General features: G+C 73.8%; 40 protein-coding genes. 15 read left to right on the plus strand and 25 right to left on the minus strand.

Annotation, left to right across the window (positions count from 1 at the left end; translation table 11 throughout):
• Positions 1-389 precede the first annotated feature (389 nt).
• The 5 genes from BMW99_RS33350 to BMW99_RS33370 form a co-directional block, all read right to left on the minus strand.
• Complete coding sequence (locus BMW99_RS33350) at positions 390-1,190, minus strand: polysaccharide deacetylase family protein (RefSeq protein ID WP_069465213.1); 801 nt, start codon at positions 1,188-1,190, stop codon at positions 390-392.
• Positions 1,191-1,281: 91 nt separating this feature from the next.
• Entirely contained in the window at positions 1,282-2,160 is an 879-nt protein-coding gene (locus tag BMW99_RS33355; protein WP_069465214.1) for a metal ABC transporter permease, read from the minus strand.
• Positions 2,157-3,074, minus strand: coding sequence for a metal ABC transporter permease (locus tag BMW99_RS33360; RefSeq protein ID WP_069465215.1), 918 nt, complete (start codon positions 3,072-3,074; stop codon positions 2,157-2,159). The genes BMW99_RS33355 and BMW99_RS33360 overlap by 4 nt, the downstream gene beginning before the upstream one ends.
• On the minus strand, positions 3,071-3,964 hold the full coding sequence (locus BMW99_RS33365; protein WP_079176268.1) for a metal ABC transporter ATP-binding protein: 894 nt from the start codon (positions 3,962-3,964) through the stop codon (positions 3,071-3,073). Before BMW99_RS33365 ends, BMW99_RS33360 begins: the two co-directional genes overlap by 4 nt.
• A 2-nt stretch (positions 3,965-3,966) precedes the next feature.
• On the minus strand, positions 3,967-5,016 hold the full coding sequence (locus BMW99_RS33370; protein WP_075018105.1) for a metal ABC transporter solute-binding protein, Zn/Mn family: 1,050 nt from the start codon (positions 5,014-5,016) through the stop codon (positions 3,967-3,969).
• A gap of 300 nt (positions 5,017-5,316) precedes the next feature.
• Here BMW99_RS33370 and BMW99_RS33375 point away from each other — a divergent pair, with 300 nt between their 5' ends.
• Positions 5,317-6,840 (plus strand): flavin monoamine oxidase family protein, encoded by a 1,524-nt coding sequence (locus tag BMW99_RS33375; RefSeq protein ID WP_177226129.1) that lies wholly within the window; start codon positions 5,317-5,319, stop codon positions 6,838-6,840.
• Between the two features lie 57 nt (positions 6,841-6,897).
• On the opposite strand, the gene BMW99_RS33380 is transcribed toward BMW99_RS33375, so the two are convergent.
• Positions 6,898-7,527: an HAD domain-containing protein gene (locus BMW99_RS33380; RefSeq protein ID WP_075018107.1), complete on the minus strand. Its 630-nt coding sequence runs from the start codon at positions 7,525-7,527 to the stop codon at positions 6,898-6,900.
• Between the two features lie 766 nt (positions 7,528-8,293).
• Positions 8,294-9,826 (minus strand): sulfatase family protein, encoded by a 1,533-nt coding sequence (locus BMW99_RS33385; RefSeq protein ID WP_075018108.1) that lies wholly within the window; start codon positions 9,824-9,826, stop codon positions 8,294-8,296.
• Between the two features lie 246 nt (positions 9,827-10,072).
• Here BMW99_RS33385 and BMW99_RS42975 point away from each other — a divergent pair, with 246 nt between their 5' ends.
• The 4 genes from BMW99_RS42975 (at position 10,073) to BMW99_RS33405 (ending at position 14,132) form a co-directional block, all read left to right on the plus strand.
• Positions 10,073-10,555 (plus strand): SAV_915 family protein, encoded by a 483-nt coding sequence (locus BMW99_RS42975; RefSeq protein WP_075018109.1) that lies wholly within the window; start codon positions 10,073-10,075, stop codon positions 10,553-10,555.
• Between the two features lie 13 nt (positions 10,556-10,568).
• On the plus strand, positions 10,569-11,987 hold the full coding sequence (gene lysA / locus BMW99_RS33395; RefSeq protein ID WP_075018110.1) for a diaminopimelate decarboxylase: 1,419 nt from the start codon (positions 10,569-10,571) through the stop codon (positions 11,985-11,987).
• 208 nt (positions 11,988-12,195) lie between these two features.
• Positions 12,196-13,134: an NAD-dependent epimerase/dehydratase family protein gene (locus tag BMW99_RS33400; protein ID WP_069464506.1), complete on the plus strand. Its 939-nt coding sequence runs from the start codon at positions 12,196-12,198 to the stop codon at positions 13,132-13,134.
• A complete protein-coding gene (locus BMW99_RS33405; protein ID WP_079138570.1) occupies positions 13,131-14,132 on the plus strand; it encodes an RNA polymerase sigma-70 factor in 1,002 nt (333 codons plus the stop codon). Before BMW99_RS33400 ends, BMW99_RS33405 begins: the two co-directional genes overlap by 4 nt.
• A 76-nt stretch (positions 14,133-14,208) precedes the next feature.
• Here the strand turns inward: BMW99_RS33405 and BMW99_RS33410 are convergent, their stop codons facing one another.
• The 3 genes from BMW99_RS33410 to BMW99_RS33420 form a co-directional block, all read right to left on the minus strand.
• Positions 14,209-14,688, minus strand: a complete 480-nt coding sequence (locus BMW99_RS33410) for a carboxymuconolactone decarboxylase family protein (RefSeq protein ID WP_069464505.1) — start codon at positions 14,686-14,688, stop codon at positions 14,209-14,211.
• Positions 14,689-14,903: 215 nt separating this feature from the next.
• Complete coding sequence (locus tag BMW99_RS33415) at positions 14,904-15,482, minus strand: dihydrofolate reductase family protein (RefSeq protein WP_069464504.1); 579 nt, start codon at positions 15,480-15,482, stop codon at positions 14,904-14,906.
• 171 nt (positions 15,483-15,653) lie between these two features.
• Positions 15,654-16,325, minus strand: coding sequence for a winged helix-turn-helix transcriptional regulator (locus BMW99_RS33420; RefSeq protein WP_069464503.1), 672 nt, complete (start codon positions 16,323-16,325; stop codon positions 15,654-15,656).
• A gap of 97 nt (positions 16,326-16,422) precedes the next feature.
• On the opposite strand from BMW99_RS33420, the gene BMW99_RS33425 reads away from it, so the two are divergent.
• Positions 16,423-17,205 (plus strand): SAM-dependent methyltransferase, encoded by a 783-nt coding sequence (locus BMW99_RS33425; protein WP_075018111.1) that lies wholly within the window; start codon positions 16,423-16,425, stop codon positions 17,203-17,205.
• 212 nt (positions 17,206-17,417) lie between these two features.
• Here BMW99_RS33425 and BMW99_RS33430 read toward each other — a convergent pair whose 3' ends face one another.
• The gene (locus BMW99_RS33430; RefSeq protein WP_141726401.1) at positions 17,418-17,840 is read right to left on the minus strand and encodes a hypothetical protein; all 423 of its coding nucleotides are present in this window, start codon (positions 17,838-17,840) and stop codon (positions 17,418-17,420) included.
• Between BMW99_RS33430 and BMW99_RS33435 the strand changes: the two genes are divergently transcribed.
• Together BMW99_RS33435 and BMW99_RS33440 are read left to right on the plus strand one after the other, a co-directional pair.
• On the plus strand, positions 17,803-21,075 hold the full coding sequence (locus tag BMW99_RS33435; protein ID WP_141726402.1) for a hypothetical protein: 3,273 nt from the start codon (positions 17,803-17,805) through the stop codon (positions 21,073-21,075). The genes BMW99_RS33430 and BMW99_RS33435 overlap by 38 nt on opposite strands.
• Before the next feature lie 294 nt (positions 21,076-21,369).
• Positions 21,370-28,251 (plus strand): glycoside hydrolase domain-containing protein, encoded by a 6,882-nt coding sequence (locus tag BMW99_RS33440; RefSeq protein ID WP_079138893.1) that lies wholly within the window; start codon positions 21,370-21,372, stop codon positions 28,249-28,251.
• 85 nt (positions 28,252-28,336) lie between these two features.
• Here the strand turns inward: BMW99_RS33440 and BMW99_RS33445 are convergent, their stop codons facing one another.
• The 5 genes from BMW99_RS33445 to BMW99_RS42390 all read right to left on the minus strand — a co-directional run bounded on the left by BMW99_RS33445 (position 28,337) and on the right by BMW99_RS42390 (position 32,831).
• Positions 28,337-28,816, minus strand: coding sequence for a VOC family protein (locus BMW99_RS33445; RefSeq protein WP_069466404.1), 480 nt, complete (start codon positions 28,814-28,816; stop codon positions 28,337-28,339).
• Positions 28,817-29,060: 244 nt separating this feature from the next.
• Positions 29,061-30,197, minus strand: coding sequence for an RNA polymerase subunit sigma-70 (locus tag BMW99_RS33450; RefSeq protein ID WP_079176269.1), 1,137 nt, complete (start codon positions 30,195-30,197; stop codon positions 29,061-29,063).
• 10 nt (positions 30,198-30,207) lie between these two features.
• Entirely contained in the window at positions 30,208-30,783 is a 576-nt protein-coding gene (locus BMW99_RS33455) for a TIGR03086 family metal-binding protein (RefSeq protein WP_218108500.1), read from the minus strand.
• Positions 30,784-30,908: 125 nt separating this feature from the next.
• On the minus strand, positions 30,909-31,601 hold the full coding sequence (locus BMW99_RS33460) for a response regulator (protein WP_069466544.1): 693 nt from the start codon (positions 31,599-31,601) through the stop codon (positions 30,909-30,911).
• Positions 31,602-32,831, minus strand: coding sequence for a sensor histidine kinase (locus BMW99_RS42390; protein ID WP_079138924.1), 1,230 nt, complete (start codon positions 32,829-32,831; stop codon positions 31,602-31,604). It lies immediately after the preceding gene.
• 207 nt (positions 32,832-33,038) lie between these two features.
• Here BMW99_RS42390 and BMW99_RS33470 point away from each other — a divergent pair, with 207 nt between their 5' ends.
• Both BMW99_RS33470 and BMW99_RS33475 read left to right on the plus strand, forming a co-directional pair.
• Entirely contained in the window at positions 33,039-33,761 is a 723-nt protein-coding gene (locus BMW99_RS33470; protein ID WP_245791730.1) for an ABC transporter ATP-binding protein, read from the plus strand.
• The gene (locus BMW99_RS33475) at positions 33,758-36,097 is read left to right on the plus strand and encodes an ABC transporter permease (RefSeq protein WP_075018112.1); all 2,340 of its coding nucleotides are present in this window, start codon (positions 33,758-33,760) and stop codon (positions 36,095-36,097) included. The genes BMW99_RS33470 and BMW99_RS33475 overlap by 4 nt, the downstream gene beginning before the upstream one ends.
• Before the next feature lie 237 nt (positions 36,098-36,334).
• Here BMW99_RS33475 and BMW99_RS33480 read toward each other — a convergent pair whose 3' ends face one another.
• The 4 genes from BMW99_RS33480 to BMW99_RS33495 all read right to left on the minus strand — a co-directional run bounded on the left by BMW99_RS33480 (position 36,335) and on the right by BMW99_RS33495 (position 41,448).
• Positions 36,335-37,576 (minus strand): hypothetical protein, encoded by a 1,242-nt coding sequence (locus tag BMW99_RS33480; protein ID WP_075018113.1) that lies wholly within the window; start codon positions 37,574-37,576, stop codon positions 36,335-36,337.
• A gap of 116 nt (positions 37,577-37,692) precedes the next feature.
• Positions 37,693-38,775 carry a hypothetical protein gene (locus BMW99_RS33485; RefSeq protein ID WP_075018114.1) on the minus strand — a complete coding sequence of 361 codons (1,083 nt, stop codon included), beginning with the start codon at positions 38,773-38,775 and terminating at the stop codon, positions 37,693-37,695.
• Positions 38,772-39,356, minus strand: a complete 585-nt coding sequence (locus BMW99_RS33490; RefSeq protein WP_075018115.1) for an RNA polymerase sigma factor — start codon at positions 39,354-39,356, stop codon at positions 38,772-38,774. Before BMW99_RS33490 ends, BMW99_RS33485 begins: the two co-directional genes overlap by 4 nt.
• 268 nt (positions 39,357-39,624) lie before the next feature.
• Positions 39,625-41,448: an ABC transporter ATP-binding protein gene (locus tag BMW99_RS33495; protein WP_069466563.1), complete on the minus strand. Its 1,824-nt coding sequence runs from the start codon at positions 41,446-41,448 to the stop codon at positions 39,625-39,627.
• Positions 41,449-41,748: 300 nt separating this feature from the next.
• Between BMW99_RS33495 and BMW99_RS33500 the strand changes: the two genes are divergently transcribed.
• Complete coding sequence (locus BMW99_RS33500) at positions 41,749-42,510, plus strand: maleylpyruvate isomerase family mycothiol-dependent enzyme (protein ID WP_069466562.1); 762 nt, start codon at positions 41,749-41,751, stop codon at positions 42,508-42,510.
• Positions 42,511-42,562: 52 nt separating this feature from the next.
• Here the strand turns inward: BMW99_RS33500 and BMW99_RS33505 are convergent, their stop codons facing one another.
• A complete protein-coding gene (locus tag BMW99_RS33505; RefSeq protein ID WP_069466564.1) occupies positions 42,563-43,288 on the minus strand; it encodes an SDR family oxidoreductase in 726 nt (241 codons plus the stop codon).
• A gap of 134 nt (positions 43,289-43,422) precedes the next feature.
• On the opposite strand from BMW99_RS33505, the gene BMW99_RS33510 reads away from it, so the two are divergent.
• A complete protein-coding gene (locus tag BMW99_RS33510) occupies positions 43,423-44,271 on the plus strand; it encodes a LysR family transcriptional regulator (RefSeq protein ID WP_069466561.1) in 849 nt (282 codons plus the stop codon).
• 73 nt (positions 44,272-44,344) lie between these two features.
• Here BMW99_RS33510 and BMW99_RS33515 read toward each other — a convergent pair whose 3' ends face one another.
• The 3 genes from BMW99_RS33515 to BMW99_RS33525 form a co-directional block, all read right to left on the minus strand.
• A complete protein-coding gene (locus BMW99_RS33515; protein ID WP_069466560.1) occupies positions 44,345-45,079 on the minus strand; it encodes a hypothetical protein in 735 nt (244 codons plus the stop codon).
• Positions 45,080-45,173: 94 nt separating this feature from the next.
• Positions 45,174-45,746, minus strand: a complete 573-nt coding sequence (locus BMW99_RS40940) for a hypothetical protein (RefSeq protein ID WP_141726428.1) — start codon at positions 45,744-45,746, stop codon at positions 45,174-45,176.
• A gap of 323 nt (positions 45,747-46,069) precedes the next feature.
• Complete coding sequence (locus BMW99_RS33525; RefSeq protein WP_075018116.1) at positions 46,070-46,615, minus strand: RNA polymerase sigma factor; 546 nt, start codon at positions 46,613-46,615, stop codon at positions 46,070-46,072.
• Positions 46,616-46,702: 87 nt separating this feature from the next.
• Between BMW99_RS33525 and BMW99_RS33530 the strand changes: the two genes are divergently transcribed.
• The 3 genes from BMW99_RS33530 to BMW99_RS43340 all read left to right on the plus strand — a co-directional run bounded on the left by BMW99_RS33530 (position 46,703) and on the right by BMW99_RS43340 (position 49,396).
• Positions 46,703-47,644, plus strand: a complete 942-nt coding sequence (locus BMW99_RS33530; RefSeq protein WP_075018117.1) for a serine/threonine-protein kinase — start codon at positions 46,703-46,705, stop codon at positions 47,642-47,644.
• Positions 47,645-47,892: 248 nt separating this feature from the next.
• The gene (locus BMW99_RS33535; RefSeq protein ID WP_079176271.1) at positions 47,893-48,972 is read left to right on the plus strand and encodes a L,D-transpeptidase; all 1,080 of its coding nucleotides are present in this window, start codon (positions 47,893-47,895) and stop codon (positions 48,970-48,972) included.
• Positions 48,973-49,165: 193 nt separating this feature from the next.
• On the plus strand, positions 49,166-49,396 hold the full coding sequence (locus BMW99_RS43340; RefSeq protein WP_075018118.1) for a DUF7638 domain-containing protein: 231 nt from the start codon (positions 49,166-49,168) through the stop codon (positions 49,394-49,396).
• A gap of 13 nt (positions 49,397-49,409) precedes the next feature.
• Here the strand turns inward: BMW99_RS43340 and BMW99_RS33545 are convergent, their stop codons facing one another.
• Positions 49,410-50,645: an IS256 family transposase gene (locus BMW99_RS33545; protein WP_069463909.1), complete on the minus strand. Its 1,236-nt coding sequence runs from the start codon at positions 50,643-50,645 to the stop codon at positions 49,410-49,412.
• Positions 50,646-50,781: the final 136 nt, after the last annotated feature.

The following is a 50,781-nucleotide window of genomic DNA, read 5'->3' on the forward strand; positions in this document are numbered from 1 at the left end:
CCTTCCGGCCCGTCCCCGTCTGCGGGAGGACCTTGGCCGTGCCCCATGTCCCCCGCCGCACGGTGGATCAGCGGGAGGGGGTGGGGAGGAAGTGCTCCCCGCAGAGAAATGTGCGCGGCCCCCGGGCAAGCCGATGGACGAACCCGTATGCACATTTCCGAGGAGACGCTTCCGGAGCGCCCCCGACCCCACGGACAAACGGCACGCACACCAGGGGCGCGAGGAACTGCGCGACAAGCCACAACGGCGCGGCACACGGCCGACAAGCCCCGGGGGCACCCCGGAAGCCGAAGGGGCGCGGGGAACGGCGCGACCAGCCACGATGGCGCGGCACACGGCCGAACAAGCCCCAGGGGCACCCCGTTGCCACCGGCCGGTGGCCGGCACGCCTACTTGTAGACCTCGCCAGGAACCGGCACTCCCGGTGCCAAAAGCTGCCGCACCGTCACGAACGTGTACCCCCGCGCCTGGAGTGCGGTGATGATCCCGGGGATCGCCGCCACCGTGCCGTTGTATCCGTGGTTCGTGGGATCCACGAGATCGTGCAGCAGGATGATCCCGTCCGGCTTCGTCTGCTTCAGTATCCGCGACGTGATCAACGCGGAGTCCGTCGTGCGGTAGTCCGCCCCGTTCGCGCTCCATTCGACCTCGGCCATGCCGAGGTCCTTGGCGACCGCGGTGACGGTGCCGCTGGTGCGGCCCTGCGGGGGGCGCAGGAGGGTGGGGCGGGTGCCGGTGACCTTCTCGACGGCGTCGCGGCCCTCGGTGATCTCCTTGCGCACCTCGGCCTTGCTGATCTTGGTGAGTATCTGGTGGGACCAGGTGAGGGTCTCTATCTCGTGGCCGTCCGCGGCCATCTGCCGCACCATCTCGGGGTGGACCATGACGTGGTTCTTGCCGAGGGTGAAGAACGTCGCGTGGACGTGGTGGCTGCGCAGGATCGCCAGGATCTGCGGGGTGCGCACGCTGGGGCCGGCGTCGAAGGTGAGGGCCACGCACTTGGCCTTGCGGCAGTCGACCGTGCCGTTCGGGCCGGAGGCGAAGTCGGCCTGGCCCGCGGTGGTGGCGTGGTCCCGCGCGGCGGCCGGTGCGGTCGCGTCGTAGCCGTTGCACCCGGCCAGGCCGAGGACGAGCGCGCCCGTGGTGAGGAGCGCGGCCAGCCCGCGGGCCGGCAGGGTCGAGCTACGCATGCGGGATCTCCCTGTGTCGCGGCCCGCACGGCGCGGGCCGCCCGCGAACTATACACAGGGCGTATACGACGCCCGGCGACCGGCCTCCGGGTCAGACGGCGGGGCGCCGGCGCAGGGTGGGGAGGTACGTCGCGGCGTACACGGCGGTCGCGGCGGCCAGGATGCTGAAGCTCGGCGGCATCCGCGGCACGGCGTAGCTGACGGCCAGACCCGTCCACATCTCGGCGACGGCGAGCGCGCCGGACAGGGCCAGGGCCGGCAGCGGGCGGCCGGTGAGCCGGTGCGCGGCTCCGGCGGGCGCGGCGAGCAGGCCGAGGATCAGCAGCGAGCCCACCGCCTGGGTGGCCTCCGCCGCACACACCCCGGCGAGCGCGAGGAAGCCGAAGCCGAGCAGCCGGACGGGGACGCCGCGGGCCGCGGCCACCGCCTCGTCGAGGGAGGCGAACAGCAGCGGCCGGGCGACGGCCGCGAGCGTCGCGCAGATGCCGAGGCCCACGAGGGCCGCGGTCAGGGCCTGGGCCGAGGACAGGCCGAAGATCGACCCGAACAGCACGCTCACGCCGGCGCTGCCGTTCCCCGCGCTGCGCGAGGTGGTGTACAGGGTCAGGAAGAAGACGCCCAGTCCGAGGATCCAGGAGAAGACGCTGCCGATGGCGACGTCGTCGGCACGCCCGCGGGTGCCCATGCCGCCGAGCAGCAGCGCCACCGCGACGGCCGCCGCGTAGAGGCCGATCCGCAGGTCGGCGCCGAAGGCCAGCGCGGCCAGCGCGCCGGTGAACGCGACGTGGCTGAGCGCGTCCCCGACGAAGACCTGGGCGCGCAGCACCAGGAAGTACCCGGTCAGCCCGGCCGCGGCGGCGATGGCGGTGCCGGCGAGCAGCGCGTGCTGGAAGAAGGGGTGCCCGAAGGCGCCGCCCCAGGCGGCCCACGGGGGTGCGGCGGCGGTGACGGCCGCGAGGGCGCCGGTCATGCCGCACCCGCCGCGGGCAGGAGGGCCCGGCGGGGCAGGCGGCCGGCCGCGAGCCGGGCGAGGCGGGCCAGCACGTACGCGGCGAAGGCGTACGTCGTGACGAAGAAGCCGAGCGGGTAGTCGGAGTAGTAGGCGGTGGTGAGGCCGAGCCAGGTCACGGCGACGGCGATCGCCACGGACAGGGCCAGGCTGCGCACGGGGCGCGCGGTGAGCGTCTGCGCGGTGGCCGCGGGCATCACCAGCAGCGCGAAGACCAGCAGGGTGCCGGTGATCTGGCTGGCCTCGGCGGCGGCCGCGCCGAGCAGGACCAGGAACCCGGTGGACAGCAGCCGCACGGGTACGCCGCGGGCGGCGGCGACGTCGGGGTCGACGGAGGCGAACAGCAGCGGCCGCCCGAGCGCGGCCAGCGCCACGAGGACCGCGGCGGCGACCGCGAGCAGCACCCGCACCTGGCCGGTGGTGATGCCCAGGAAGCTGCCGAACAGCATCGACGTCACCCCGCCGAGCAGGCCCTTGTAGAGGGCGGTGAACAGGAAGCCGCAGGCCAGCAGGAACGCCTGCACGGTGCCGGTGAGCGCCGCCTCCTGCGCGCCGGCGTCGCGGCCGGTGCGCGGCACGGCCGCGATGACCAGGGCGGCGGCGACGCAGAACACGAAGTAGCCGCAGGCCGCGGACGCGCCGGCGAGGACGGCGCCGGCCGCGCCGGGGAAGCCCACCACGGCCAGGGTGTGCCCGGCGAAGCTCTGCCGCCGCAGCACCATGAACCAGCCCATGACCGCGGACGCGACGGCGGTGATGGTGCCGGCCCGGAAGGCGTTCACCATGAACGGGTACGCCCACATCTGCCGCAGGTCGTCGACCGGGTTCCACGACCAGCCGGCGGAGGCGTCGGCCAGTGCCGTGACCGCCGTCATGGCCGGCCGCCGGCGGTGTGGCGGTCGGTGTGCCGGGCGGGCGCCTCGGGCTGGCCGACGACGACGAGCCGGCCGTCGGACGTGCGCAGCACCTCGATCGGCGTCCCGTACAGGCGTGACAGCGTCTCCGCGGTGATGACCCGCTCGGGCGGCCCGGTGACCGCGCCGCCCTCGGCGAGGTACACCACGCGGTCCAGGCGGGACAGGATCGGGTTGACGTCGTGAGCGACCATCATCACGGTCACGCCCTCCTCGCGGCAGATGCGGCCGACGAGCGCCGCGACGGCGGCCTGGTTGGGCAGGTCGAGGCTGTCCAACGGCTCGTCGAGCAGCAGCAGTTCGGGGCGGCGCACCAGCGCCTGCGCGATCAGCAGCCGCTGCTGCTCGCCGCCGGAGAGCCGGCCGATCGGCCGGTGCGCGTATCCGCTCGCGCCGACCAGCTCGACCACCTCGGCGATCCGGCGCCCGGCGTCCCTGCGTCCTGCCGACCAGGGCAGCGGCAGCCCCCAGCGGTCCCCGTCCCAGCCGAGCCTGACGATGTCCAGGCCGCGCATCCGCAGCGAGGGGTCGAAGCTGCGGCGCTGCGGCAGGTAGCCGACCCGCTGCCCGGCCCTGCCCGGTGCGGTGCCGAGCACGCGCACCTCGCCCGAGGCGGGCGGCAGCACACCGAGGAGGACCTTGAGGAGGGTGGACTTGCCGACGCCGTTGGGGCCGAGGATGGCGACGAACTGGCCGGCGCCGACGTCGAGTCCGACGTCGGACCACAGGGTGCGGCCGCCGATCCGCACGGACGCGCCGCGCAGCGAGACGACGGGCGCGGCGGAGCGGGCGGGGTCCGTTCCGGTGTCCTGGCGGGGGACGGCGCCGGGGGTGCGTGCCGGGGTGGTCACGGTCACTTCCCCAGGGCCGTGGCCAGGGCCTGCCGGATGCCGTCGAGCTGGCGGACCTGCCAGTCCTGGAACGACGCGCCGGCCGGGGTGAGGGTCTCGGTGACGGTGGCCACCGGGATGCCCGCCGCCCTGGCCTCCTTGACCTGCTGCTGCACGTCGGGTGTGGCGTTCTGGCTGTTGTACACGTAGACCTTGATCTGCCGGTCCTTGATCTGCCGGTCGATCAGCGCCTTGTCGTGCGCGGTCGGGTCGGTGCCCTCGCTGATGGCGCCGAGGAAGCTCGCGGGCGTCAGCATCTTCAGGCCCAGCCCCTCGGCGAGCGGGCTGACGATGGACTCGGAGGCGCCGATCGGGGTGCCCGCGTAGGCGGCCCTGATCCCGGCGACGGCCTGGGTGTAGGGCGCCAGGGTGCGGGTCTCGAAGGTGTTCTTCAGCCGGTCGAAGTCGGCGGCGTCGGCCGGGTCGATCGTCTTGTAGTCCGCGGTGATCCGCTCGACGACGGTGTGGACGTCGGCGGGCGAGTACCAGCGGTGCGGGTTGCCGCCGGGCCTGACGCCGACCAGGTCGCCGACGTCCAGGTCGGTGCGGTCCGGGGAGGGCGTGGCGGCCAGCAGCTTTCCGGCCCAGCTGTCGTAGCCGATGCCGTTGACGATCGTGAGCCGCGCGGACGCCACGGTCCTGGCGTCCTTCGCGGTGGGCTCGTAGTCGTGCGGGTCGGCGTCGGGGTTGTCGATGACGCTGGTGACGTGGACGTGGCCGCCGCCGAGCTGGGCGGCCAGGCTCCCCCAGAAGTTCTCCGCGGCCACCACCTGGATCGTCCGCCCGCCGCCCTTTCCGTCGCCCGCGGAACCCGGGGTGCCGCCGCCCGTCGCGGACGAGGAGCCGGTGGATCCAGTGGATCCGGTGGACCCGGTGGACGCCGTGGAGCAGGCCGTGGCGGCGAGCGCGGCCAGCACCGCGACTCCGCCGAGGGCCAGCCGGGTCGGCGTGACCCGCGCGAACGGCGCGCGGCGGGCGGGACGCGGTTGACGTCGGTGTGCTGCTGCCTTCATGACGCGGTGCTCTCCTCGCTGGCGCGGGGCCCGGCTGCGGCCCTCTGCGTCCCACCGTAGATGAAAACGACTTTCACAACCATGGTCGTCGGGGAAGTCATGAAAATCATTGCCATCTTGTGACCCCGGGGTCCCCCTCGGTGATCGCTCGCTTACGTGTACGACACACGTGACCGCACGGCGCGTAACGCGGCGCTGCCACAGTCCCCTGGCCAGCAGCGAAAGGGGACATGACCGATGACCCAGTTCAATCGCCGCGACTTCCTGCGCGCCGTCGGCGCCACGGGCGGAGCCGGCGCGATGCTCGCCACCATGGGGGCGCTCGGCCTCACACCGACGGCGCAGGCGGCCACCCGCGGCGCGCCGTACCGCGCGCCGCGGCCCGGCGACTTCACCCTGACCGGGCGCGCCGCCGCGAAGGTCGTGGTGCTCGGCGGCGGCATCGCCGGACTGACCACGGCCTACGAACTCGGCAAGGCCGGCTACGACTGCACCGTCCTGGAGGCCCGCGACCGGGCCGGCGGCCGCAACTTCACCGTCCGCGGCGGCGACACCACCACCGACCTGTACGGCAACCGGCAGACCGCCCGCTTCTCCGACGGCCAGTACATGAACGCCGGGCCGGCCCGCATCGCCCAGTGGATGGTCACCCTCGACTACTGCCGTGAACTGGGCGTGCCCATCGAGGTGTTCACCAACGTCAACGCCGACGCGTACCTCTACAACGAGTCGGCCGGGATGACCGCGCCGGTGCGCTACCGCGCCGCCAAGGCCGACGTGTTCGGCTACGTCACCGAACTGCTCGCCAAGGCCGGCGACCAGGGCGCACTCGACGCCGCGCTGACCGCGGACGACCGCGAGCGCCTGATGGAGTTCCTCAAGGACTACGGCGACCTCGGCGACAGCTTCGACTACACCGGCAGCACCCGGCGCGGCTACTCGGTCTGGCCGGCCGCGGCCGGCGTCCCCGGAGTGGTGGACACCGCCGTGCCCACCGCCTCGGAGGTCTTCGCGTCCGGCGTCGGCCGCTACTTCGCCTTCGAGTTCGAGTTCGACCAGGCGATGCTGATGTTCCAGCCGGTCGGCGGCATGGACCGGATACCCCACGCCCTGTCCCAGGCGATCGGGTCACGCCGGATCCGCACCGGCTGCGCGGTCACCGAGGTCACCGACCGGGCGGACGGCGTCACCGTCACCTACACCCAGGGCGGCCGCACCCGGACCGTCGACGCCGACTACTGCGTGGCCGCGATGCCGCCGAACATCCTCGCCAAGGTGCCGCACAACCTGGGGTCCGGCGTGCAGTCCGCGCTGGAGGCCATCACCCCGTCCTCGGCCGGCAAGATCGGCCTGGAGTACCGCTCGCGCTGGTGGGAGACGGACCACCGCATCTACGGCGGCATCACCGAGACCGACCTGGACGTCACCCACATCTGGCACCCGTCGTACGGCTTCCACGGCCCGCGCGGCGTGCTCATCGGCTACTACAACACCGGCTCCAAGGCCGACTCCTACGCCGCGCTCAGCCCGCAGGCGCGCGAGGCGCGGGCGGTGGCGGCCGGCGTGAAGATCTACGGCGAGAAGTACCGCAGCGAGCTCGTGTCCTCCTTCTCCCACCACTGGCGGCAGTTCCCCTACCAGGAGGCCTCCTGGCACAGCACGCCCGGCGGCCCCGACGCCCCGCGCTACAAGCCGCTCACCCAGCCCACCGGCCGGGTCTACTTCGCCGGCGACTGGCTCAGCTACATGGACGCCTGGCAGCACGGCGCGTTCACCTCGGCGCGCACCGCGGTGACGGCGCTGCACCAGCGCGTGCTGGCCTGACCGCCACGGCGCGGGCCGGGGGGCGTGCCGTCCGCGGCCCCCGGCCCGCGCCGGCGGTCACGGCACCGCCCCCGGCGTCGAACCCTCGGCGTCGCCCCCGCACCGGCTGCGGTCACCGAACTCCCCGCCACCCGTGCGGCCGCCGGCCGTGCCGTAGCCGGTGCCGCCGCGGCGCAGCCACGCCTCGAGCACCGCGAAGTCCCGGTCGGTGAGGCCGTGGCGCGGATCGACGCGGTGCAGCAGCGCCCGCGCGGGGTGCCGGGCCGCGACCCACGCCCGGTCGGTGGCGGTGATCTCGTCGTCGACCCAGACGAACGGCCGGCCGGCCGACCAGCCGAGCAGCGTACGGGTCTTCCAGTGCAGGCCGAGCGGGATCTGCTCGTCCGACAGGTCGGGCCAGCACACCACCGGCAGCTCGGGCAGCCCCAGCAGCGGCGTGATCAGCAGGTTGGCGTCGTACTCCCAGGTCGTGGCCCACACCAGTTCGCAGGGCAGCGCGAGCAGCCGCGGCCCGAGTGCCGGGTCGATCCTGGCCAGCAGCGGGTGCACGGCCTCCAGCTCCGGCGCGGCGGGGCTCTCGTACGTCGGGTAGCGGCCGCCGGGCAGCTCCCCGGCCGCCGCGCCGAACGGGATGAGCGGACCGTCGACGTCGAGGAACAGCAGCGGCGGACGCGCGGGAACGGTCATCTCTGCACCGTAACTCCCTCGGGTTCGGCATCCGGGGTGCACCGCGCTGCGCGCTGCCGTCCGCGGGTCTCGTCGTGGCTTGTCGCGTGCCCCCGGGCCGGCCGGTGGGTGTTCTCGGCCTACGGGGTGCCCCCGGGGCTTGCTGGGTCGGCATCCGTCCTGCCCCTTGCGGTGCGTCGCCGTCCACCGGCCGGTGGGTGGTTGCTCGCGCAGTTCCTCGCGCCCCTGGTGTGCGTGCCCTTTGTCCGTGGGGTCGGGGGCGCTCCGGAAGCGTCTCCTCGGAAATGTGCATACGGGTTCGTACGCATCCGCACCCGGGGGCCGCGCACATTTCTCTGCGGGGAGCACTTCCTCCCCACCCCCTCCCGCTTACCCACCGTGCGGCGGGGGACATGGGACACAGCCAAAGCCCTCCCGCAGACGGGGACGGGCCGGAAGGGGACGATCCGGGTGTGTCCCCGCAGAACTGTGCATCCGCCCGGGTAGGGCACGGAAGAACGGTGCACGCACAGTTCGAGGAGACACTCCCGGAGTGGCCCCTGACCCACCCCCCGACGTGCACCGCCAGGGGCGCGGGGAACTGCGCGACCAGCCACAACGCACCGTGCGACGGGCGCGGCGGCTCGGGGGCTCCCCGGATGCCGAAAGGGGCGCGGGGAACTGCGCGACCAGCCGAGACGAGACCGGCAGACGGCAGCGCGCGGCACCCCGGAGGCCGAAGGGGCGCGGGGGCACCCCGTTGTGCGGGCAGGGGCGTCGCGTCCGTTCAGGACGCCGCCTTGGTGCAGGCGGCGGCTCCGGCGCAGTGCTGGAGGGCGACCAGCTCGGCGTGCAGCGCCGACTTGCGCGCCGGGGACAACGAAGCGGCGGCGTCGTGCAGTTCGGAGGGATCCGCCGCCACGTCGTAGTACTCGCGCTCGCCGTCCGCGTACTCCACCCACACGGCGTCAGCCGTGCGTATCGCCTCGTAGGTGGGCGGGTTGCCGCTGTTGACCGGCGCCGCGTCCGGATCGTTCGCGGCGGAGCCGGGATGGTGGTGCTCGACGAGGACCGCCCGGCGCCAGTCGGGGGCGGAGGAGCCGTGCAGGAGGGGGGCGAGGCTGCGGCCGTCCGCGGTGGGGGGCGCGCCGGCGCCCGCGAGGTCCTGGAACGTCGGGCTGAGATCGACGTTCTCGGCGAGCGCGCTGGTGCTGCGGCCCGCGGGGACGTGCGGGCCCGCGACCACGAGCGGCACCTTGATGTCGGTGTCGTACGCGGTCTGCTTGCCCGGGCGGAGCCGGTACTCGCCCATGTGGAAGCCGTTGTCGGAGCTGAACACGACGTAGGTGTCGCCGGCCAGGCCCTTCGCGGTGAGTTCCGCGCGGACGCCCGCGATCAGGTCGTCGACGGCCTGCACGGAGCGGACGCGCCTGGCGAACTTCTGGTCGATGGAGCGCTGGTCCTTCGCGGTCAGCGGGGTGAGGCCGCGCTGCCAGGCCGGCACCGGCGTCGGCGGCGTGTCGTAGGCGGGGCCGCGCGGTGCCTGGACGCCGGGGTAGAGGTGGGCGTCGCGCGGCGCGGGCGTGGACGGCGCGTGCGGTGCGAACGTGGCGAGTTCCAGCATGAACGGCTTGTGGTCGGTGGCCGCGCCGTCGATGAACGTACGGGCCTTCCGCCCGACGACGTCGGTGAGGTAGTCCGACGGGTCGTGCCCGTAGTGGACGACCTTGCCGTTCTCGTTGAGGTCGTAGTCGAACTCGGGGTAGCCGTTGCCGGCCGCGTCCCACTCGTTCCAGCCCGGCGGGACGTACGGCGTGCCGGTGCCGTTGGTGTTCCCGGGCTGGTAGCCGTTGAGGTACTTGCCCATGAAGCCGGTGCGGTAGCCGGCCTTCTGCAGGGCGGGCGCGTAGCACTTCTTCTCGTCGCCGTTGCGGTTGAACGCCGCATAGCCGCCGTCGTCGCCGTTGTTGGTGAACACCCCTGTGTTGTGGGGGTAGTCGCCGGTGAAGATCGACGAACGCGACGGGCAGCAGAGGGAGTCGGTGACGAAGTAGTCGTCGAACGTCGTGCCGTCCCGCTGCAGCTCCTTGACGTGCGGCATGTACGGCACGAGGTTCCAGGACAGGTCGTCGGTGAGCACGAAGACGATGTTGGGGCGGGTGGCCGGCCCTCCCGGGGACGCCGCGGACGACGCCGGCGACGACGGGGCGGGGCCCTCCCCGCGGGCCCCGCCGCTCGTGCACGCGCCGAGCAGGAGCACCGCGCCGAGCCCCGCGCAGAGCGCGAGGGCGCGGCGGCGCGGTCGAGGACGATCCGTCATGGCACCAGCTCCCTTTCGTGCGGACCGGAGTGCCGCACGGTAGGGACGGACCTTGTGGGAACTCTGTGATGCGGGCGTCACGGGGGTCCGGACGGGCCGCCGTCAGCGTTGCGCCAATACCGGGTCGTCCGCCGTCAGGGGTGCGTCAGGAGCGGCCGCTGGGCCGCCTGGGGCGGACATACCGTCACTGACGTGCCCCGGGCTTCCTTCCCGGCCCGGGGACCTCGTGCTCGAAGGAGCTTCGCCATGACCGACTCGCTGTACACGGACGACCCCGAGCCCTCCGATCGACTCCCGGCCGGACTGCTCTACGTGCCCGTCCGGCCGGGACCCTACGGATTCGCGGCCCGCATGTTCCGTACTCCGCTCGGCGACCGCACGGCCGTCGGCTTCACCTCGCACCGCCGGATGACCGCGGTCCTCGGCCGCGAGCAGGCGTGCACCAGGCTCTCCGTGCCGGCCCTGCGGGCGCTGGCCGAGCCGCTGGGTGTGACCGCGTTGACGGTCGACCCGCAGCTCGCCGCCCCGCCGGTGCGTCACGAGGCCGGGGCCGCCCCGGCCCCCGTTCCCGGAACGGCCCCGGCCCCCGCCGCCGTGCCCGTGGCCGCGGGCCCCGGCTCCCTTCCCAAGCCGTCGGCGCGGACGGGCTGGGATCCGCAGATGGTCGGCGTCATGCGGGTGACCGCCATGGCCGCCGCCGTCGAAGCGCTCACCCTCTGGATCGGCTGAGGAGGTGCCCAGGATGACCACCGTCATGCCTTCGGCAACACCCGTGACCCCCGCTACCCCCGTCACCCCCGCGACGCCGCCGTCGCCCGGTGCTCCGGGCAGCCCCGCCACCCCCGCGACCCCGGCGCGCGAGGAGCCCCTCACCGCGCCGTGGCCGGAGTCCGCCCGCGTCCTGCCGGGCGAGGGCCTCGCGGTCGGCGGCGTGCCGCTCGGCGAGGTCGCCGAGCGGCACGGCACCCCCGTCTACGTGGTGGACGAGGCCGAGGTGCGCGAACGCTGCCGGACGTACCTGCGGGCGTTCCCCAACGCCGACGTCGTGTACGCGGCGAAGGCGTTCCTGTGCCGGGCCATGGCGCACTGGGTGCAGGAGGAGGGCCTGGGCCTGGACGTGTGCTCGGCCGGCGAGCTGGAGCTGGCGGTCACCACCGGCTTCCCGCCGGACCGCATCGTGCTGCACGGCAACGCCAAGAGCCCGGAGGACCTGGACGCCGCGCTGCGGCTGCGGGTCGGCAGGATCGTCATCGACAGCTCCTCGGAGGTGCCGCGGCTGGCCGCGGCCGTGCCGTCCGGCAGCCGCCAGAAGGTGCTGGTCCGGGTGGTGCCCGGGATCGCGGCCGGCGGGCACGCCCACGTGCGCACCGGGACCGACGACCAGAAGTTCGGCCTGTCCATCGCCGACGGGTCCGCGCAGCACGCCATCGCCCGCGTGCTGGAGCAGCCCCGGCTCGAACTGGTCGGCCTGCACTGCCACTTGGGCTCGCAGATCACCGCGGTCAAGCCGTACCTGGCGGCGGTGCGCCGGATGGTCGGCCTGCTGGCGCGGGTCCGCGACTCGCACGGCGTCACCCTCGAACAGCTCGACCTGGGCGGCGGCCACGGCATCTGCTACCGGCCGGGCGAGCCGGAGATGGACATCGGCGTGCTGGCCCGCAAGGTGTACGCCGAGCTGGCGGAGAGCTGCGCGGCGGCCGGGCTGCCGGTGCCGCGGCTGACCGTCGAGCCGGGCCGGGCCATCGCCGGACCCGCGGGTGTGGCCCTGTACCGGGTGCTGGTCGTCAAGCGCACCGCCGGCACGACGTTCGTGGCCGTCGACGGCGGCATGAGCGACAACCCGCGGCCCGCGCTGTACGGGGTGCGGTACGCGCCGCGGCTGGCCGGGCGCGAGTCCACCGCCCGCCCGGCGCTGGTGACGGTCGTCGGCCGGCACTGCGAGGCCGGGGACGTGCTCGCCGCCGACGTGCCGCTGCCGTCCGACATCCGCCCCGGCGACCTGCTGGCCGTCCCGGCGGCCGGCGCGTACCACGTGTCGATGGCGTCCGGCTACAACATGGTCGGCCGGCCCCCGGTGGTGGCCGTCGACGGCGGCCGGGTGCGGCTGCTGGTGCGCCGCGAGTCGCTGGCCGACATCCGCAACCGCGACGTGGGCCTGTAGGCCCCGGCCACGGCGCTGCGGGCGCCCGCGCGGGCGCCCGCAGCGCGTGTCCCGGACAACCGTTCCTGCTCGCCGGTGAGTTGCCGGCCCCCCGCCCCCGCCGTCCCGGAACGGATCGCACGTCACTCCCGACGCGCGCCGCGGCACCGCTGACCGGACTGCCCCGGATGGTAGAGAGAAATGGAGATATTCCGGATACAGGGGAGTGATGGCTGTGCGCGTGTTCGTTGCTGGTGGAGCCGGGGTGCTCGGACGGCGGCTGGTGCCGCAGCTCGTGGCCCGCGGGCACGAGGTGGTCGCGACGACGACGAGCGCCGACAAACTGGGCGTGCTGGAGCGACTGGGCGCGCAGGGAGTGGTGATGGACGGGCTGGACGCCGGGTCGGTGTCCGACGCGGTCGGCAAGGCACGGCCCGACGCGATCGTGCACCAGATGACCGGCATCTCCCTGAAGCACGCGGGCAAGCCCGACCTGAAGCACTTCGACCGGTGGGCGGAGCCCACCATCCGGCTGCGCACCGAGGGCACCGACCACCTGCTCGCGGCCGCGGAGGCGCACGGCGTCGGCCATGTCGTGGCGCAGGGTTACGCCAACTGGAACGGCCTGCGGGAGGGCGGCTGGGTCAAGACCGAGGAGGACCCGCTGGACATGGAGGAGGGCACCGCCGCGCAGACGTCGATGGAGGCGCTGCGCCATGTCGAGGACGTGGTGGTCAGGGCCGGCGGCGCGGTGCTGCGCTACGGCGGGTTCTACGGCCCCGGCGCCATCGACGACCAGGTGGAGCTGGTGCGGCTGCGGAAGTTCCCGCTGGTCGGCGACGGCGCCGGCTACGCCTCGTGGGTGCACCTGGACGACGCGGCCGCCGCGACCGTCCTGACGCTGGAGCAGAAGGCCCGCGGCGTGTTCAACATCGTGGACGACGAACCGGCCCCGGCGGCGCAGTGGTTGCCGTACCTGGCGGAGTGCGCGGGTGCCAGGAAGCCCATGCGCGTGCCGGTGTGGATGGCCCGGGTGCTGGCCGGCCGGGTCGTGGTGATTATGATGACGGAGGGGCGCGGCTTCTCCAACGCCAAGGCCAAGCGGGAGCTGGGCTGGGAGCTGCGGTATCCCTCGTGGCGCCAGGGCTTCAAGGAGGAGCTGGCTTGACGCGAGCCGAGGAATTCGAAGAGCTCAGGTCCCTGTTGTTCTCGATCGCGTACCGGATCCTGGGCAGTGTCAGTGAGGCCGAGGACGCCGTGCAGGAGACGTGGCTGCGCTATGCGGCCTCCTCCACCCAACCCACCTCCGCCAAGGCGTTCCTGTCGGCGGTGGTGACCCGGCTCTCCATCGACGTGCTGCGCTCCGCGCGGGTGCGGCGCGAGGAGTACGTCGGCCCGTGGTTCCCCGAACCGCTGCTCACCGACCCCTACGAGGACCCCGAGCGGTCGGCCGAGCTGGCCGACTCGGTGTCGATGGCCGCGCTGGTGCTGCTGGAACGCCTCAGCCCGCTGGAGCGCGCGGTGTTCGTGCTGCGGGAGGTCTTCGGGTTCGGCTTCCCGGAGATCGCCTCGGCGGTGGGCCGTTCGGAGGCGGCGTGCCGCCAGCTGGCGGTGCGGGCGCGCCGCCACATGGACGAGGGCCGGCCCCGCTTCGAGGCCGACCGCAGGGAACGTGAGGAGCTGGCGGGGCGCTTCTTCGACGCGTTCCGCGAGGGCGACGTCGACGGGCTCGCCGAACTCCTGGCCGCCGACGTGACGTTGGTGGGCGACAGCGGCGGCAAGGCGCCCCGCGTGGCCGACGAGTTCCTCGGCCTGGGCAACGTGTCGAAGGTGATCCGCGGGCTCGTCGAGCTGTTCGTGCGGGTCGGCGGCTCGGTGGAGCTGCACGAGATGAACGGCCACCCGGGCGGGATCTTCCGCGACCGCGACGGCCGGGTCCTCAACACTTGGACGCTGGACATCCTCGACGGCCGTATCCAGACGATCCGTTCGGTCAGCAACCCCGACAAGCTGGCCCACCTGGGCCCGGTGGCCGACACCCTGGCGCTCAACCGCGACGAGCACCTCACGAAGGACCTGGCCTCGCACCTGGGGGGCACCCGCACACCGGACCCCGAGGGCGGTCCCGGGGCGGATCCCGGGACGGGCCGCGACACGGACGCCTGACCGGACTCCCGCGCGGCGGCCCCGCCTTCGGGCGGGGCCGCCGCGTCTTCGGAGGCGTCCGGCCGGGGGAGGCGCGTCAGCCGAGCCGGTCGAACATGCCCCGCTCGTAGGTGCCGCCCATCATGTTGACGGCCAGGCTCATCCGGTTGGACGCGTTGATCATGCCGATCACGCAGACCAGCGTGCCCAGTTGGTCGTCGTCGAAGTGCTTGCGGACGCCCTCCCACGTCGCGTCGGACACGCCCTTGCCGCCGTCGAGGACGGTCGCCTCCTCGGCGAACGCCAGCGCGGCCCGCTCCGCCTCGGTGAACACGGTGCTGTGCCGCCAGACGGCGACCAGGCCGAGGCGCTGCGGGGTCTCGCCCAGCGCGTCGGCCTCCTGGGTGTGGATGTCGACGCACCAGCCGCAGCCGTTGAGCTGGCTGGCCCGCAGCGACACCAGCTCCTGCAGGTTCCTCGGCAGCGACGACTCGTGGAGCGCGAGCGACGCGCTGTAGAAGCGCTTCGAGGCCTTCGCGGCGGTCGGGCTGTCCAGCAGGTTGAACCGGGGTTCCATGGAGCGTCCTCACTTGTGGCGTTCACGCGGTGTGTGTGCTGCTGCGCTGAACGCACACAAGATGTCAACGACCCCGGGCCTGTGACGGTGTGCCGATGTGACGTGCGCCATCGGCCGCGGCTGTCACGGAAGCCGTCCGGCCGGCGTCCGGTGGGTGGCACGGCGGTCGGGCGGGAGACCGCGGTGAGCCGCTGAGCCTCCCGCCCGGCCCGCGGTCACCGGGCGAACGCGTAGGTCTGGAGGACCAGTTGGCCGCCGATCCGGCGGGTCTCCAGCAGGCGCAGCGCCCGCGTGCCGCCGAGGGCGGCCTCGTCGAGGAGCCGCCCGCCGCTGCCGGCGACGACCGGGAACACCATGAGGCGGAGCTCGTCCGCCAGGTCGTTCGCGATCAGCGTCCGGGCCAGTCGGAGGCTGCCGTAGACGACGATGTCGCCGTCGACCGTCCGCCTCAGTTCCGCGACCTCCTTCACCGGATCCCCGGCGAGGACCGTCGCGTTGCTCCACCGCGCCTGCTGGAGGGTCGAGGAGACGACGTACTTGGGGATGGCGTTCAGCCGGTCCGCCCACGCGCCCTCGCGCGACAGCCACCGCGACGCGAACCACGCGTCGCTGCGGCCGCCCAGCAGCAGGGCCGAGGCCTCCGCCGCCTCCCGCATCTCGTGCTCCGCCCACGCCTCGCGGTCCGCACCCATGGCGTCGGTGAACCAGCCGCCCCCCGGGGTGCCCTCCTGCCCGTCCGGGTCCTGCACCACTCCGTCGAGCGCCGTGTTCGTGCCGATCACGATCCTGCCCATGACCACTCCCTGCGTCTCCGGACGTCCGAACCCCGGCGTCCGACCTGCCCGGCCCCGCCGTTCCGCGCGGGTCTCCCCGCGTTCGTCCCGGTGGGCCGGCTCTCACAGGGGCAGACACCGCACGGTCCGCGAAGTGGGCGGCCGCGGGAGAGCGCGGGAGCGCGCCGGGGATCAGCCGGCGGGGGCGGCGGCGGTCGCGGTCCCGGTGACCAGGCCGGGCAGGACCTGCGCGCGGTCGTCGACCTCCAGCCCCATCTCGACTGCCCGTTCGGGGGTCAGCGCGCCCGACAGGACCGCGCCGACGAGCATCGCGGGACCGGTGAGCGTGACGTCCGCGGCCGGGGCGCCGCCCCGGCGGATCGCGAACCCGTCCGGCTCCAGGATCATGTGCAGCCGCTCGTTGCCGGACCCGCTCCCCGACTCGATGGCGACGACGACGCGGGCGCCGGGCGCGAGCCGGCCGGGCAGCAGCAGCGCCCCGGCCAGCGCCGTCCAGTGCGGCTGCACGGTGTCGGCGGCGCCGGGACCGGACGCCATGTCCTCCAGCCCCCAGCGGGCCAGCGCCCGCACCACGTCCTCCAGTTCGCGGCCGCGGGCGGTGAGCCGGACGAGCGGGGTGCCGACCGGCGGCGGCGCGTCGAAGCGCTCGACGAGCCCTGCCGCCTCCATGGTCCGCAGGCGGTCGGCCAGCAGGTTCGTCGCGATGCCGGGCAGACCGCGCCGCAGGTCGGAGTAGCGGCCGGGGCCCAGCGCCAGCAGCTCGCGGACGATGAGCAGCACCCAGCGGTCGCCCACGACGTCCAGTGCGCGGGCGACGGAGCAGTACTGGTGGTAGCTCTTCACGGCTCCACGCTAGCGCGCATTGACTTCCTCCAGTAGTCGCTTTATTTTTTCAAGTAGAGACCGTGTGCTTCACGCCCCCGGAGAGGCGGCCGTGCCGATGACCTACGACGAGTCCGGCATCATCGACGCCATCGAGCGGCTGGCCCGCACCGACGTGGCGGCGCTCACCCAGGACCAGCTCGACGGCGTCGACCAGTTCCACGCGGGCGGCCCCGAGGCCGTCGACCGCCTCGTCCCCGCACTGCGCCTCGGTCCCGGCACGACGCTGCTCGACGTCGGCTCGGGCTTCGGGGGCCCGGCCCGCCAGATCGCCCGCGCCACCGGCTGCGACGTCGTCGGCGTCGACATCACCGCCGCGTACGTGGAGGCCGCGCGCGAACTCACCGCGCACGCGGGCCTCGACGCGCGGGTGCGCTTCCACCACACCCGGTTGTCCGGCCTCCCGCTGACCGGCTTCGACGCCGCGGTCACCCTGCACGTCCAGATGAACGTCGCGGACAAGCGCGCGTTCTACGCCGACATCGCCGCCCGCCTGCGCCCCGGCGCCCGCCTCGCCGTCCACGAGGTCTGCCGCGCCGGCGACGCCCGGCCCCCGCTGCCCCTGCCCTGGTCGCTCGACGGCTCCGACAGCTTCCTCGCCACTCCCGACGAGCTCCGCCGCGACATCGCCGCCGCCGGCTTCGACCTCGTCGAGTGGACCGACGACACCTCCTGGGCCGCCGACTGGTTCTCCGCCCTCGGCCGCCGCCTCTCCGCCGCCCCCGCCCCCCTCACCCTTCCCGCCCTGCTCGCCGACGGTCCCACCCGCATGCTCAACTACGCGATCGCCCTCACCGACGGCACCCTCACCCTCCACCGCGGCACCTTCACCGCGTCCTGAACACCGGACCACCGCACGCCTGTTGGGACGGACCGGCCCGCTCCGGGACCAGGTCCGGCGCGACCGGCCCAATTGCTTGGCCGCGTGTCCGAGGAGGTCGCTACGCTTTGCGGGCCCTGAGTGGCCCTCTGATCCTCACGGGGCCGGGGCGGTGTCTCCAGGGGGGGACCTATGTCAGACGTTTCCGGCGAGGTGCGCCGGTTCAGGCGGCGTCACGGGAGACCGTGGGCGGCCGCGCGTGCGGCCGTCGCCACCGGTGTCGCCGTCGCGCTGCTCGGCTGGGCGGGACCCAGCCAGGCCAGCTCCGCAAGCGCGGCGGCACAGCCCGCCGCCACCGCCGTGTCCGCCTCCGCGCACCACGCGGAGTCCACCCGTTCGACGCGGCCCCCGGCGCCCACCGCGTCGGCGAAGCCCGCGCCGAGCACGCTCCCGGCCGCGGGCCCCATGGCCTCCGGAACGGCGAAGCCCGAGGCCGCCCCGAAGAAGGCCCCGGCGCCGTCCGCCGCCCAGGTGAAGGCCCTGCGCGCCGCCTCCGCGGCCCGCGCCGCCGCCTCGGCGACACGGGCGGACACCCAGACCACCGGGTGCGGCGCGCCGTTGCCGCTCGACACCGTGCACGCCTGCTCGTCGATCACCCAGGGCGGCACCGACACCTACACCGTCACCACCACCGCCGATGACGACGTGCTGACGATTCAGCTCGCCACGGCCGCCGACGCCGCGTTGACCCTGCGGCTCACCGGTCCCGACGACGCCGTGTTCCGCTGCGTCGGGGGAGCGGGACCCACCACGTGCACCACGGGTCCGGCCGGCGACTACACGCTCACGGTCACCGACCAGTACGGCAGCGGCGCCTACACGCTCGCGGCGTCGTCCTTGAGATCCTCCCCGTGCCACGCGGTCACCGACGCCGATCTGGCCTTCGGCGGGACGCCGTTGACCGGATCGCTCGCCGCCGGCGCCGCCTCCGCGTGCGACGCGTTCGGCGACAGCGCCGCCGCCGGGGACGTGCTGCGGCTCGGCACTCTGGCCCAGGGGCTCCAGGGCACGATGTACGACGCCAACGCCACCGCGGTCTGCTACGCCTCCTCGTACGTCAACGCCTGCACGCTCTCGGGCACGGCCCCCTACCGGATGCTCGTGCAGAGCGTCTACGCGCAGGCCGTCACCTACTCCCTGGCCGTGAACCGGCTGTCCCACCCCTCCGGTTGCACGACGCTGGCCCCCGCACCCTTCGGCGACCCGGGATCCGGCGCGGCCTCCGGCACGGTGCCGGTCGGCGGCGTGACGTGCCGCGCGGTCGCGCTGCCCGCCGGGCCCGCGCAGGTGTCGCTCCAGGGCGGGGCCTCCACCAGCGGTGCCGCCTCCTGGCAGCTGTACACCGCCGACGGCACCCCGGTCTGCCAGGGCAGCGACGACGCGACGTGCGACAGCCTGCCGGGAGCCGGCACCTACAGCCTCCTGGTGGACGACGTGTCGCCCTACGAGGACGCCTCCTACGCGATCGCACTCGTCCCGCTGACCAGCACCACCGGCTGCGCCGCCGCCGTGGGCACGGCCTACGACCTGCCGCCGCTGCACGGCGATCTGGCCTCCCCCGTGCAGGTGGACTGCCAGGCGTTCGACGCGACGGCCGGCGACCGCATCGACCTCACCGCGAGCCCGGACGTCTACGCCGAGCTGAGCGCGGTGATCGTCGACCCGTCCGGCGCGCCGAGCTGTTCGAGGGACACCGCCGACGGCAGCAGCCAGGACGGCTGCGTCCTCACCGGCACCGGCCCCTACCGGGTCGTCACCCACAGCCTGTACGCGTTCACCGGGACGTACAGCATGCGCATCGGCGGCCTGTCGCACCCCGCGGGCTGCACCGCCCTGTCGCCGCAGGCCTACGGCACCGCGCCGGTCCCGTCCACCGACCCCTGCTGGCTGCTCCAGGTCCCCGCGGCGGGCGCGTACGACGTGGGCGGCACGGGGGTCTACCGCGAGGACGGCACGCGGTTCTGCGCGCAGGGCGCCGCCCTGTGCACGTTCCCGGCCGCGGGCACGTACGCCATGGTGTTCCGGCCCGGTTACGTCGACGACGGCACGTTCACGCCCGTGTTCGTCTCCCCGGCGCAGACCGCGGGATGCGCGGCGGGCTCCGACACGGGCTTCGCCACCGGCGCCCTGCGGGTCGACCTGTCCGCGGCGGGCGTGCGCGACTGCCTCACCCTGCCGACCGCCTCCGGCAACGGGCTCTACCTGGCCGCGAGTTACTCCGACGCCGGGTACGTCCCGGACGAGACGGTGTACGACGCCGCGGGCGTCCAGCAGTGCGAGAACACGTACGCGTTCCACGTCTGCAAGCTGACCGGCACCGCGCCCTTCCACATGGTGCTCACCGCGCCCCGGCCGGCCGTCTACGGCCTGACCGTCCAGCGCACCGGTGACAGCGCGGGCTGCGCGGCCTGGCCGCTGTCCGCGTTCGGCGGCTCCACGGGCACGGCGGTGACGCTCACCGCCGTCCGGCAGACCGCCTGCCTGGCGCTCCCCGCGAGCGGGCACTCCACCGCGGAGATGTTCGACTTCACGAACACCGCGAACAAGGTCAACGCCTCCGTCCAGGTCTTCGACGCGGCGGGCGACCAGGTGTGCGCGACCATCGGCAGCTCGACGACGACGTGCCGGTTCACCGCCGGGGCCGGCTACACGGCCGTCCTGGTCGGCGTCGGCACCGCCGACACCTACCACCTCGTGCACCGCGACGTGTCCTCGACGGCGTCGTGCGCCGCCCCGGCGTCGCTGACCGTCGGCAGCGCGGCCACCGACTACACCTTCACCTCCGCGCTCGACTCCCGCTGCCTGCGCGTCAAGGCGGCCACCACGGACAAGCTGTGGCTGTCCGTGCGGACCCCGGCGGCCGCCGCGAACACCGGCGCCGACCTCCTGGTCGTCGACTCCTCGGGCGCCATCGTGTGCTGGCAGTACGGCGCCTCGTGCCGGGTCAGCGGCTCGGCCGACTACGTGGTCGCCGTCCTCGCCTCGAACTACGCGGGCACGCCGATCGCCGCCCACGTGGACACCTGGCGGGTCGGCACCGCCTCCGGCTGGGTGTCCCAGTGCACGGCGAACTCCCTGCCCGCGGACGGCTTCGGGCCGCGTACCGGCAGCCTGACGCAGACCTCGGCGGCCCTCTGCGGAGTGATGCAGGTCAAGCAGCACCAGCTCTGGAACGTGTACCTGGCGACGGGCGACCCGGCGCACGTCCCCGCGCTGGGCATCTACGACGGGAACGCCTGGAACGGCTCCGGCTACGACTTCCACTACCAGTGCATGGAGTCCTCGCCGGGATTCCGGTACCAGTGCTCCGGCAGCACCAGCGCCGCCCAGGTGCTGTTCCTCCTCAGCCCGGGCGACACCGCCCTGCCCGTCCCGTACACGCTCCAGGGCGTGTGCACGTCCCAGTGCGCGACGGGGCCCAAGACCGCGGACGTGACGGCCCTGTCGCCCGCGTCGGGTCCGGCCGAATCGGACAACCAGGTGGTCGTGCACGGCACCAACCTGACGCTCGGCACGACGGTGGACCTGCGGAAGAACGGCCTCTCGGTCATCGACTACCCGATGTCGTACCCCGTGTCCGTCAGCGCCGACGGCACGTCGCTGACGGTGCGGCTGGCCACGTACGGCGTGCCGCCGGGCCGGTACGACGTCGTCCTGGACGACACCGGATACCAGGTCGGCACCCGGTCCCCCGGGTACCTGCCGGGCGGCTACACCGTCACCAAGGCGCCCATCAAGAAGGGCGGCGGCCCGGCAGCCATCACCGAACCCGCCTGGATGGCCGCCTTCCTGAAGAACCGTCCCCACCGGACGGTGACCTACCACCGCTGACCGGGCTCGCACCCGAAGGCCGCGAGGGCCCCGCCGTCCGGCGGGGCCCTTCGCCGTGGAACCGCTCCGGCCGGCCCGGCGCCACCGGCGCCGGTCCCTCCGGGCGCACCAACTGTGCGGCTTCTGTTTGTCCGTTGTACGCCTTGTCCGTGTCTGATGGTGGACGTCCGTGGACAGGACGGGAATACTCCCGCATGTCCACTGCCGTCTCGCTCTGCACGCTCCGGTGTTGGCCTGACAACGTTGTCTTCCGGGTCGGGCCGTGCACGCGCATCGCAACGCCGGAGAGGTCACGTGCCCAAGAGATCCCCACTGCCCCCGCACCGCACGGTGCTTCCCAGACCCGACCGCCGGGGTCCCCGGCCGCTGCGCGCGACGGTCGCCGCACTGCTGACCGGTGCGCTCGGCCTCGCCGCGCTGGCGGGCGGCGGCGTGGCCGCCGCGGCGCCCGGCGCACCCGCGTCCGCGGGAGCGTCCGGCACGGACTGGACGAAGCTCGTCGACCCGTTCGTGTCGACCGGCGGCGACGACGGCAACGACCTCCCCGGCGCGGAGGCCCCGCACAGCCTGGCCAAGGTCAACCCGATGACCACGCCCGGCCGCAACCACTCCGGCTACGACTACAACGAGAAGCACATCGCCGGGTTCACCGCCACGGACCTCGACGGTGTCGGCGGCTCGGGCGGCGGCGGCGACCTGCTGGTCGTCCCGACGTCCGTGCAGTACGACAAGCGCCCCGCCACGAGCACGTACGCGCACCCGTACAGCCACGACGACGAGACCGCGACGCCCGGCTCCTACCAGGTGGGGCTCGGCGCCCTGTCCGGGACCGCGTCGTCGGTGACGCAGGACCCCGGCACCATCGACGCCGAGATGACCGCGACGACGCGCACCGCGCTGGAGCGGTACGCGTTCCCCGCCGGGTCGAAGCCCGAGCTCGTCCTCGACCTCGCGAACAACTTCACCAGCCGGACCCGCGCGACGCTGAAGGCGACGACGCTCCCGGACGGGACCACCTCGATCACCGGCCTCGTCGCCGGATCGTTCAACGGCGCCTCGTACCAGCTGTACTACGACGCCACCACGAACGTCCCCGTGACCTCGCTGAAGAGCTGGGGCGCCGACGGCAGGCTGACCGACGCGACCGCGCAGGACGGCGCCGACACCGGTGCGGTCCTCGGGTTCGACCCGGCCGCGGGCAACGACGTCGAACTGCGCGTCACGCTCTCGCCGATCAGTGCCGAGCAGGCCGCGACCGACCAGCACAACGAGGTCGGCGGGCTCACCTTCGACCAGGCGCGCGCGCAGACCAAGGCGGACTGGAACCGCACGCTCGGCGCCGTCGCCGTGCGCGCCTCGGCGGCGTCCGACCCCGGGTCGACGCTCACCAAGGAGTTCTACACGCACCTGTACCGCATGTACGGGCTGCCGGTGAACGCCACCAGCACCAGCGGGACCTACCGCGGCGTCGACGGGGCGGTGCACCGCACCAACGGCTTCACGTACTACGACGGCTGGTCCACCTGGGACGACTTCCGCAAGTACTCCGTCGAGGCGTACATCGACCCGGCCACCTACCGGGACATGGTGCAGTCGCTCGTCGAGCTCTTCGCCGACGCGCACGCCTCCGGCAAGAGCCTCGGCAGCCTCACCCACTCGGTGCCGACGGTGCGGTGGGAGCGGTCGGCGGTGCTGGTCGCGGACGCGCTGTCGAAGGGCTACAAGAACTTCGACCGGCTCGACGAGGCCTACCCGGCGCTGCTGTCGTACGCCGGGTACTACACCGGCGCGCAGCTGCGGCAGGGCTACGTCACCGGTGACCCCGGCACGACCGTGCAGCGCGGCTACGACCAGTGGGCGCTGTCCGTGATCGCCGCCGCGCTCGGCAAGGACGCGGACGCGGCCAGGCTGCGCACCCAGTCGACGATGGCGATCGACCACCTGGTGAAGTCCGGTGCCTGGACGGCGTCCGACGGCACGCAGGTCGGACTGCTGACCCCGCGCGCGGCCGGCGGCGACTGGCAGAGCGCCGACTACGAGAAGTTCGAGGCGGCCGGCCTCTACCAGGGCACGCTCTGGCAGTACAACTGGTACGACGCCTACGACATGGGCGACCTCATCAAGGCGATGGGCGGCGACAAGGCCGGAAAGGCCGCCGTGGAGCACATGTTCGGCGAGGACTCCACCGCCGCTGACGGCTCGACGATGCTGCACTCCAACGCCAACGAGATCGACCTGCAGGCGCCCTACCTCTTCAACTACGTCGGCGAGCCGAGCCTGACGCAGAAGTGGGTGCGCGCCATCTACACGGGCACGACCTGGAACCGCTACATCGCGACCGGTTCGACGAACGAAGCGCCGTCCTCCGGCGGCGAGTTCACCCCGCCGATCGACACGCAGGTCTACAAGCTCGCCCCGAACGGCTTCCTGCCGACGATGGACAACGACGCCGGCACCATGTCGACCATGTTCGTCGCGGCCGCCCTCGGCCTGTTCCCGGTGACCGCGGGCTCCAGCCAGTTCCAGATCGGCAGCCCGTTCTTCGACTCGACGACCATCACCTACGCCAACGGCACGACGTTCACGGTGAAGGCCGACGGCGTCTCGCCGACGAACTACTACGTGCAGAACGCGACGCTCGACGGCGAGCGGTTCGGCAACACCTGGCTCGACTACTCCCGGATCATCGCCGGCGGCACCCTGGACTTCACGATGGGCGCCAAGCCCTCCTCCTGGGGCTCCCGCACGCAGCCCGCGTACTCACTCGACACCGACTCCGGTGCGGGCAGCGGCGGTTCGGGCACGGACCAGGGCGACACCGTCGTCTCCGCCCGCCCGGCCACCGTCGCCACCGCCGCGGACGGCACCGTCGCCGGCACCGTGGACCTGACCCTGTCCGGCCCGGCGTCGTTCGCCGCCCACAAGGGGACCAGTCTCACCGCGTCCGGGGCGGCGCGCGTCACCGGCCTTCCCGCCGGTGTCACGGCGGACCTCCGCGTCACCGGAAAGGACACGGCGACGCTGTCCCTGACCGGCACCGCGGAGACCGACGCGCACCTCGGCATCGCGTTCCAGGACACGGCCTTCGCGCACGGTGTGCGGGCCTCGACGGTGACCGGCACCGGGGTCTCCCCGACCGACCCGCTGACCGTGTCCGCCGCCGCGGTGTACCGCAAGGCCCTCGTCACGCTCGTCGGCCAGGCGTCCCTGGTGCGCAGCGGCAACTACTCCGACGGGTCCTGGACGCTGTTCCGCTCGGCGCTCGACCACGCGCGGACCGTCCTCGCGGACACCGCCGCCGGCACCGGCACGCTCATGGCCGCGCAGGACACCCTGGAGTCCGCCGGCGACGCGCTCACCATCGACGAGGGCGGCTACGCCGTCCTGCAGGCCGAGTCCCCCGACCAGAAGGACGGCCCCAGCCTGGTGAGCGAGGCGTACTACTCCGACGGCGACCTCGGCGGCGTCACCGAGGGAGCGTGGGAGCGGTTCGCCAAGCTGGACTTCGGCGGGGTCGCCCCGCGGAGCATCTCGGTGCGCTACGCCAACTCGCAGGCCGCCGACGCGAAGCCGAGCAGCGTGGACATCCACGCGGGCGGCGCCGACGGTCCCGTGGTCGGCAGCGTCACGCTGCCCGGCACCGGCGGCTGGCAGTACTACAGCACCGTGCAGGCGGCGGTCACCGACCCTGACGTCCTGCTCGGCGCGGGCGGCGCGACGTTCGTGTTCCACGCGCCGTCCGGCCAGCAGTGGGTGTCGAACTTCGACTGGTTCCAGTTCTCGCCGAACGACGTCACGTCGTCCCCGACGGCCACCCTCGCCACGCTGAGCGCGGCGAACACCACCACGACCGGCGGCGGCACGGTCCCGCTCAACCTCGCGAACGGCATCTTCGAGAACGTCTCCAACGGCGCGTGGGCCGAGTGGCAGGGCACCGACCTGCGGGACGGCGCCGACACCGTGACCGTCCGCTACGACAAGCCCCAGTCGCGGGCCGCGTCGGACTCGCACATCGAACTGCACCTCGGCGCGAAGGACGGCCCGAAGACCGTCGACATCCCGCTGGACTACACCGGTTCGGGCTGGGGGACCCTCGCCACCACGTCCGTGCACCTCGACCCGGCCGTCTTCGCGGGCGTCCAGGACGTGTACGCCGACTTCGTCTCCAGCACCCAGACCTCGTCCCAGCCGTACGTGGCCAACGTGTACACGCTGACCCTGACCCAGCAGGCGGACGCCCCCGTGGCGTTCGACGCGACCGCGTTCCACGCCACCAGCGGCGGCGGACTCAAGAGCGAGCCGGCCGGCTGGACCGGCGCCGGGTCGGCCACCGACCTCGGCGGCACGTACAACGGCGCCTGGCTCGACTACGGCGACATCGACTTCGGGGCCTCCCCGAAGAGCACCGTCACGCTCACCTATGTCAACAACTCGGCGCGCTGCGGCACCGGTTCGGCCGTCCAGCTCTACCTGGACACGTTCGACCCGGCCAACCCGGGCACGCCGTACGCGACGATCCCGCTGCCCGTCACGGGAAGCGCGTGGTCGTCCGGCGGGACGACGAGCCTGACGCTGCCCAAGGCGGTCACCGGCACCCACGCCGTCCACCTGCGGCTGACGACGACCCCGGACTCCTCGCACCCGTACGTCGCGAACCTGGGCCGGCTCACCTTCACGCACGTCGACACGCCCGCCACCACGGACCTGACCGCGCTGCGCAAGGCCATCGACCAGTACCAGGGCCTGTCCGCGGACGCGGCCCGCTACGACGCGATCGACTTCGGCGTGTACCTGCGGGAACTCGCCGCCGCGCGGGCCCTCGTGGCCGCCGCCGACGCGACGCAGCTCGACGTCGACACGCAGACGCGCGGCCTCACCCTGGCCGCGGACCAGCTGGTCCCGCTGCCCCGACTCACCCTGGAGGACCTGGTCACGACCGCGTCCGCCCTCGACGACGCGCGCTACACCGACGCGTCCTGGGCGGCGTTCACCGGGGCACTCACCGCGGCCAGGACCGCGCTCGCCGACGGCACGTCGGCGGACGCGACCCTCACCGCCCGCCACGACGCGCTCCAGCAGGCGGTGTCCGCGCTCGTCACGAAGCCCAGGACGGTGCCGGCCGCGCCCGGCGCGGTCTCGGCCACGTCGTCAGGGTCGTCGGGGTCGTCCGGGTCGTCCGGCACGAGCGTGACCGTCGCGTGGTCCTCGCCCGAGGACACCGGCGGCTCACCGGTCACCGGCTTCAGGGTCACCCTCGACGACGGCCACCAGGTCGCCGTCGCCGATCCGGCGAGCCGGAGCACCACGTTCACGTGGCTGCCGTCCGGCCGCTCCTACACGGCGCGCGTCCAGGCCGTGAACGCCGTCGGCGCCTCGCAGCCGAGCGCCGCCACGGCACCCGTCGTGACGGGCGGCGGCACCCCGCAGAAGCCCACCGTGACGGGCGTGACCACCGACGGCACGCACGTCCGAGTCACCTGGCAGGCGGCCGGCGACGGCGGATTCCCGGTCATCGGCTACACCGTGGCCCTCGACGACGGGACCACCGCGCACGTCTCCGGCACGGCGGACACGGCGCTGCTCACCACCACGAGCAAGGCGAAGGCGCACACGGCCACCGTGACCGCGGTGACCCTCGCCGGCACCTCGGACGGCCCCGCCACGACCACCCCGGCGAGCGCCCCGGCGACCGCCGCCGACCCGGGATACACCCCGTCGCCCTTCCCGGACGGCACCCTCAACGCGACCTACACGTCGGACGCGTGGCCGAAGACCGGCGACGGGAGCGACTACTTCGACGACCTCCTCGCCGGCATCGACGACCTCCACTCCGATATCCTCGCGCCCAACTCCAAGGTGGCCGCGGGCACTCCGCTCACCGCGGAGAACGACCGGATCGCCGTGGGCATCAACAACGCGGCGACGCAGGCGGAGGTGGACCGGGCCGAGGTCGACGCGACGAACAGCGCCACCGTCACCATGGCCGACGGGCTCGGCTCCCGCCTCGGCCAGATCTACGGCGACGCGCTGAAGAGCGGCCGACTGCCGAAGACCAGCGCGCTGTTCTCCCGCGCCACCCAGAGCCTCGACACCCACGACGCGGCGAAGGACCACTTCGGCTACCTGCGTCCGTACGTGCGGCTCGGGTTCGTCGGCGACGGCGGTGACGTCTACGAGTCGCAGGACGGCTCCTACGGCAGCCTCACCACCAGCGGCTCGTACCCCAGCGGCCACACCTACGGCGGCTACGAGGCGGGCACCATCCTCGCCACGCTGCTGCCGGAGCTGGCGCCGTCGATCCTCGCGCGGACCTCGGAGTACGGGAACAACCGCATCGTCCTCGGCTTCCACTACCCGCTCGACGTCATGGGCGGCCGCATCACCGGCCAGGCCACCGTGGCCCACCGGTGGGCCGACCCCGAGTTCGCGAGCCTGCTGATGCAGGCCCACACCGAGATCGAGAACGTGCTGCTCGAGCAGTGCGAGAAGGAGGGCTACGGAGACACGCTCGCGGCCTGCGGCGGCGACGCCTACGACGGGCTGAGCACGGCGCAGGACATCGACCTGTACACGCAGCGCCTGAGCTACGGGTTCTCCCAGGTGGGCAAGGCCGGGCAGACGCTCACCGCGCCGTCCGACGCCGCGGCCCTGCTCCTCACGGCCTTCCCGGACCTCACCACGGAGCAGCGCACGCAGATCCTGGAGCAGACCGCCACGGACTCCGGCTACCCGCTCGACCTCACCGCCGACGGCGGTGCGAGCTGGGAGCGGATCAACCTGGCGGCCGCGATGTCCGCGCACGTGGTGGTCGCCGCCGACGGTTCCGTCAAGGTGACGAACTTCGCGGACGCCACCCGGGCCAGTGCCGCCGACGCCAAGGCGATCACGGTCGGGGGCGTCGCGATCGACGGCTTCGACCCGGCGGTCTCCACCTACGTCGTCGACTGGCCGAAGAACGCGAAGATCCCGGCCGCCACCGCGGTGCCGGCCGAGCCCGGCGCCCGGGTGAGGGTCACCGAGGGCAGCCCGGTCCTGTCGTCCCCCGGCTCCCGGCTCACCACCCGCACCCTCACGGTGACGTCCGCCAACGGCTCCGTCACCCGCACCTACACGGTCGCCTTCCAGCCGACCGACCGCGACCACCGTCCGATCCCCGCGGGAGGCGGCGGGCACTGACCCCCGCGGGCTCCGCCTGACCCACCCCGAAGGGCCCCGCTGATCCTCAGCGGGGCCCTTCGTGCGCGGCGGCGACCGGCGGCGCTCAGCCGGGCAGGTCCTCGGGCCGCTTCTCGGCCAGGTGCCCGGAGAGCAGGCCCGTGGCCTGGCCGACCTCGATGAGGTAGCCGTCGGGGTCGCGCATGTAGCAGCGGATCTCCGCGCCGCGGTCGATCGGCGGCGTCACGAACTCCGCGCCGCGGCCGCTCCACAGGCGGTAGCAGGCGTCGATGTCCGCGACGCGCAGGTTCAGGAAGATGGACGTCGTGTCACCGGGCTCGTAGTCGGCGACGGTGATCCCCGGCTTGTCGGGCGTCGGCGGCCCGCCGGGATTCATCAGGATCCACGTGTTCGCGAGCTTCACGATGCACGGGTTCTCCTCCAGCACGACGGTGCCGCCCAGCACCTTCGCGTAGAAGTCCCGCGAGCGCGCGACCTTGCGCACCGTGAGGAACAGCGTCGCGACGAACCCCTCCTGCGGCGCCGGAAGGTTCCCGTAGTCGATCTGCGGCGGCTTCTCCGTCATGCCCCTGCCTCCCGATCCCCTTGCGCGGCCGTACCTCAGCCCCCCGTCCAACGTAAGCGCGCCCGCCCGCGGGCGCATGCCGGGCGGGGAGGGGCGCCCGAAGCGCCGGGCGGCGGCGCCTCGGCGCGGTCGGGGCGCACGCGTCCCACGCCCCGCGCCATAGCGTGACCGGCCCCGCACCCTGCGGATTCCCCACCGGGCACCACCCCGAAGGCCGTCACGCCGGTGTCCGCGGCACGTGCCGTCATCCCGGCGTGCCGAGCCTCCCCGGCGTCCCCGGCGTCCCTGGCCGCCGGTCCTCACGCCCGGGGCGGTGCCCCACCGCCGCGAGGGGGCTTCCCGGCTCGGTCCTTCGGGCTCGATCGCCGGCCGATGCCGTGCGCGGGAAGCCGAACACCGCGGCCAGGGCGGGCTGGTGGAAGGAGTGGACGTGGCGGATGCCCGTGGGGGTGACGGTGAGGACGACGACTCCGTAGGCCTGGTACGCGCCGTCGGGATCGCGGGTGTACGCCACCGCGGCGGGCTGGCCGTTGGCGGACGTGGGGAGCATGAGCCAGTCGCCGGGCGAACCCAGCACCCAGGTACGGAGATAGGGAACGCAGGTGGCGTTCCCGGCGAACCAGGTCGTGAAGGGGGTCGCCTCCAGCGTGGCGTCCCGGCGCAACAGCCGCTCCAGAGCGGGGGCGTCGGCGTTCTGGAAGGCCGCGATGTACTGGTCGAGGAGGGCGCGGGCCTCCGGCCCGGTGGGCGGTGTGATGTCGTCGGGCTCGGGGGCCAGTGCGCGGAGCCGCGCGCGGGCGCGTTGCAGCGTGCTCTTGACCGCGGCCGTGGTGGTGCCCAGCATGGCGGCGACCTCGGCGGCCGGGAAGGACAGCACGTCCCGCAGCAGGAGGACGGCCCGTTGGGCGCCGGAGAGGTACTGCAGGCTGGCGACGAGCGCCAGCCGCAGGTCCTCGCGCGCGACGACGACGGCGGCGGGGTCGTCCGCCCCGTCAGGTCCCGGGGCGACGAGGGCGTCGGGAACCGGCTGAAGCCAGCGGACCCCGGGTCCGGCGGGTACGGGAGCCGTGCCGGGGTCGGCCTCCGGGCCGCCGAGCCCGGCCGGCAGCACCCGCCGGCTGTGGTGCGCCAGTGCGCTCAGGCAGGCGTTGGTGGCGATCCGGTACAGCCACGTACGCATCGACGACCGGCCCTCGAACGTGCCGTGGGAGCGCCAGGCACGCAGATACGTCTCCTGGACGACGTCGGTGGCGTCGTCCACCGAGCCGAGCAGGCGGTAGCAGTGCGCGAGCAGCTCCCGCCGGAACGGCTCGGTCGCGCCGGCGAACGCCTCACGCTCCTCGACGGCGGCCTCCTGATGGGCTTCGCCCTGCTTCACCATGTCCCTCCGGTCAGACCGAACGGCCGAGGAACGCGGCCAGCCGGTCGGCGGGGCAGGCCCCGGCGGGCGGTTCGACGACGGGCCCGAAGAGGGCGTCCCCTTCCGGACCACGGTAGGCGTCGAGGATCTCGGCCCGGGCCTGGACGAGCAGTTGGCCCGCGAGGGGGCGATCGAGGTCGGTGGAGTGCCCGATCGCGCGGGCGAGGTCCCAGCCATGCGTGAACTGGTCCCTGGCGACCATGCCGGCCAGCTCCGCGCCGGAGAAGACCCCGAACCCCAGATCGATCCGCCTCGTCATCACGCCCGGTGACGCGAAGGCGTCCAGCGCGACCCGGGCGCTCTCGTCGTAACGCGCGAGGAGGTCCCCGCTCGCAGGGTCCTCACCGACGTCCGCGCCGGTGACGGCGCCGGCCCCCCACCAGGCGGAACCGACGACATGGTCGATCAACGCCCGCACGTCCCACGCCCCGCACGGCGTCGCCGCACCCAGATGTTCCGGCCGGACCCCGGCCAGCACCCGCCGGGTGCTCGCGAAGGCCCGCCCCAACTGCCCTGCGCCCGACTCGTCCCGCTGACTCTCCACCACGCGCGGTCCTCTCTCGACGTTCCCGCCCGAGGGCCTCGGGCGACCACAGCAGGTAGACCGCCGGGGTCCGCAAAAGGAATCGCGGCGAGACCCGGTTTCCGGGACGACGACGCCGGGGCCGCCGCTCACTTCGGGCCGCCGCCCGGGGTCACCAGGCCGTACTCGTAGGCAGCGATGACGAGTTGGGCGCGGTCACGGGCGTCGAGCTTGGCCAGCAGCCGGGTCACGTAGGACTTGACGGTCGCGGCGCTGATGGTCATCGCTTCGGAGATCTCCGTGTTCGACAGGCCCTGGCCGATGAGCGTCAGGGCTTCGCGCTCGCGGCCGGTGATCCCGCCGATCTCCCGCTTCGGTGCCGCCGCCCGCCGCGGACGGGTGGTGAACTCCTCGATCAGGCGGCGGGTGACCTTGGGGGCGATCAGCGCGTCCCCGGCGGCGACCACGCGGATCGCCCCGAGGATGTCGCTGACGGCCATGTCCTTGACGAGGAACCCCGAGGCCCCGGCGCGCAGGGCGTTGTAGACGTTGTCGTCGTCGTCGAACGTGGTCAGCACGAGCACGCGGGCGGGGTTGCGGTCGGGGCCATGGGCGGGTCCGCCGTCCTCGGTGATCAGCCGGGTGGCCTCGATGCCGTCCATGCCGGGCATGCGCAGGTCCATGACGACCACGTCGGGATGCAGTTCCCGGGTCATGCGCACCGCGTCCTGCCCGGTCCCGGCCTCTCCGGCGACCTCCATGCCGGGAAGGTCGGCGATCACCATGGCCAGGGCCGCGCGGATCAGCGGCTGGTCGTCGGCGAGCAGGACGCGGACGGCCACTCAGACCTCCGCCGGGACGGGAACGCGGGCGGCGACCCGGAAGCCGCCCTCGGGGCGCGGACCGGCACTGAAGTCGCCGTGCAGGAGCGCGACCCGGTCGCTCATGCCGATGAGGCCGTAGCCCGTGCCGCTGCCCCTGCCGCCGCCACCGGTGCCGCTGCCACTCCGCCCGGTCCCGCTGTCGACGACCACGAGGGAGACGTCGTCCTCGCGGAAGGCCACCGACACCCGGCACTGCCGGCTGCCGGAGTGCTTCATGACGTTGGTGACCGATTCCTGGATGATCCGGAACACGGACAGGTCGATGTCGGGCGGCAACGGCCGTCGCTCGCCGCGCCATTCGACGTCGACGCGCACACCGGCGTCGCGTGCGTTCGCCACGAGCCGGTCCATGTCGTCCAGGCCCGCGGGCGGCGTGCGGGTGCCCGTTCCCGTCCGGGCCTCCGTCCCGTCGTCGGCGTCGTGCAGTGCCCCGACCATGCGGCGCAGCCCCGCCAGGGTTTCCCGGCTGGTGTCCTCGATGATGCCGAGCGCCCGCCCGGCGCCCTCCGGCTGCGTCCGGAGGACGAGCTTGGCCGCTCCCGCCTGGAGGGCGACGACGCCGATGCTGTGGGCGACCATGTCGTGCAGTTCGCGGGCGATGCGCAACCGCTCGGCCGTCACGGCCTGTTCGGCCACCTGCGTGCGCAGCTCCTCGGCGTGGCGGCGTTCCCGTCGCTGGGCGTCCCCCAACGCCCAGGCGAGGACGGTGATCAGCAGCACGACGGCCTCGACCGTCGTGTCCACGTCCAGCCCCTTGGCCTGGCGTACGGCCACGTAGCCGAACAGTCCGGCGAGCGCCGGAACGGCCCCGGCCGCCGCCGTCCGCCGCGAACCGGCCGCCGCGACGAAGTAGAGGGCGGCGCAGACCGGCAGGTACTGGTCGGGTGTGATGTCGGACGAGTGGATGTCGAGGTTCAGGACGAGCGCGCTGAGCACGAGCGCGGCGACCGACCACGGCGGCCGGCGCGTGAGCAACCCGCAGGCGACGCCCACCAGGACGGCCGCGAGGGCCAGTGCGGCCCGCTCCCGCGGGTCCGACAGGAACGGATACCGGGGCGCGGCGGCTCCCCACGGCCCGCGCAACCGCTTGGACGCGGCGAGGACCATGTACAGCGTCGAGAGGGCCCAGACGCACGCGACCACCGGTACCGCGGACACGCGCGCCGTCCAGGGCCGGGTCATTGCCATGCGTCGAGCGTAGGAGCGCGAGGCCGTCCAGCGCATCGGACTGGGGGTGTACACCCTGGGACGGCAGCGCCCGCGTGAGGTGCGGGCCGTGCTCCGATGTGCCGGCACGGGCGCCCTCGGCAGTGTGGCCGCATGACGAACACGAAGGCTGCGGACGAGAGGACGTCGCGAGGGCTGTTCCGGAGGCCGTCCCGGAGGACGGGCCGCGTGCCGTCCCGCGTGCCGTCCCGCGTGCCGGCCGACGGAGAGGTCGTCGTGCGGCTGACGGACGTGCGCAAGGACTTCGGCGACTGCACGGCGCTCGACGGGGTCTCGCTGGAGATCCGCGCCGGTGAGGCGGTGGCGGTGATGGGCCCCTCCGGCTCCGGCAAGTCGACCCTGCTGAACCTGGTGTCCGGCCTGGACCGGCCGTCCGCCGGGTCGGTCGTGGTCGGCGGCGAGGACCTCGGTGCCCTCGGCGAGAAGGGGCTGGCGCTGTTCCGCCGCCACCGGGTCGGCATGGTCTTCCAGTTCTTCCACCTGCTGGACGACCTGCCGGCGCTCGACAACGTGGCGCTGGTCGGGCAGTTGGACGGGCTGGGGGCGAGGGCGGCCAGGCAGCGCGCCACCGAACTGCTGGAGGGACTCGGGATCGCCGATCGGGGGGACGTCCATCCGGCCTCGCTGTCCGGTGGCGAGCGGCAGCGCGTCGCCGTCGCCCGCGCGCTGATGAACCGTCCGGCGCTGCTGCTGGCCGACGAGCCGACCGGCGCCCTGGACACCCGTTCCGGCGAGGCCGTCGTCGAACTGCTCACGGATCTGCACGCGTTGGGGCAGACGCTGGTCCTGGTGACGCACGACGCCCGGCTGGCCGAGCGGTGCGCGTCCCGGGTGGTCGAGGTCGTCGACGGCCGTATCGCCGGCGCGCGTGCCGTGAGGCGCGACCGATGAGGGCCGTGTGGACCGCGTCCCGTGCCGCGGTCGCGCGCCGCAGGCTGCAGACCTTCGTCCTGGCTGCCGTCGTGCTCGTGTGCAGCGCCACGGCGGTCGTCACGCTGGGCCTGATGGCCGCCGTGTCAGGGCCCTTCGACCGGGTGTACAACGCGGCGAACGGCGCCCACGTCATGGCGGAGTTCGACAGTTCCAAGGCGACCGCCGCGCGGATCGCGCGGACCGCGCGGGCCTCCGGGGTCGAGGCGTCCGCCGGTCCCTACCCGGTGGCCGTCCTGCGCCGGCCCACCGACCAGGGCGGACCGTTCGGGCTGCCCGGCGTCTTCACCGTCGTGGGCCGCGACCGGCCCGACACCGCGGTCGACACGATGAAGGTCTTCTCCGGGCGCTGGGCCACGCACCCCGGCGAGATCGTCCTCGACATGCCGCAGGGGTTCGGCGGCGCGCGGCTGATCGACCAGGAGACGCACGTCCTCGCGCCCGGCGGCGTGGACCTGAAGGTCGTCGGATACGCGACGTCCGTGAGCGACTCGGCCGGCGGCTGGGTCACCCCCGCGCAGGCCAGGGACCTGGGCGCGGCCTCGACCCAGATGATGTACCGGTTCCGCGACGCCGGATCGCAGGCGGCCCTCACGGCGGACATGGCGGTCGTCACGGCCGGCCTGCCGTCCGGCTCGCTGACCGGCACGGGCTCCTACCTCACCCTCAAGGAGCACCTGGCCACGGGTCCGAACACGTACGTGCCGTTCCTGACGGGGTTCGGCCTCCTCGGCCTGATCGCCGCGGTCCTGATCGTCGGCAGCGTCGTCAGCGGCGCGGTGGTCGCCGGCTACCGGCACATCGGCGTCCTCAAGGCCCTGGGATTCACCCCGGACCAGGTGACGGCCGTCTACCTGGTCATGGTGACCGTCCCGGCCGTGATCGGCTGCGCCGTCGGGGCCGCCGTCGGCTCGGTCCTCGGCACGCACCTGGTGCGAGGGGCGTTCTGGGGCATCTCCGGCAACGCCCTGGTCGCGGGCAAGGCGTCCGTTCCGGCCTGGGTCTACCCCGTGGTGCTGATCGGGATGCCCGTGCTCGTCGTGCTGTCCGCGCTCCTCCCGGCGGTGAAGGCGCGGCGCCTGCCCGCAGCGCGGGCGATCAGCGCGGGCGGTGTCCAGCAGACCGGGCGCGCCCCGGCCGTCCAGCGCCGGCTCGGCGGATCGCGGCTGCCCCGTCCGGTGAGCCTGGGCCTGGGCTGGCCGTTCGCCCGGCCCGGCCGCACGGCCCTGACCCTGTCGACGATCGTGCTCGGCGTGACCACCGCGACACTGGCGATCGGCCTGGCGGCGTCCGTCCTGACGTTCGACCGGACGCAGGAGCAGCAGGACAGCGTCCAGGTGACCGTCGCCGTCGGCAACCCGGCGGCTCCGTCGCACCCGGCCGGCCCCGTCCACACCGACGAGCAGCTGCTGGCCGGACTGCGCGCCCTCCCCGGCGCGGCCCACGTCTCCGCGGACGCTCCCCTGCAGACCCGCATGGCGGGCAGCGCGGACGCCGTCCGCATGGACGTCCGGACCGGGGACACCACCGCGCTCCACCCCGACCTGGTGCGGGGGCGCTGGGTGAGCGGTCCGGGCGAGGTGGTCGCGGACTCCACGTTCTGGCACCAGCAGGGTCTCTCCCTCGGCCGGCGGGTCGTGCTCCGCGACGCGGCCGGCCGGCAGGTCGTCGAGACGGTCGTCGGCGAGCAGACCGACGGCTGGGACCTCACCAGCACCGACTGGAACCGCTTCGTCGGCCTCAACTCCACCCGCCGCGCCACGGAGTTCTCCGTCGGGCTCGCGAAGGGGGCCGACGCGCACGCCTACGCGGCGGCGGCACGACGCCTCGATCCCGGCCTGCGTCCGTCGCTGAACACCGGTGTCGGGCCGATCGAGCAGGCCGTGATCAGCGTGATCTCCACCCTGGCCCTGCTCCTGGTCGGCGTGTCCGCGCTCGGCGTGTTCAACGCCGTCGTCCTGAGCACCCGCGAGCGCCGCAAGGACATCGGCGTGCTCAAGGCGGTCGGCATGACCCCGCGGCAGGTCGTCGCCATGGTGGTCACGGCGACGGCCGCGCTGGGCGTGGCCGGGGGAGCGGTCGGGGTGCCCGCGGGGATGCTCGCGCACCGGATCGTCCTCCCGCTCATCGGCCACGGCACCGGCCGCGACCTCCCGGCGTCCATGCTCCACGTGTGGGACGCGCCGCTGCTGGTGCTTCCGGCCCTCTCCGGGGTCGCGCTCGCCGTGCTGGGCGCGCTGCTCCCCTCCGTCCGCGCGTCGAGGGCGTCGGCGGCGGAGGTGCTGCGCACGGAGTAGTGGCGGCGGGCGCGGCACGGACAGCCGGCGGCGGTCGCGCTGACGCCGGGGGCGGCCCGGTGGCGGCGGTGCGAGGCCGGGGGCCGGGCCCGCAGCGGCGGTGCGGAGGCCGGGGGCCGGGCCCGCAGCGGCGGTGCGGAGGCCGGGGGCCGGGCCCGCAGCGGCGGCGCGGACGGAGCGTGCGGGCCCGGGCACGCCGAAGGGCCCCACCGCGGACGGTGGGGCCCTTCGCACCGGTCAGCCGCCGCTGGTGAGGACCATCGGCTGCGGCTCCGGCTGGGCGGGATCGGCGACGACGCCCACCACCGTGGTCTGCCGCAGGGGCGAGACCGCCACACCCGTGGGGTCGAAGAGCGTGCCGGACGGCAGGGCCAGCGAGCCCCACGTCCCGCCGGACAGGCGCATGGCGTACCCGTCGGCCCCGGGCCCGGGGAACGCCGCGGTGGTGACGCGCCCCACGGCGACGACGTCGCCCTGCGGCGTGACGGTCACCGCGCTGAGGCGGCCCGCCTCCTCGGGGACGGCGACCTGCTGCCAGCCGCGGCCGTCCCAGTGGGCGACCAGCGCGTGGCCCGGGTCGGTGTCGTCGCGGACGGTGCGCCCCACCGCCCACACGTCGTCGGGACCACCGGCCGCCAGGGCGTTGAACTCGCCGGCCAGACCGCCGGTCCGCGGTCCCGCCACCCGCTTCCAGCCGTGGCCGTCGTCATGCAGGAGCAGCGGCTGGTCGTCGCTGGTGTACCCGCCGGCCCACACGTCGCCGGGGCCGATCTCGGCGACCGCGTCGAGAGTGAAGCCGCCGGGTGTCTGCGGGAGGCGCTGCAGCGTCCAGGAGGAGCCGTTCCAGTGCTCGGCGAGGCCCTCCATGTGGGTCTGCACCGAAGGGAGCCCGTCGGGGCCGGTCGTGGTGCCGTCCTCGATCTGGGCCCACCCCACGGCCCAGGTGTCGCCGGCGCCGCGTCCGGAGACGCTCAGCAGCCCGGCGGAGTCCAGGTAGGTGGCGGCCGGGACGGGGGCGGCGGCCGCGGTCCAGGCGGTGCCGTTCCAGTGTTCGGCGACGATGCCGCCGGCTTCGGGGCTGTCGTCCCCGACGACCCAGCCGTCGGCCGCCGATGTCGCGGTGACGGCGTTGAAGCGGGTGCGGGTCCCGTCGGGCAGGGCCGCGGTGGGCGCGTCCACCCAGCCCTGCGGGTCCCCGGCCCGGCGGGTGAGCAGCACCGGCGTGTGCACGCTGACCTTGCCGGACTGGGTGATGCGGAAGCCCGCCGCCCACGTGGTGCCCGCGTCGGGCTGGGCGACGCCGGTGAGGACGGTATCGGTCGCCGGCAGGGAGCCCGGGGCCCAGCTCGGCGCGTCGGCGGGAACGGTCACGGGCAGGGGTGGGGGCAGGGGTGCGGCGTGGGCGGTGGCGGTGGTGGCCGCCGTGCCCGCCGCGAGGAGCACGGCGGTCGCGAGCGTCAGGATCGTCGAACGGGACACGTGGTCTGCTCTCCAGGTGGTCTGCGGGGATGGACCGGGGACCCGGACGGCTGCCGGGCCGCTGCCGGGCGGCTGCCGTCCGGCCGGGCCGGAAGTCCGGCCGGCGGGACCGGCCGTCACGGCCCGTCGAGGCGGGTCGCGGGGCCGATGAACGTGTAGGTGGTGCGCTCCACGACCCCGCCGGCCGGAACCGGCGGCCGGCTGCCGTTCGCGCGCCGTCCCTCGGTGACGCCGTTCATGTCGCCCAGGCTCCGCGGTTCGGCGGACGCGGGCAGCGCGGGCAGGGCGTGGACACTGGAGACGACCGTCTCCAGCAGCCGCCCCGTGGGGTCGATGACGTAGCGGACGACGATCGTGCCGTCGCCCCGCTCGACGGCGGTGCCGTGCCGCCCGCTGCCGTCCGTGGCCGGACCGGCCACCCGGACGCCGGGCAGCCGGGCCGCGACCTCGAACAGGGCGGCCCGGACCTTGGGCGGGGCCGGTGAGGCCAGCAGGTCGCCGATCGTGCCGAAGATCTCCTCCGACGGGTCCTGGCCCGGCTCCGCGTACGGCCGCAGCCGTGCGCGCAGCGCGGTGGGCGCGGTGGGCAGCCCGGCGAGCTGGTCCCACGTCAGGCGGCCGGTCCCGACGGTGAACCGCCACGGCCCCGGCGCCGGCTTGTCCTCCTCGACCGGGGCCGCCGCCCGCAGATGGGACGTCAGACCCGCGCGGTGGGCGAGGAACTCCGTGAGCACACCGGTCGGCTGCCCGTCGGCCTGGAAACGGGTGAACGCGACCTTCCAGTAGGGGGCGTCGTCCCACGTGCCGGGCGCGATCGACTGCGCGGACGCGACGTCGGCCAGGAACGTCGAGGTGACCGTGCCCGGTGCGGCCGCCCGCGGCGTCGCGTGGTGGGACGCGGACAGGGGCGAGACGGTGACGACGACCGCGGCGGCGGCGGCCAGGGCCGTCAGGGACACGCGCAGCGCCGGCCCGCGCCGGCGGGGGCGGGGGCGGCTCGGCGGGAAGGCGTCGTGTGCCGCCCCGGCGGCCGGGGCGGCAGCGGCGGCAGCGAAGGGGGCCGTGTCGCGGCGGACGGCGTCGGCGACCGCCGTGCGGGCCGCCGCCAGAACCGCCGGGTCGGCGGCCGGTGTCGTACCGGCGGCCACGAGTTCGTCCCAGCCGGGGAACGGCGGGTCGTGGGGGCTGGGCTCGGTCACGTCTGTACGCCTTTCAGGACGAGGGGAGAGGGCGGTCCGGTCCGCCGGTCGGCGGGGTGGCCTGCCATGAGGTCGCGCATCCGGGCCCTGGCCCGGTGCAGGCGGGAGCGTGCGGTGCCGGCGGCGATGCCCACGGTCTGGGCGGCCTCGGCAGGCGTGAGCTGCTCCCACGCGGTGAGGACGAGCACCTCACGTTCCGCGTCGGGGAGTGCGCGAAGTGCCGCGCGCAGGGCGGGCCGTAGGCGGGCGGCGTCCAGCCGGGCGTCCACGGCGTCCCACGTGTCGTCGCCGTGCGGCGCGCTGTCGGGCGCGGGCCGCGGCGTGTGCCTGCGCCAGTGCGCCAGCGCGTGGTTGCGGGCGATCCCGAACAGCCAGCCGCGCACGGTCCCCGCCTCGACGACCCTGAAGTCGGCCCTGCGGGAGTACGCGGTCAGCCAGACCTCGGAGAGCAGGTCGTCGGCGGCCGGCCCGCACCGGCGGAGCAGATACGCGTGCAGTGCCGCCGAGTGCCGGTCGACCAGCGGCTCGAACGCGGCCGGATCGTGCCGGGCGCGTGCCAGCACCTCTTCGTCGGTGTCCACACACTCTCCTCGTCCCGTCCCCACTCGCGGGGGCTCCCACCCTCTACATGTCGCGGGACCGGAAAGCGTTCGCGGCGGGATGCGGCCGCAGCGGGGGGCCTTCGTGGCGGCCGCGGTCGTGGCCCCTTCGTTGCGGCCACCGCCGGGCGTCCTCCACGCTGGTAATTTGACGGCGGCGGCGGCGGCGTTGAGGCGGAGGCAGCGGTGCGGGTCCTGGGAGTCGACGCCTGCGGCAAGCAGGGATCGGGCCGCCGGGGGACGGACCGGGTCAGGGCAGGGCGGGCCGCGCGGGCGTGTCGTCGAGGAAGCCGCCCGACTGGTGCCGCCACAGTTTCGCGTAGGCCCCGTCGCGGGTGAGCAGTTGCTGGTGGGTGCCCTGCTCGATGATCCGTCCGCGGTCGAGGACGACGAGCCGGTCCATGTCGGCGACCGTGCTCAGCCGGTGCGCCACCACGAGCGCCGTACGCCCGTCCATGAGCCGCCACAGCGCTTCCTGGACGAGGATCTCGCTCTCGGAGTCCAGGGCGCTGGTCGCCTCGTCCAGCAGCAGGATCGGTGCGTCCCGCAGGATGGCCCGGGCGAGCGCGACCCGCTGGCGCTGCCCACCGGACAGCTTCACGCCGCGCTCGCCGACCATCGTGCCGAAACCGTCCGGCAGGGCGTCGGCGAACTCCGTGACGTGGGCCGCCTCGGCGGCGCGGCGGATGTCCGCGTCGGTGGCGTCCGGACGCGCGAAGGCGATGTTGTCCCGGAGCGTGCGGTGGAACATCGCCGGGTCCTGCGGCACGTAGGAGATCAGGCCCCGCAGGTCCTTCTGCCTGATCCTGCTGATGTCCTGACCGCCGACCGTGATCCGCCCGCCGTCGATGTCCGTCATCCGCAGCAGCAGCCGGGCCAGCGTGGTCTTGCCGCCGCCCGATCGCCCCACGAGACCGACCCGCGTCCCGCCGGGCACGGTCAGGTCGAGCTTCTCGAACAGCGCCTCCGCACTCCCGTGGGCGAACGTGACCTGCTCGAAGCGGACGTCGGCCCCCCGCACCGCCAGCGGCTCCGGCTCGGCGGGGTCGAGCACGGTCGGCGGGGTCAGCAGCAGTTCGGTGAACTGCGCGGCCTCCGTCATCGAGCTCTCCAGCCGGCGGTAGATCTGGTTGAACTCGAACATGATCCGCGTGGCGTTGGTGTAGTAGGTGAACACGACCACGACCGCCTCCACCCCGTGCCGGCCCCCGCCGAGCGTGACCGCGAGCAGCAGGCCCAGCGCGTTGGTGAGCACGGACATCGGCGCGACCAGGGTGTCGATCCGCAGGTTGCCGTAGTCCCACGACCGCAGCGACAGCCGCCGCGAATGCGCGACACGCGACCGGTGCTCCGCCGCCTCGCGTTCCTGGGCGCCGAACGCCCGGACCGTGTCCATGTTCATCAGGACGTCGGCGACATGCCCCGCCACCCGCGCGATCGCCGCCTCCCGCCGGTCGACCAGCGCCTGACGGCGCCGGATGAGCGGCGCCACACACAGCGCGGTCAGCGCGATCAGCGTCAACAGCACGACGACGAGCATCGGTTGGTACTGCCAGAGCACCACCGAACCGAACAGCAGCGGCACGAGGCTGCCCACGACCGAGAACGTGAGGGTGTCGGCGAACTCCTCGAAGCGGGAGGCGAAGCTCAGCACCCGCTTGGTCAGCGCCCCGGCGAAGTTGTCGTGGAAGAAGCCGGCGTCCTTGGCGAACAGCTCGTCCATGCCGATCACGTACAGGTGCTTGATGCCCTGGCCGTCGAGGCGGTTCAGGCAGTGGATGCCGATGCGCCAGCAGGTCTCGGCGAGCAGCAGCACGCCGGCGAAGACGAGGACGTACGGCACGGCCGGCCCGACGGCGCCACCCGCGTGGGCCGTGTCATCCGCGAGACGCCCCACGAGCTTGGCGACGACCAGCGGGGCCACGTAGTTGATCCCGATGTTGCCCAGCGCCGGCAGCAGCATCGCCGGTGCCGTCAGCCACCGGAGCCGCACCAGCTCCCGCCCGTAGTAGCGCAGCGCCAGCCCCACCGAGCCCTGACGCGGCGCGTCCTCCCGCGCGTCGGGTGATCCCATCCCCCAACCCCCGTGTCGTCGTCGTGCGGCGGCCGGTCACTCACGCGGCTGCTCCCGGCGGGCCGCCGAAGGCCGGAACCGGCAGTCTGCCGAGCCATCTCCCGCGCAGTCCAAGCGTTTTGCACGCAACGGCGGCACGGACGAAAGGTTCCGGACACGCCCGGCCCGGAGGTCATCCGGCCCGGTGGTGGGGATACGTGGGGATACCCCCGTCTCCCAGCCCCGACGAGGCCGAACCCCGCGCCTGGCGGCCGGGAAAATAGGGTGTGGTCGGCTGAGCTGGGGTGATAGGCAGATGATGTGACAGAGAGTCTTGAGTATTCCGCGCTGCTGCGAATGATCGAAGAGCGGTCGGTCGCGTTCCGGAGCGCGGTTGCGGCCGCGCCCAGCCTTGACGCGCCGGTGCCGTCCTGCCCCGAGTGGACGGTGTTCGATCTGGTGCAGCACCTGGGTACGGGCCAGCGCTGGTGGGCCGCGATCGTCGCCGCCGGACCGGCCGAGGCTCCGCCGGCCAAGGATGCCGCGGCGGCGCCGCGCGAGCCCGAGGCGCTGCTGGCCTGGTACGCCGAGTCGAACGAGCTGCTGCTGAGCGTGCTGCGCGAGGCCGGCCCGGAGCGCGAGTGCTGGGCGTGGTGGCGCGCCGGTGTGTCACCCGCGAACGCCTGGGGCGTGGCCCGGCGCCGGGTGCACGAGGTGCTGGTGCACACCTACGACGCCCAGCTCGCCGCAGGCGCCGTGCGGCCCATGCCGGTGGACGTCGCGCTCGACGGCGTGGCCGAGTTCCTCGACACCTGCAACTCCACCCCGGCGGCCTGGCCGCACGAGGCCGCCACCATCCACTACCACGCCACCGAGGGCCGCTCCTGGCTCCTCACGCTGGACGGCACCGGCGCCTGGCCCGCACCCCTCACGGACGACGCCCCGCCCGCCTCCGCCTCCGCCACGGGCACGGCCGAGCAGCTGCTTCTCCTCTTCTGGGGCCGCCTCACGCTGCGCGACCTGAAGATCGACGGCGACCAGCAGGCGTTCGAGCAGCTGATCGCCTGGGAGCCCGAGGAGTAGCCGGTCGACGCGGTTTCGCCGGGCGTCAGGTCGGTGAGACCCGGTGCCGAGGTCACCACGGCACCACGCCGTCCTCGTCGAAGAACGCGCCGGTCGGGCCGTCGTCGGGGAGGGACGCGAGCCGGATCGCGATCGCCGCGCCCTGTGCGGGGGTGCGTACGCCGCGGAGGCCGTTGAGGTCGGTCGCGCAGTAGCCGGGGCAGGCGGCGTTGATCAGGATGTTCGTGTCCCGCAGCTCCCTGGCGTACTGGACGGTCACGGCGTTGAGGAACGTCTTCGACGGTGCGTACGCCGCGGAGATCGGCCCCGTCTCGGCGCCGGGAGTGGTCTGCTTCGTGAGCGACCCGACGCTGCTGGACATGTTGACGATCCGCGGCGACGCGGAACGGCGCAGCAGCGGCAGCAGCGCGTTGGTGACGCGGATGACGCCGATCACATTGGTCTCCACGGCCGTCCGTACGGCCGAGAGGCCGACCGTGGTGGGCGTCTGCGGCATGCCGCCGGTCACTCCGGCGTTGTTGACCAGGACGTCGAGGCGGCCGGCGCGCTCCTCCACCAGCCGGGCGGCGGCCGCCACGCTCGCGTCGTCCGTCACGTCGAGCGGCACCCCGAACGCGTCCGCGCCGCCCGCCCGCAGCTTGTGGACGGCCGCTTCCCGGCGTGCCTCGTCCCGAGCGCCGACGCCGACGCTCCAGCCGAGGGCGCCCAGGCCCGCCGCGATCTCGTATCCGATTCCCTTGTTCGCGCCGGTGACCAGCGTGATCGTCTGTCCGCTCATGCGGTCCATCGTGTTCCGCACCTGAGCGCCGCGGCCAACACCGTCTGGGTAAGCGGCGATACCTCCCCGGTATCGGACCAGCTCACTGCGGTGATTCCGTCCGGCGCCGAGGCGGCGTCAGGTAGCGTGGCGGCATGGAGACGAGGGAGCTGCGGTACTTCGTCGCCGTCGCCGAGGAGTTGCACTTCGGGCGGGCGGCGCAGCAGCTCGGGATCGCCCAGCCTCCGCTGTCACGGGCGATCCAGCAGCTCGAACGCCGGCTCGGGGCCGCACTGCTGGAACGCGGCAGCCGCGGTGTCACCCTCACCGAGGCCGGATCGGTGCTGCTGCGGGAAGGGCGGGCGGCCCTCGACGCGATCGACGCCGCCGAGCGCCGTACCCGCCGCGCCGCTCTCGCGCCGACCGGCCAGCCCGGCGTGGTCCTCGTCACGAAGGCCGGGGCGACGGGCGAGTTGCTGGCGAAACTGCTCGACGCCTACGCGGCCGAACCCGGCGCGGTCGCCGTCGACGTGATGCTGTGCGGGATCGGCGAGCAGGAGCGGCTGCTGCGGGACGGACGGGCCGATGTGGCGCTGCTGCACCGGCCGTTCGACTCGACGGCCGGGCTCGACACGGAGGAGTTGCACGCGGAGGGACAGGTCGTGGTCCTTCCGGCCGGGCACCCCCTCACCGGCCGGGCCCGGGTGCGGATGTCCGACGTCGCCGCGCTGCCCGGCCTGCCCCTGCCCCGCTGGCCGCACGCCGACGGCACCTTCCCGGACGGTGCCGGCCCGCCGGTGCACCACCACACGCAACTGCTCCAGCTCATCGCGCTCGGCCGGGCGTCGGCGATCCTGCCGGAGTCGGTGCGCGCCGAGCTGAGGGACGGCCTGGTCGCCGTCCCCGTGGCCGACGCGCCGACAGTGACGACGGTGATCGCGTGGCCGCCCCACAGCCGCTCACGGGCGGTCGCCGCCCTCGTCCGGGCCGCGACCCGTCTTTGAGGACTCCTCGCAGCCCCGAGCAGCCCCGAGCAGCCCGAGCACGGTGGCGACCGGGCGGCGCGGGAACCCCGTGTCAGGAGGGGAGGCGGTTCAGGGCCGCGGTGGCGATTCCCTTGACGTAGGCAGGGGCGTCCGTGGGCTGGCCGGTGAGCTCGACGACGGCGACCCTGGTGCCGCTGCGAAGGACCGCGACACCGCCGGTGACGGTGCCGTCGCCGTTGAAGGACGTGTACCAGTGGCCGGTACCGCCGGTGGCGGTGAAGGCGTGGGCCGCGCCGTAGTGCCAGTGGCCGGCCGGCTCGTCCTGGCAGTCCCGCACCAGCGCGTCGAGCTGCTTCTCGTAGGTGCTCGCCGCGTTGCCGGTCGACGCGCTCGCGGCCGACTCGATCAGCAGGCCTTCGGTGTCGAAGGTCCAGGTCACCGACGCGTACGCGGTGGCCCTGCCCTGCGTCAGGTCACGCATCGTCTCCTCGCCCGAGCACGCCGAGAGCCCCTGGCGCCCGCTCAGTGCCACGGTCGCACCGACCGGACCGAGGCCCTGCTGGAAGAAGTCCTCGCTCTGGACGAGGGCGGCGGAGCCGAGTCCCGGCGCGGCGACCGCGACCGCGGCCGGCCGCGCGGCGACGGAGTGGGCGGCGGCCGCGGTGCGGTGCGCGGCGTTGCGCCCGGCGTTGTGCGCGGCACCGTCGGCGGTGGCCGACTGGGTGCCCACGACGCCGGCCGTGATCAGTGCGGCGGTGACGCAGGCCGCGGCGACGACACGGTTGCGGCGAACGGTCTTCTGCCGGACGGGCTGGTTCTCGGTCATCTGGTCCCCCTGCTGGTCGGGACGCCTGCTGCGTCCTCGTACAACCGGGGAGATGACGCCGGCGGAGGGAAAGTTGGAGCCCTGCGCGGCTGTTTCACAGCCGTGACAGAGCGGTCCTGACGATGCCGGACACCGCGGCCGTGCCCAGGCAGGCGTCGACCTCCAGCACCCCGTAGTGGTTGCCGCTGCGCAGCACGGCGATGCCGCCGCAGGGCTCCTTGCCCTCGGGAGCCGTGCCGGTGGTGTTGAGGGATCCCTGGTAGGTGCCCATCCAGCTCGCGCTGAGGCCGGGGCCGAGCTCCAGCGTCGTGGTCCTGCCGTAGACCCAGTGGCCGGGAGGTTCGTCCTGGCAGGGCACCTCCTCGAGCAGCAGGCGCTCGAAGAAGTTCTGTGCCAGGGCGGGGTTCTGGGCCTCGGCGGCGACCTCGCGCGCCACCTGGTCGGCGGGGCGCAGGGCCACGGTGGGGTCGCCCGGGGCGGTGCGGGTGCCGGTCATCAGTCCGCGGAAGTGGGCGCCGGGCCCGCCCAGCGTCTGGGTGAGCGTCTTCTCGCCGGTGCAGGCCGAGTTGGCGTACGCGCCGTCGCCGAAGCGGTCCCTGGCATGGATCGGCGCGGTGATGCCGACCGTGCCGAACGCCGCGGGGTCCAGCAGGTCGGCGGTCGTCACCGGCCCGGTGGCTGCCTTCGGCGCGGGGCCGGAGCCGGGGCCGGCCGCGGGCGCGGTGCCGGAGGCCGAGTGTGTGGGTGGCGTGGCGGACGCGCCGGCCGTCGCGCGAGCCGGAACGTGCTGGGTGGCCGGGGCCGACCGCGCTGCCGGGTGCGCGGCGCCGGGGAGCGGTGGAAGGACGAAACGGCCGGTCACCAGGCCGCACGCGGCGGCCGCCACCAGGGCGGCGACGGCGGATCGGGGCCGGACGGCGTATCGGGCCCGGACGGCGGTGCGGCCGCCCCCCGCCGCGGCATCGCCGCCCGCCGCCCCGGGACCGCCGTTCACCGATCGCCGGCCAGGCGCTCGCGCATGAAGTGCCGCGCCTGGTGGATACGGTCCTTGACCGTGCCCAACGGGGCATCCACCTCCTCGGCCACCTGGACGTAGGTGAGGTCGCCCAGGTCGCGCAGCACGAAGGACTCCACCAGGGTGGGGTGCTGCTGCTCCAACGCGGTCAGCGCCTCCATCAGGTCGAGCCGGGTCCCGGCGATGACGCTGGTGCTCCGCGGGTCCACGGACTCGGGCAGGTCGGCGTGGCTGTCCTCGGCGCGCCGGCGCATCGAACGGTAGGTGGACCGGGCGGCGTTGGACGCGATCACCGTCACCCAGCCGAGGAAGGAGCCGCGGCCGCCGTACTCGCCCAGGTGCGTGCTGATGGAGAGCAGCGCGTCCTGCGCGGCCTCCTCGGCGTCGGCGTGGTGCGGCAGGAAACGGGAGCAGCGGCGCAGCACCACCGGCCGCAGCTTGGCCAGCAGGTACTCCATCGACCCCGGGTCGCCCGCCTGCGCGGCCGCCACGAGCCGTTCCAGCTCGCCTTCCTCGAACACCCGGACCCCCCCCGTCCTGCCCCTGTCGCGTCCCACTCGCCGAACGGGAGTTTCCCACCCCCGACGACTCCGGCAGAATGCTGCCACATGCGCAAGCTCGGCCGTTACCTCCTCCTGGACCGGCTCGGAGCCGGCTCCTTCGCGACGGTCTGGAAGGCCTACGACCCGGAGCTCGACACCGAGGTCGCGGTGAAGGTGTTGGCCGAGAACTGGGCTGCCAACGCCGACGTGCGCGAGCGGTTCCTGGCCGAGGCGAGGCTGCTGCGCCGGATCGCCAGCCCGCGCGTGGTCCGGGTGCACGACGTCGGGGTGCAGGAGGACCGCCCCTACTTCGTCATGGACTACGTGCGCGGCGGCACCCTGGCGGACCGGGTCGGGCGGTGCGGCCCGCAGGAGGCGCTGCGGCTGGCCGCGGAGGCGGGCTACGCGGTCCAGGTCCTCCACGAGGCGGGCGTGGTGCACCGCGACGTCAAGCCGTCCAACCTGCTGCTCGCCACCGGCGCCGCGCCCGCCGCGGTCCTGGTGGCGGATCTGGGCAGCGCGAAGCAGCTCGCCGACGCGTCCGGGCTGACGGTGACCACGGGCACGCCCGCGTACATGGCGCCGGAACAGGCCTTCCAGACCGGCGGGTTCGACGGGCGGGCCGACGTGTACGCGCTGGCCGTCGTCACCTACGAGCTGCTGACGGGCCAGAAGCCGTTCGGCACCGGCGGACGCGCCACGGCCCTGATGACGGACCAGCCGGCCCGATCGACGCTGCCCGCGCTGCCCGCGGGCCAGGAGCTGCCGCCGGGGGTGGCCCTGCTGCTGCGGGTCGCGATGTCCGTCGAGCCGGCGGACCGGCCGCCGACCGCACAGGCCTTCGCGGACGCGCTGCTGGCGCCGGCCCCGCAGCCCGATCCTCAGTCCCAGTCCCAGCCCCAGTCCCAGTCCCGGGAACGCCCTGGGTGGCTGACCCCGCGCGCGGTCGGTCTCGCGTCGGGCGCGGTGTTCACGGCGACGGCCCTGCTGAGCTGGCTGCAGCGCTGAGTCCGGCAGGCGACGTCCCGCACTCAGGGGCGGCGGCGCGGGCCCGTCGAGAGCGCGCCCGTCCCGAGCACCGCCGCCGTCAACGCCCGCGATCCGCAGGGGTGTTTGTCACAGATCCGGAACAGCCGTTCAGGGCTCCAACCTTTCCGGTGCGGTCGGCATCTCCCACTGGCACGAGGGCGCGGCAGCACGCGGCAACGGCCGCGTGGCGACGACGCGCAGGGGAACTCAACGGGAGCGTGGGGAACATGGCACGGAACGCACGATCGGCACCGAACCGCGGACACCGCGGGCACCGCGGGTACGCCAGGCACATCGGCGCGGCGGTGCTCGCCGCCGCGGTGCTGCTGGGCGCCACCGCCTGCCAGGACGCCGCTGCCAAGGCCGCCGGGCCGGGCTCCTCGTCGGCGCAGTCCCCGTCGCCCGGCGCCTCGACGGGCGGCACGCCGGGCACCGGCACCGGCTCCGCCGACCCCACCCCGGCCGCCACCCGCCCCTCCCCGACCCGCCCCGCGGGACCGCCCCTGCTGCTCGACACGATCACCCCGGCGAACGGCGCCACCGTCGGCGTGGCGATGCCCATATCCGTGCGGTTCACCCACCCCGTCGCGCGCACCGCCCGCGCGGCGGTCGAGCGGGCGCTGAAGGTCACCTCGTCCACCCCGGTCACCGGCGCCTGGCACTGGTTCAGCAGCACCAGGGCGGACTGGCGGCCGCACCACTTCTGGCCCTCCGGCACCCACGTGGCCGTCGACGCCCGCCTCACCGATGTCGGCGACGGCAACGGCCGCTACGGCACCCACGACTACCACCACGCCTTCACCATCGGCGCGGACTGGGAGACCAAGGTCGACGCCCCCGCCCACACCATGGACGTCTACCTCGACGGAGTCCGCCAGAAGCACTTCCCGATCGACGCGGGCAGCGCCCAGTTCCCCACCTGGGACGGCACCATGGCCGAGATGGACAAGGCGCCCTCGGTCCACATGACGTCCTGCAGCGTGCACATCAGTTGCGATCCGGCCAGCGTCAACTACTACGACGTCACGCTGCCCTGGGACGTCCGGCTCACCACCAGCGGCACCTACGTCCACTACTCCACCGCCCACCCCAACCCCGGCCAGGCCGGCTCCCACGGCTGCATCCACCTGTCACTGGCCGACTCCCAGTGGTTCTACGCCCACGCCCACCAGGGCGACCCCGTCACCGTCACCGGCACCCCCCGCGGCCCCGTCCCCGCCGACAACGGCTACGCCGCCTTCACCCTCGACTGGACCACCTGGCTCGCCGCCAGCACCACCGGCGCACAGCAGACCGCGACCGCCTGACCCGCGCCGAACAGCCCGGTCGTGGCCGCGTCCGCAGCGGTCACGGACGACACCGGACGGATCCTGCCGCAGTGTTCTCCACCGCCACCACGGTGGCTTTGGCGTCGCCGTGTTGCCTGTCGGGGCGGAGCCGTGTGCGCCGGTGAGCGGTCGGCCTGATCGGGCTGAGGAGCGCCCGGGCTACGCTGCCGGCATGGCATGGACGAGGCCGACGTATCGCCTGGTGGATGGGGAACGGATCGACGGGGCGTGGTGCCACGTGTGGACCACGTCGTATGCGGGCTATTACCCGGCTGATCTCTTCGTCTATGCGGACGGCACGATCCGATGCGGGGGTGAGATGGATCTGCAGGGACTCCGGGCGCGTCTGACGTCGGGACGGGGTCACGTCCGCTGGCGTGGTGTATTGACGGCCATCGGCTGATCTTGTGGTGAGGCTATGCGGTGAGTTCGGTGGGCAGGGCGGGTTCGGTGGTGTCTGACTCGTTCGGGTGGCTGGTCTTGGCGAGGAGTTCGTGGCTCATGTAGCGGCGGGCTTCGGTCCATTCGTCGTTCTGTTCGGCCAGGACGGCGCCGACCAGGCGGATCAGGGCGGTGCGGTCGGGGAAGATCCCGACGACGTCGGTGCGGCGCCGGATTTCCTTGTTGAGCCGTTCCTGCGGATTGTTCGACCAGATCTGCCGCCATGCCTCCCGCGGGAAGGCGGCGAACGCCAGCACGTCGTGCTGGGCGGCGTCCAGGTGCTCGGCGGCCTTGGGGAACTTCGCCTCCAGGGCGGTCAGGACGTGCCTCATCTGCGCGTGGACGGCCTCGGCATCGGGCTGCTCGAAGACGGTCCGCAGCAGGGTGGCCACCCATGGCTGGGCGGATTTCGGGACCTGGCAGAGCAGGTTGCGGGCGTAGTGGGTGCGGCAGCGTTGCCACGATGCGCCGGGTAGGACGGCTGCGATCGCACCGACCAAGCCGGTGTGGGCGTCGGAAATGACCAGCTGGACGCCGGACAGACCGCGGGCGGTCAGCGAGCGCAGGAACGCCAGCCAGCCGGCACCGTCCTCGCAGGTGGCGACGTCGATGCCGAGGATCTCGCGGTGTCCGTCGGCGTTGACACCGACCGCGACCAGCGCATGCACGTTGATGATTCGGCCGCCCTCACGGACCTTTTGGGTGAGGGCGTCGACCCATACGAACGCATAGGGGCCGGTGTCCAGCGGGCGGTTGCGGAACGCGGCGACTTGGTCGTCAAGGTGCTTGGCCATCGCGCTGACCTGCGACTTGCTCAGTTGGGTGACGCCCAACGATTCGGCGAGCTTTTCCACGCGGCGGGTGGAGACGCCCAGGAGGTATGCGGTGGCGACCACGGAGATGAGGGCTTGTTCGGCCCGTCGGCGGCGTTCCAGCAGCCAGGTCGGGAAGTAGCTGCCCGAGCGCAGCTTCGGGATCGCAAGCTCGATCGTGCCGGCCCTTGTGTCCCACTCGCGTGGGCGGTAGCCATTGCGCTGGTTGACGCGTTCGTCGCTGACCTGCCTGTATGCGGCGTTGCAGGCCGCGTCGGCGTCCGCGGACATCAACGCGTCGGCGAATGCCTTGACCATCTGACGCAGCAGATCGGGACTCGCCGAGGCCAGGTTCTCCTCGGTCAGGGCGCGCAGGGGCAGACTGTCGGGTGCGGTCATCGTGCTGATCTCCTTCGAGGCTTAGTCACTTCGAAGATCAGCCGGTGGCCGTTTCTCTATGCGGGCACCAACCCGGACGCCGGGACAAACCCCCGGAACAGGTCCCACCCGCTACACCACTTCCAAGGACGCAACC

Source organism: Actinacidiphila rubida, assembly GCF_900110255.1.
GTDB classification, from domain to species: domain Bacteria; phylum Actinomycetota; class Actinomycetes; order Streptomycetales; family Streptomycetaceae; genus Actinacidiphila; species Actinacidiphila rubida.

Bases quoted from the DNA above. Each gene is read 5' to 3' on its own strand.
- BMW99_RS33510 (WP_069466561.1), top strand. From the start codon at position 43,423: ATGGAGACGAGGGAGCTGCGGTACTTCGTCGCCGTCGCCGAGGAGTTG.
- BMW99_RS33495 (WP_069466563.1), bottom strand. From the start codon at position 41,448: ATGGGATCACCCGACGCGCGGGAGGACGCGCCGCGTCAGGGCTCGGTG.
- BMW99_RS33445 (WP_069466404.1), bottom strand. From the start codon at position 28,816: ATGACGGAGAAGCCGCCGCAGATCGACTACGGGAACCTTCCGGCGCCG.
- BMW99_RS33380 (WP_075018107.1), bottom strand. From the start codon at position 7,527: ATGACCGTTCCCGCGCGTCCGCCGCTGCTGTTCCTCGACGTCGACGGT.
- BMW99_RS43340 (WP_075018118.1), top strand. From the start codon at position 49,166: ATGGCATGGACGAGGCCGACGTATCGCCTGGTGGATGGGGAACGGATC.
- BMW99_RS33545 (WP_069463909.1), bottom strand. From the start codon at position 50,645: ATGACCGCACCCGACAGTCTGCCCCTGCGCGCCCTGACCGAGGAGAAC.
- BMW99_RS33530 (WP_075018117.1), top strand. From the start codon at position 46,703: ATGCGCAAGCTCGGCCGTTACCTCCTCCTGGACCGGCTCGGAGCCGGC.
- BMW99_RS42975 (WP_075018109.1), top strand. From the start codon at position 10,073: ATGACCGACTCGCTGTACACGGACGACCCCGAGCCCTCCGATCGACTC.
- BMW99_RS33350 (WP_069465213.1), bottom strand. From the start codon at position 1,190: ATGCGTAGCTCGACCCTGCCGGCCCGCGGGCTGGCCGCGCTCCTCACC.
- BMW99_RS33370 (WP_075018105.1), bottom strand. From the start codon at position 5,016: ATGAAGGCAGCAGCACACCGACGTCAACCGCGTCCCGCCCGCCGCGCG.
- BMW99_RS42390 (WP_079138924.1), bottom strand. From the start codon at position 32,831: ATGGCAATGACCCGGCCCTGGACGGCGCGCGTGTCCGCGGTACCGGTG.
- BMW99_RS33360 (WP_069465215.1), bottom strand. From the start codon at position 3,074: ATGACGGCGGTCACGGCACTGGCCGACGCCTCCGCCGGCTGGTCGTGG.
- BMW99_RS33410 (WP_069464505.1), bottom strand. From the start codon at position 14,688: ATGGAACCCCGGTTCAACCTGCTGGACAGCCCGACCGCCGCGAAGGCC.
- BMW99_RS33535 (WP_079176271.1), top strand. From the start codon at position 47,893: ATGGCACGGAACGCACGATCGGCACCGAACCGCGGACACCGCGGGCAC.
- BMW99_RS33355 (WP_069465214.1), bottom strand. From the start codon at position 2,160: ATGACCGGCGCCCTCGCGGCCGTCACCGCCGCCGCACCCCCGTGGGCC.
- BMW99_RS33475 (WP_075018112.1), top strand. From the start codon at position 33,758: ATGAGGGCCGTGTGGACCGCGTCCCGTGCCGCGGTCGCGCGCCGCAGG.
- BMW99_RS33450 (WP_079176269.1), bottom strand. From the start codon at position 30,197: ATGGTGAAGCAGGGCGAAGCCCATCAGGAGGCCGCCGTCGAGGAGCGT.
- BMW99_RS33505 (WP_069466564.1), bottom strand. From the start codon at position 43,288: ATGAGCGGACAGACGATCACGCTGGTCACCGGCGCGAACAAGGGAATC.
- BMW99_RS33425 (WP_075018111.1), top strand. From the start codon at position 16,423: ATGACCTACGACGAGTCCGGCATCATCGACGCCATCGAGCGGCTGGCC.
- BMW99_RS33415 (WP_069464504.1), bottom strand. From the start codon at position 15,482: ATGGGCAGGATCGTGATCGGCACGAACACGGCGCTCGACGGAGTGGTG.
- BMW99_RS33400 (WP_069464506.1), top strand. From the start codon at position 12,196: ATGGCTGTGCGCGTGTTCGTTGCTGGTGGAGCCGGGGTGCTCGGACGG.
- BMW99_RS33385 (WP_075018108.1), bottom strand. From the start codon at position 9,826: ATGACGGATCGTCCTCGACCGCGCCGCCGCGCCCTCGCGCTCTGCGCG.
- lysA (WP_075018110.1), top strand. From the start codon at position 10,569: ATGACCACCGTCATGCCTTCGGCAACACCCGTGACCCCCGCTACCCCC.
- BMW99_RS33375 (WP_177226129.1), top strand. From the start codon at position 5,317: ATGCTCGCCACCATGGGGGCGCTCGGCCTCACACCGACGGCGCAGGCG.
- BMW99_RS33515 (WP_069466560.1), bottom strand. From the start codon at position 45,079: ATGACCGAGAACCAGCCCGTCCGGCAGAAGACCGTTCGCCGCAACCGT.